Origin of the sequence: Bacillus siamensis (assembly GCF_051628075.1) — a bacterium.
Classification (GTDB): domain Bacteria; phylum Bacillota; class Bacilli; order Bacillales; family Bacillaceae; genus Bacillus; species Bacillus siamensis.
In genome coordinates this window covers 1,937,589-1,995,259 of record NZ_CP155579.1, presented here as the reverse complement: position 1 = coordinate 1,995,259, position 57,671 = coordinate 1,937,589, and the positions used below count along the sequence as shown (strand labels likewise).

The following is a 57,671-nucleotide window of genomic DNA, read 5'->3' as shown; positions in this document are numbered from 1 at the left end:
TGAACGAAAGCAGCCGATACCGTACAGCCGCGTTACGGCAACAATGAGCCGCCGCTTGAAGTGGCGGGAATTTGGGTGGAACCGCGGGTCTGACACACACTCGCCCCTTGCTTTGGGATGAGTGTGTTTTTATTTTCTTAAAAATAAAGGAGAGATCAGACCGTGAAGAAACCGCACATTGTCATTACTTTTCCTGACGGGAAACAAAAAGAATACCAAAAAGGCGTTACGTTAGAAGAGATCGCCCAATCAATCAGTCCGGCTTTGAAAAAGACATCAGCCGCCGGCAAGGTAAACGGATCGTTATATGACCTTAGAAGAAGCATTCATGAAGACGCTGAAATTGAACTGTGCAGTTTTCAGTCTGAAGAGGGGCTGGGAGTGATGAGACACACAGCAGCGCACGTATTGGCGCAAGCGGTAAAACGTCTGTATCCGAAGGTCTGTTTAGGGATCGGTCCCGTTATTGAAAATGGCTTTTATTATGATTTTGACATGAATGAAACGATTACAGAAAGAGAATTGGCCGTCATTGAAAAAGAGATGAACCGAATCATTTCTGAAAATCCGGAAATTATCAGAGAAGAAATCTCCAGAGAAGAGGCAGAGCATCTGTTTGCTCACGAGCCGCTGAAGCTCGAGCTTTTAGCCGATATTTCGCAGCAGGATACAATCAGTATTTACCGTCAGGGCGACTTCATTGATTTATGCCGGGGGCAGCACTTGGCGTCTGCCGGTCAGATAAAAGCTTTTTCGCTTACTCATGTGTCAGGGGCTTATTGGCGGGGCGACAGCAATCAAAAAATGCTGCAGCGCATTTATGGGAAGGCATTTTCTTCAAAAAAGGAGCTGAACAGGCATTTTCAGCTGATAAAACAGGCGGAGAAGAGAAATCATCGAAAATTGGGAGCGGAATTACAGCTTTTTATGTTTTCAGAAGAAGCGCCGGGTATGCCTTTTTATCTGCCGAACGGTCAGTTCATCCGAAATACGCTTGAATCATTTCTGCGTTCAAAGCAGGATGCCTATCATTATCAGGAAGTGCGCACACCTATGATGATGAACCAGCGTCTTTGGGAGCAATCAGGCCATTGGGATCATTATAAAGAGAATATGTATTTCTCAGAAGCCGATCATCAGCGCTTCGCGTTAAAGCCGATGAACTGTCCCGGCCACATGCTCATTTTTAAAGAAAAGCTTCGTTCTTATCGCGATCTTCCGATTCGGATGGCTGAATTCGGCCAGGTGCACCGTCACGAATTCAGCGGGGCGCTCAATGGCCTGCTTCGCGTCAGGTCCTTTTGCCAGGATGATGCGCATATTTTTGTAACGCCTGATCAGATCGAGAGCGAAATCACTTCAGCGCTTCAGCTGATTCACGAGGTGTACACCGCATTCAGTTTTTCCTATGATATTGAGCTGTCAACAAGACCGGACAATTACATGGGAAGCGAACATTTGTGGAACCGAGCTGAGAGCGCACTAGAGAAAGTATTAAAAGAACAGGGATATCATTTTCGGTTTAATCGGGGGGATGGCGCATTTTACGGCCCGAAAATTGATATTCATATAAAAGATGCGCTGAATCGAAGCCATCAATGCGCTACTGTCCAGCTCGATTTTCAAATGCCGGAGAAATTTGATTTAACATATATTGATGAAAAAAATCAAAAAGTCCGTCCTGTTGTTATTCACCGGGCGGTATTCGGATCTCTTGACAGATTTTTCGGAATCATTACTGAACATTTCGGGGGAGCGTTCCCTTTATGGCTTGCTCCGGTACAGGCAAAAATCATCCCGGTATCAAATACCGCACACCGGGACTGCGCACAACAGGCGCACCGGCAGCTGAAGAACGCGGGTATCAGGGCTGAGCTTGATCAGCGGGATGAAAAACTCGGGTATAAAATCAGAGAAGCACAAATGAAAAAAATACCGTATATTGCTGTTGTGGGGGATCACGAGTGCCGCCATCAATCTGTACAGGTAAGACAATACGGACGGGAAGACACATTTGAAGAGAGTGTGAGTGATTTTGTTTCCCGGATCATAAATGAAACAAAACAAGAGATTCAAGTAAATCGACATTGACATATCGCAAAATCACGATATAATAAAACGTATGAAACCTATTGATGTTTTTAAAGCGTTGTCTAATGAGTCCCGGCTTGAGATTTTACAATGGCTGAAAGAGCCGGACCGTCACTTCGCCCCGCATGATGGCATTGATATGAATGAAATCGGAGTATGTGTAAGTCAGATCACCGATAAGCTTCAGATGACACAGTCAACGGCGTCTCAATATCTTTCCATTCTTCAGCGGGCGGGCCTTATCCAAACGAAACGGATCGGCAAATATACCTATTATAAAAGAGATGAAGAAGCGATAAAGGCGATGGCCGATTATTTTCAGCGCGAAATGTAGGGCTGAATCCTTTGAAGAGGGATTCAGTTTCTTTTTCTGATTACATATCGACATATTGCGATTTGTTTCTGTTTTAATCCTTTATATCGATATATCCCAATATATCTTTATATAAATCATCAATGAAGGAGTGTATCAGATGAAAAATACATGGAAGGTTTACATTTTAGCGATTATTAGCTTTTTAGTTGGGACCTCTGAATATGTGATATCCGGAGTGCTTGATAAAATTGCAGGTTCTTTGGGCGTCACTGTGGCAGCGGCAGGGCAGCTGATTACAATTTTTTCACTCGTTTATGCAATCGGAACGCCCGTCGTGATGGTTCTGACAGCAAGGCTGGACAGAAGGAAGCTTATGATCTATGCTCTGGGGCTGTTTGTTATCGGAAATATCATTTCTTTCCTTGTGCAGGGATTCGGCTTATTTGCGGGAGCGCGGGTGATCATGGCGCTTGGAGCGGGAACCGTGGTGGTAACCGCGCTTACGATCGCAGCAAAAATCGCTCCTCCGGGAAAGCAGGCAAGCTCTCTTGCGTCAGTCATTATGGGATTTACGGCTGCGCTCATTATCGGTGTTCCGATCGGAAGAACCGTGTCTGAAGCTTTCGGCTGGAAGATGGTTTTCGCCGGTATTGCGGCACTCGGAACCATTGCCATGCTGATTATACGTTTCGCGCTGCCTGAGATAAAAGGAGATAAACCCGTGCCGCTCATTCAGCAGCTTTCTTTTTTGAAGAAACGAAAAGTGGCTGTCGGCCTGGCCATCACGTTTTTTTGGCTTGGAGGCTATTCGGTTGCGTATACGTACCTTTCGCCGTTTTTACTGAACGTTACTCATATCAGCAGCGGAATGCTGAGCACATTGCTGCTTATTTTCGGGGTTGCAAGTCTTGCCGGCTCTAAAGCGGGCGGTTTCAGCGCAGACAAATGGGGGGCGCGTCTCACATTAACCGGCGGAATGGCGCTTCATGCTATCATGCTCATGTTATTGCCCTTTGTTACACATTCTGCTGCCGGAGCGGCGGCAGTGCTTATATTTTGGTCCTTTTCCGCCTGGTCATCCGGGCCGGCTCAGCAATATCATTTGGCAACGATGGAGCCGGAATCATCAGGTGTATTACTTGGCCTCAACCAGTCTATGATGCAGCTGGCGATGGCTGCCGGGGCAGGTATCGGGGGCATTGTTGTCACTCATCTGTCTCTTGCGTCAGTGACATGGATTGGTGCAGGCGGTGTTGTCATTGCGATGTGCGGCGTACTTTCACTTATGTTGTTAATGTCTGAAAAAACCTCATCCGAATACAGTGCCGAATAAACAAAAGCCTCGTTTCTCAGTTTGAGAAATGAGGCTTTTTGTTTTGTTATTTTTCACATTTCTTCAAGTTTACGCCGATTGCGGCTCCGTTTCGGCTGGAGTCGGCAACGCCGGTGAAGGTGCCGTTTTCACGATCGATCAGGATGCTTTGCACGTTTCCGATATCAACCGGACTGCTGCCGAATTTATGCCCCATTTCGTTCAGTTTTGTGCGGGCTTCTTCCGGCACTCCTTTTTCATAACGATAGGACGTCATGCTGTTTGTGTAAATTCTCGGTTCTTCGACCGCCGCTTTCAGATCCATACCGTACTCGACTTTGTTCAGGATCGTTTGCAGAACGGAAGAAATAATCGTTGCTCCGCCGGGGGAGCCGACAGTCAGGACGGGTTCGTTATTTTTAAATAAAATGGTCGGAGTCATGCTGCTGAGCGGACGTTTATTCGGCTGCACTTCATTTGCGCCGCCCGGCACCGCGTCGAAGTCTGTTAATTCATTGTTCAAAACAACGCCATATCCGGGAACCATAATGCCGGAACCGAACAGCTGTTCAATCGTTGTTGTATAAGATACAACATTGCCGAAGCGATCGGTTACCGTGAAGTGAGTCGTTTGACCCTCTTGTTTATCAGTCGGCTGTTCGACTTGTTTATAGTTTGCAGAGCCTTCCTGATAAGCCCAAGGATCGCCGGCTTTCGGTTTTTTATTCACTTTATTCATATCTATCAGCTGTCTGCGGGCATTGATATAATCTGGATTCAAGAGACCTTTGAGAGGGACGTTGACGAATTCTGGATCCCCGGCAAATGCGGCACGGTCAGCATAAGCCAAATGCATTGTTTCTGCGAGAAGCTGATATTTTTGCCAAGAACGGATATCATATTGGGAAAGCTTAAAATCATCCAGAAGGTTCAGCATTTGCAACAGGAAAACACCGCCGGAGCTTGGAGGAGGAGCAGTTGCGATATGGTAGCCCTGGTAATCTCCCCAGATCGGTTCGTCAATCGTCACATTGAAGTTTTTAATATCTTTTTCTGTCATTGAGCCGCCGAATTCCTGCACTGTTTCCGCGAGCTTTTGGGAGAATGCTCCGTCATAGAACGCTTTTGTGCCTTTGTACTTAATAGCTGTAAATGTTTTGGCTAAGTCTTTTTGGACGAGTGTGTCTCCTTCTTTCAGAGGTTCTCCGTTTGGAAGAAACACGTCTTTTGCAGCAGTGTGTGATAATTTGTCTTTATAATCTGAGATGGCGTCAGCTAAAACCGAATCAATCGGAAAGCCTTTTGAGGCAAGTTTAATGGAAGGGGTGATGAGTTGTTTCATGGAGCGGGTGCCCCATTTGTCGAGCGCTTTTTCAAGTCCTTTTAATGTTCCCGGAACACCGACTGCAGTCCCTTTCGTAACCCGCTCAGAGAAAGGAATGGCTTTGCCGTTTTCGTCCAGGAACATATCCGGTGCTGCGCCTTCCGGTGCGCGTTCCCGGCTGTCGATAATGGTGGTGTCTTTCGTCTTCGCATCATAAACCATCATAAATCCGCCGCCGCCGATTCCCGACATCATCGGTTCGGTTACGTTTAATGCAAATTGAATGGCAACTGCTGCGTCAATTGCATTTCCGCCTTTTTTCAGCACGTCGGCACCGATTTGTGAAGCGAGAGGATGGGCGGTGGCGACCATGCCGTCTTTGCCGACATCTACCTGTTTGTAGTCATCATAGGAAAACGGGTGATTCTTAGCCTGAGCGTGATAAGGGATGCTTCCGGCTGCGAGCAAAGTACTGAGCAGAACGATAAAACAGAGATTCATAAACTTTTTCTTTTTCATAGTCTGCCTCCTTTGTTTTCCGCTTACAATTATAGAGTAAGTAAAATGTGCTGTTTTCACAAGTGACAAACGGAATAGTCCGGTGTGTAAAAAGACGGGGTTTCTGTGTGAATGTAATCAGTCGCAAATGGGATAAATGGGAAACCGGACAGAAAAAGCTGTGAAACAAGCATTAAGGCAAAAAATAAGCTACAATAAACAAAACAGAATTCACTCACATGACATATGAAAGGAACGTGAGCCATGTATTTAACCATTAAAGAGACAGCGGAGTTTACCAGTCTTCCTGAAGAATATGTACACAATCTTGTTTTGACGAATAAAATAAGAGCGATCCATGACGGGCAGCAATATTTAATCAACAAAGAACAATTTCAAACCCATATTGAACAGCTGGAAAAATATAAAGAAATGATACAGGAGTTTTTAAATGAACCGCTCCCTGAAGACATTGATGTAAAAGACGAAGATTAGGACACAATTTCATATTGTGTCTTTTTTTTGCATTTCTTCGGCTGTTCACAAAAAAACCGGACGCTCAGATTCCGTTTTAAGGGCGGTGTTTTCTTTTTTGAATACTAAGAGGATCTGATGTCCCAAAATCCCGTCACGGGGATATAAACGATGTTTTTAGGGATCTTTTTGAAAAATGGTGTCTCATTCTCTTTATGTAACACTATGTATATTATGTTACATAAGAGGCTTTATCCTTTATCATTCAATGGGTTTCAGCTATAATAGTAACATAATGCTCAATATGTTACTTCACCAATTATAAGGGGTTTTTTGATGCATATCGTACAGCCGATTCGAAGTTTGGAAAAGATCCAGGAAGTCAAACAGTATTTAATGAAGAAAAGTGAACGTGATTATTTTTTATTTATTTTCGGCATGAACAGCGCACTGCGGATTTCTGATGTTCTGCCGCTTCGCGTGAAGGATGTCAGAAACAAAGACCATGTATGGGCGACTGAGAGCAAAACGAGAAAGAAAAGAAAAATTCTAATATTGGAATCTCTAAAGGCCGACATATACGCATATACAAAAGACATGAAAGAGAATGACTATTTGTTTAAATCGAAACGGACGAATAAGCCTATTTCGCGGATTCAGGCATACAGAATATTAAAAGAAGCAGCTGCTGCGTGCGGATTGGAGGAGATCGGGACGCATACGCTGAGAAAGACGTTCGGGTATCATTTTTATCAGAGGACGAAAGATATTGCCGAACTCCAGCGGATATTAAATCATTCTTCTCCGTCTATTACGATGCGTTATATCGGAATAGATGAGGATACGACGCGAGCCGCTTATAAAGTGTTCGGCGGGCTGTAGGCTTGAAAAAAACGGCCGCCAGCGTTACTATAATATAAGCAGGCTCTAGTAGCACAGCGGATAGTGCAGCAGTTTCCTAAACTGCAGGTCGGGAGTTCGAATCTCTCCTAGAGCGTTTCCAGCATAAGATAGATGCAGATTAATAATGTCGGCAAAACAGAAAAACCCTTGTATAACAAGGGTTTTTCTCGTTTTTGTAAGTTTTTTATTTGTGTAAGAACCCGCTGAAAAACGATGTGATTTTATTTTTTTTTGCACAAATTTTGCACATTTCTAAACTGATGTTTTCACGTCAGGCATTTTTTCAAACAGATCAAGGGTGTTTCGTGTATCTTCTTCACGGAGTCTTTTATATTTCGTGACCTGAAAAGCCTTTCGGTTATAATTACGCCAATTGCATCATTCAAAAAAGCCCGCTTTTAGCGGGCTTTTCTTTATATAACAGCATCAAATTGATTGACTTTCCAAACGTTGTTTTCTTTTACGAATGTAACGTCGCGTTTTGCTGACGGAGAACCGTCAAGAGTCGGTACAGTGAAGCGGTACGTTTGGACGCTTCCTTTTTTAGAAAGAAGGGTCATTTTTGCTTTTTTCCAATTCAGGAGGTTATCTCCGTCGCCGACCGGAACAGCCAATTTGCCGTCTTTTACAGTGAAGTGGTACTCTTTAAGTCCTTTATCAATCGCCTGCTTTGTAAAAGCGGGTGTCAGATATTTTACGGCTTTCGCTTTTGTTCCGAGTTCTTTGCACATGAATACATATTGAAGATTTTGATATTCGAACTGCTCGGATGTGCAGTTTGCTTTTGACTTAAGCGTTCCTCCGCTCATGGTGTTCCAAAAATGTTCTCTTGCTGACAGAGCCAGCTGAAGTGCTTGTTTTTGCGTAAGGTCATTAGGCGTATTTTTGGCAGTCGCCGCAGTGCCCAGTGATAGAATTAATGTAATAGTAGTAAGGAATAATAGCCATTTTTTCATGATTTAATCTCTCCTTCAACGAATCTCTTTCTCTTATGTTACAAATGTTACAATAATTACGGTAAGATTACAATACCTTTTCAGAAATATTTTCCGCACTTTTTATTTTTATGATTTATTTCCATGTAAGACGGAAGAAAAAGATAAAGAGTTTCATTGAACAAAAGGTTTTTACAAGTTGTCTGCTGAATAATAAAATGGAAGAAAATCAAAAAAGGAGTCCTACATATGGAGGTACAAGATAATCTGGAGACCGCGGAAGGCCCTGGCCAGTCTGTCTGGCGGTCTATGTCATTATTTTTAGTCCCGCTGCTATTAAGCAACGTATTGCAATCTGTCGGCCAATTGGTCGGAATGGTGTTTGTCGGAAGGTGGCTCGGAGTCGATGCGCTTGCCGCCGTGTCGTCTTTTTTTCCGCTGTTTTTCCTGCTGATTTCCTTTACAATCGGAATCGGTTCAGGAAGTTCCATTCTGATCGGGCAGGCTTACGGCGCGAAAAACGAAGAGAGAATGAAGGCGATTGTCGGCACTACGCTGACGTTTACCTTTATGCTCGGAATTGTTCTGGCAGTTGTCGGCAGTGTGTTTACGCTTGATATTTTGCGGCTGATGGGAACGCCGGAAAACGTAATAGATGTAAGTGTCCGATATGCGCGCATTTTGTTTTGCGCGATGCCGCTGATGTTTTTATATTTTGCTTATACAACATTTTTACGTGGAACGGGAGATTCAAAGACCCCGTTTTATACGTTAATCGTCAGTACGGTCATTAACATCGGGCTTTTGCCTTTATTGATTCTCGGACTTTTCGGGCTTCCGAAGTTCGGCATTTACGGATCAGCGTATGCAACGGTCATTTCAAACATCGTGACATTTATCGTGCTGATGGTTTATTTGCGGAAAAAGAAGCACCCGCTGGCATTTGACCGGGCTGCGTTCCGCTCTCTTAAAATGGACAAAAAGCTGCTCGCGCTTTTACTGCGGCTCGGTATTCCGTCGAGCATCAATATGATTCTCGTATCACTTTCTGAAATCGCGGTCATCTCTTTTGTGAATCATTATGGATCAAACGCGACGGCTGCTTACGGGGTCGTTAACCAAGTGGCGAGTTATGTGCAGATGCCGGCGGTAAGCCTCGGTATCGCCGTTTCAATTTTTGCCGCCCAATCCATAGGAGCCAATCAATTCGGCAGGCTGAAGCAGGTCATCAAAGTCGGCATCGGCCTGAATTATTTGATCGGCGGGGTTTTGATTGTGCTGATTTACACCTTCTCCCGGCAGATACTGGCTTTGTTTTTAACCGATCAGGATACGCTTCATATTGCCCGCAATCTTATTATGATTACACTTTGGAGCTATCTGATTTTCGGTCACGCTCAGATCGTTTCAGCGACAATGCGGGCGAGCGGTACGGTATTATGGCCGACTGTTATCAGCATTTTTGCGATTTGGGGAATTGAGGTGCCTGTCGCCTTTATACTATCTCATTACACGAAACTCGGCATTCTCGGCATTTGGGTCGGTTATCCGGCGGCTTTTGTCATCAGCCTGCTGCTGCAGTACGGCTATTACAGGTTTGTATGGAAGAAAAAACAGATTACCCGGTTGATTCAATAAGATTTTACCGCACATCGCTCAGTTCATACGGGCGATGTTTTTTTCAGAGAAGGAAAATGAGTTTAGAAAATGGAATTCCTATACATGCTAGAAAACAAGGAAAGGGCAGGTGCTTATGACGATTGAACATACGACTTATTTAGGGGCTTCGGCCGTAAAAGCGGAAACTGAACAGGCTGAATGCATCATTGTGCCGGAATGGGGCTCACAGGTCATTGCGATCCGGGATAAAAGAACCGGTATGCAGATTCTGAGAGAACCGGAAACCGCGGAACAATTTCGCGAAAAACCGATGCTGTACGGTATTCCCGTTTTATTCCCGCCGAACCGGATTACGGACGGGACGTTTCGTTTTGACGGCCGCACGTATCAATTTGACATAAACGAAGAGGATAAACATAATCATATTCACGGCTTTCTTCACAACCAGCATTGGAAATTGGCGGCGGCGAAAGAAGAGGCGGATGAACTGACAGTCGAAACAGAAATTGATCTTACAGAAATTCCCCGTGTCCATAAACAATTTCCGCACGATGTCATTGTCCGGATGACTTATACATTAAAAAACAATGTGTTTACGCAGCGGGCGCTGATTATCAACAAGGGAACGGAGGCTTTTCCTTGGGGGCTGGGCTATCATTCAACTTTTGTTTTCAACGAAGAGCGATCACGTCTTTTTCTGACGGCTGACCGCATGTGGGAATTAAATGAGCGTTTCGTGCCGACGGGCCGTTTATTGGATGTGCCTGATAAGGAAGCGTTCCGTAACGGGATGTCTTTGAAAAATAAGCAGTTCGACGATGTTTTTCTTTCTTCCGGACGGAATGGCGGCAATAACGAAGCTGTTATTTATCATCCTGATGAGCAGCTATCCGTTTTGTATCAGGCAGACACGTCTTTCAAGCATTGGGTGGTATATAACGGTGACGGAAAGCAAGGGTTTGTCAGTCTTGAGCCTTATACCTCCGTTACAGATGCATTTAATCTGAATCAGCCTGCATCACTGACGGGGCTTCAGATACTGAAACCAGGCGAAGAAGCGGCTGCGTCATCCCGGATCACCATTTTGCATGACGAAGAATAAGAAAGAGGCGGGGATAACATTGAAAACATATGTCAAACGCTTGGCCGCGGTGTTTCTCCTTTTGGTCATAGCCGCCGTTCCTTATATTGATGATTCCGCCAAAGCGGCCGAACAAAAAAATGCGTTGCAAAAAGAGCTGGAACACATTCTGAATGAAGAACCTGCCTTAAAGGGCGCCGCGGCAGGCGTCAGTGTCCGATCGGCAAAAACAGGGGAGGTGCTGTTCGGCAGCCGGGAAGATATGCGGCTGAGGCCTGCATCACTGATGAAGCTGCTGACGGCATCTGCGGCGCTTTCCGTTCTCGGAGAAGATTACACCTTTAAAACAGAAGTACGGGCAGACGGCGCCGTGAAAGGAAAACAGCTGCGCGGAAACCTTTATCTCAAAGGAAATGGCGATCCGACCCTATTGGCTTCTGATTTTGAGAAGATGGCTAAACAAGTCAAAGCCAGAGGCATCCGTGTCATTCAAGGAGATCTGGTCGGGGATGATTCACGGTATGACGATACCAGATATTCAGTTGATCTTCCGTGGAGCGATGAAGGCCAATATTATGGCGCGCAAGTATCAGCTCTTACCGCTTCACCGAATGAGGATTATGATACTGGAACGGTGATTGCGGAAATCAGCCCGGCGAAACAGCCCGGTAAAAAGGCGCATATTACGATTTCTCCCCATACGGACGTCGTACGTGTGAAAAATGAAGTGAAAACCGTCGCTTCTGATGAAAAGAAAGATTTGACGGTTGAACGGGAGCATGGGGGCAATGTGATTACGGTAAAGGGAACCATGCCGGCGGGCGCGGCAAAGGCAAGAGAATGGGCGGCAGTGTGGGATCCGTCGTCCTATGCGTTAGATTTATGGAAACAAGCGCTTACTAAACAGGGGATCACTGTAAAAGGGAAGATTAAAATCGGGCGCATGCCGCATCACACCAAGCCAGTCACATCACGGACATCCATGCCTCTTTCGGAATTATTGATCCCGTTTATGAAACTGAGCAACAACGGGCACGCCGAAATTCTGATCAAGGAAATGGGGAAAGTGAAAAAAGGAGAGGGCAGTTGGGAAAAGGGTTTGGACGTGATGAAATCGGAGCTCAAATCGTTCGGGCTGAATCCGGATGAATTGATTGCCAGAGACGGTTCCGGCGTTTCTCATATTAACGGCGTATCCGCCGGCCAAATCGGAGAGCTTTTGTATGCCGTTCAGAAAGAAAAGTGGTACCCGGCTTTCCTTCGTTCACTCCCTGTCGCCGGTGCAAGTGACAGAATGACGGGAGGCACCCTTCGGAATCGGCTGAAGAATACTCCTGCAGAAGGCAAAATTAAAGCGAAAACCGGGTCACTAACATCAGTCAGTTCAATTGCCGGCTATGCGGAAACAAAAACAGGGGATACGCTTATTTTTTCCGTGCTTCAAAACGGATTGCTTGACGAAGATGACGGAAAAGACATTGAAGACAAGATCGCAGTCGTGCTGGCAAATCAATAAAAAAGCCGATCCTTATAGGATCCGGCTTTTTTTGATGGAAAACGAATATTATATTGCTATTATGAAACAATCTCTTCAAAAAGTAATATCTTCAATATTCCGCCTTTTTTGACACTTTCTTTTCTTAAGTGTTACCGATTTTTCATTTTTATTATAAAAACTTCTTTCCGGGAGGCAAAATCTTTTTAAAGACGCGATTTATTATACATTTTATTCCTTATTATAGTGTTTAAGAACCAGTTTGCACTGTGCATACATACTGTTTTACATGGTATAAAAATTATAGAAATGAAGAATCTAAGTAAGTATAATATACTATATTCTAAAAAATGTTAGAGAAAATTTAATTTTTTTATTGTGATTTCTAAAATATGTTTTAAAATAATGCTATATGGATGATTTAGTCATATGCTGTCGAATTTTAATTGTAATTATTTCACTTTCTTATCCTCTTAAATTGAAATGGAGGGATTCCATTGAAGAACACTGTTTATTCTTTAACTCACGCCCAAAGAAGAGTCTGGTTTACAGAGCTGCTCGAGCCAGGCACAAGTATCTGCAATCTCGCGGCGTGCGTCAAATTCAGGGGGAACATCGACTTTGACGTATTGCGCCGTGCTTTAGATTTCTCTATCTTGCAAAATGATTCGCTCAGGTTTCAACTGACGGAAGGGGACGGCTCAGAACCCCAGCTGTATCTGGCCGGGCATCGGCCGATTTCTTTAGAGACCGTTGATTTTACTCATATGGATCAATCAGAGCGGGATGCATGGATTGACAAACAGACGCGTGTTCCGTTCAAGCTGTTTCATTCACCGCTGTATCAATTTACTCTGCTTGTCATGTCAGACGAAGAAGTTTGGCTTTATTCAAAATTTCACCATATTATCATGGACGGCATCTCGCTCAATCTGCTTGGCAATCAGCTCATTGAAATCTATCAAAAAATCATGCGAAGCGAGGATTTGGCCGACCATCAAAGTCCTTCCTATCTCAGCTACATGGAAAAAGAACAGCAATATTTACAATCTTCCCGTTTTCAAAAAGATCGTTCATTTTGGACTGAAACGTACCGAACTGTTCCTGAACACCTTTCACTTGCGGAACGAACCTCTCATCTTAGACAAAGCACTGCAGCTTCCAGAGATACAATCACTCTTTCCCACTCCTTAGAACAATCAATCCGGCGTTTTTGCAAAGATCATAATGTCAGCATCATCTCTCTGTTTATGGCTTCGTTATACATATGCATCAGCCGTCTGACGGCTAAAAAGGATATTGCCATCGGTACTTATTACGGAAACCGGGGCTCCAAGCTCGAAAAGGATATGCTCGGCATGTTTGTCAGCACACTGCCGATCAGAATGACGGCAGATCCGGATGCGGAGTTCCTGTCTTTTGTCCGCAGTGTAGGAAAACAGCAGCTGTCTGTTATGCGGCACCAGAAATATCCTTACAATCTTTTTGTCAATGAATTAAGGCAGATTCATCACGATCTGCAAAATATCATCGGGATTTCGATGCAATACCAGCCTCTCGCATGGCGTCAGGCGGAAGGTTTCGATTATGAAACGGCGATGTTTTTCAGCGGGCATACGGCAAATGAGCTGTCCATTTTAATTAAGGAGCGGACAGATACGGGATTGATTGAGCTGAATTTTGATTATCAATCCGCTTTATTTACTGAAACATCGATTAAACGGATTCAAACTCATTTGCTGACCATTGTTGAAAATGCCGTTAGAAATCCAAACCGGCTGATTCGGCATATTGATATGGCGGATGAAAAAGAAAAGAAACGGGTGTTAACTGCGTTTAACCGTACAGAAGCGGCTGAACCGCCGGCTCCGACGCTTCACGGGCTGTTTACCCGCCGCGCCGCGCTTTCGCAGCATCGTCCGGCGCTTCGTTTCCCGGACGGTATGCTGACGTACGCCGAGCTTGACAGGTACACAGACAGACTCGCTGTTCGGCTCCGCCAAAAAGGCGTCCGCAAAGAAAGCAAGGTCGGCGTGCTCGCTGAACGCTCGCCGGAGATGGTGATTTCAGTGCTTGCCGTGTTAAAAGCGGGCGGCGCCTACGTGCCGCTTGACCCGGAATATCCGGAGGACAGGCTGCGCTATATGCTCGATGACAGCGGCGCCTGTCTCCTGCTTCAACAGTCGGGGTTATCCGTTCCCGGTTTTTCCGGCGAGACGCTAGAAGTGTCTCTTTCTGCCCTTACAGGTGAGACGGAGACAGGGGCTGTCTCTGAAGAAGCGGATGCCGATTCGCTCGCTTATATTATTTACACGTCCGGTTCGACGGGAACACCGAAGGGGGTGGCTGTTGAACACCGTCAGGCCGCCGCCTTTTTATCCGGGATGCAAGGGCAGTTTCCGTTAACGGAAGAGGATCTAATCGTGCTGAAATCATCCTTTTCCTTCGACGCTTCCATCTGGCAATTGTTTTGGTGGACGATGTCAGGCGCCTCCGTGTATTTGCTTCCGGCCGGATGGGAGAAAGATCCCGCGCTGATGATCGAAGCGTTTGCCTCTGAAAAGGTGACGACCGCGCATTTTATTCCGGCGATGGTCAACAGCTTTTTAGATGCGCTGGAAACAGAGCCTGAGGAAACAAGAATCCGTCTCGGCAAAACCTTGACACGCGTGTTTGCCGGCGGGGAAGCTCTTTCACCGCTTACAGCTGCCCGGTTTGCCGATCTTCTGCCGGAGACCGTGCTCATTCACGGCTACGGGCCGACAGAAGCAACGGTTGATGCGGCGTTTTATGTCTGTGACCGAAAACGGGACAGCGGACGGACAAGGCTTCCGATCGGAAAACCCGTTCCGGGTGCCCGTCTTTATGTGTTAGACGGCGGGGGAACCGTTCAGCCTGCGGGCGTTGCCGGAGAGCTGTACATCGCGGGGACAGGGGTGGCCCGGGGCTATTTGAACCGTCCTGAACTGACGGCAGAACGTTTTCTCGATGATCCGTTTTATCCGGGAGAGCGCATGTATCAGACGGGCGATATCGCACGCTGGACTGAAGACGGGCTTGTCGAATGGCTCGGCCGTTCAGACGGACAGGTGAAAGTCCGCGGCTATCGGATCGAACCGGGGGAAATCGAAGCTGCGATCCGGCGCATTGACGGCATTCGTGAGGCGGCGGTCACCGCCCGGACCGAACACGGCGAAACCGCGCTTTACGCCTATATCGAAGGACGGGAAAGCGATGACGTGCGGACGGAGCTTGCGACACGCCTTCCGGCCTACATGATGCCGGCTCAGTTTATAGAGATGAGCGAGTGGCCGGTCACACCGAGCGGAAAGCTTGACCGCCGCGCGCTGCCGGCTCCTGACGGAGCGGCAGGCAGACAGGCGTACACCGCACCGCGGAACGTCACGGAAATGAAGCTTTGCGCCCTTTGGGAAGAGGTGCTGAAAAACGGCCCCGTCGGCATCCGGGATCACTTTTTTGAGCGGGGCGGCCATTCGTTAAAAGCGACGGCTCTCGTCTCCCGCATCGCCAAAGAGTTCGGTGTTCAGGTGCCGTTACAGGACATCTTCGCCCGGCCGACGGTGGAAGAGCTCGCTACGGTCATTCAGGACCTCGAAGAAAGTCCGTATGAAGCGATTCAGCCGGCGAAAACACAGGACACCTATCCGGTGTCTTCAGCGCAGAAACGGATGTATGTGCTCCAGCAGCTTGAAGACGGCGGTGTCGGCTACAATATGCCGGCAGTGCTGGAACTGACGGGGCCGCTTGACCGCGGCCGGCTGGAGGAGACATTCCGGCAGCTTGTCGAGCGGCACGAGTCGCTCAGAACATCCTTTGAAACGGGGCATGACGGCGAACCGGTGCAGCGCATCTATGACAGTGTGACGTTTCAACTGGATGAGGCCGAGTCAGCAGACGCATTCGTCCGGCCGTTTTGTCTGGAGGAAGCGCCGCTCTTCCGGGCGGCCCTCGTGAAAGAATCGGACGAACGCCATCTTTTATTAACGGATATGCATCACATTATTTCCGACGGTGTGTCCGTCAACACCTTGATTAAAGAATTCGGCGAGCTGTACGCCGGCCGTTCGCTTAAGCCGATGCGCCTTCAATATAAAGACTTTGCCGTCTGGCAGCGGTCGTTTCAGGAGAAGGAAGGATACCAGAAGCAGGAAGCCTACTGGCTGAAGCGGCTAGAAGGAGAGCTTCCGGTGCTTGAGCTTCCGGCTGACAAGCCCCGCCCGGCTGTCAGAAGCTTTGCGGGCGGGAACGTATCGTGCACGCTTGACGCTGAAACGGCATCCGGCCTTCACCGCATCGCCCGCGATCACGGCTCCACTTTGTACATGGTGCTTCTCGCCGCGTACAATACGCTGCTCGCGCGTCTGAGCGGACAAGAAGACATCATCGTCGGCTCGCCGATTGCCGGGCGTCCGCACAAAGACCTTGAACCGATTCTCGGGATGTTCGTCAACACGCTAGCCATCAGAACGGAGCCGAAAGGAGACAAACGGTTTACCGATTACTTGGCGGAAGTCCGCCAGGCCGCACTGGAAGCGTATGAGCATCAGGACTATCCGTTTGAAGAGCTTGTGGAACGGCTCGGCGTGCAGCGGGACATGAGCCGCAATCCGCTGTTTGATGCGATGTTTATTCTTCAGAATATGGAGCGAGAAGAGATAAATCTGGCCGGGCTGAAGGCGTCACGATCAGAGCATACCGAACATGATGTATCAAGTTTTGACCTGACCTTATCAGCTGCTGAATCCGATGGAAACATCCGCTTTGAAATGGAATTCAGCACCGAGCTTTTTATGAAAGAAACGATTGAACGCTGGATGGGCCACTTACTGAATCTCTTGCGCCATGTTGCCGCCGAACCGGAAGTCACACTATCAAAAGCTGATATGTTGACAGAAGAGGAAAAGCAAAAGATACTGACTGATTTTAATAACACACAAACCGAGTTCTCGGAAAAATACAAACTGTTCCATCAGCTATTTGAAGCGAAAGCAGCAGAAACGCCTCATCAGACGGCCGTCATTGAAGGAACACAACAGATCAGCTATTTGCAGCTTAATGAGCGGGCAAATCGGCTTGCACGAACATTACACAAAAATGGATTCGGTCCGGGAAAAAGAGCAGCTATATTGGCAAATCGTTCGATTGAAGCGATCGTCAGTGTTCTTGCCGTCATGAAATCGGGAGGGGCGTATATCCCCATTGATTCACATTATCCGAAGGAACGAATTCGCTATTTATTAAAGGACAGCGCGGCATCCGTCTTGTTGGTGCAGTCTGAATACAAAGAGCTTGCTTTGCAGCTTGCGGATCACAATTTGTTGCTCATTCAGCTCGATCAGGAAGATCAATACGATATTTGTGCGGAGAATATTCATCCGGCAGTGTCTCCGGATGATACTGCTTATATTATATATACTTCGGGAACGACGGGAACGCCGAAGGGAGTCGAAGTCAGAAACCGCAGCTTTACCCATGCAGCACTTGCATGGCGCAGCATTTATGAGCTTGACCGTATACCGGTCAAGGTGCTGCAGATGGCGAGTTTCTCATTTGATGTCTTTTCAGGAGATCTTGCCCGCGCCTTGCTAAATGGAGGAACGCTTGTTATTTGTCCGGATGACGTCCGGCTTGAGCCGAAACAGCTTTATCAGCTCATTGATCAGCACCGTATCACATTTATGGAGTCGACACCCGCGCTGATTGTTCCGTTTATGGAATATATATATCGCCGGAACCTAGCACTGCAAAGTGTAAAAGTACTGGTGCTGGGCTCAGATATGATCAAAGCGAAGGATTTTTATACGCTTCATAAGCGTTTCGGAGAAAACATGCGGATCATAAACAGCTACGGTGTAACAGAAGCGACAATTGATTCTTCGTATTATGAAGCCAAAATGAGCGAAAAGCCGCGGGAAGATGATGTGCCGATCGGTGTTCCGCTTCCGAATGTGCAAATGTACGTCTTAAACAAAGACAAACAGGTTCAGCCGATCGGCGTTTTTGGAGAGCTGTATATCGGAGGCGCCGGCGTCGCCAAAGGATATTGGGGACAGCCGGAGCTGACAAAGGGCGCATTCAGCGACCCGTTACAAACGGGAGAAATACTTTACAGAACCGGAGATCAGGCTTGCTGGCTGCCGGATGGCATTCTTCGTTTTCAAGGGCGGATTGATAAGCAGGTAAAAATCAGAGGATACAGAATTGAGACGGGAGAAATTGAAAGTGTGCTTTTGAAACACGATCAAGTCAAAGAAGCGGCTGTTACCATGATGAAAGATGCCGAAGGACAGGGCAGATTAGCGGCGTACATCATACCTAAAACAGCTGATATCTCATCGCTTCGCGAGTTTCTTATGCAGGAGCTTCCTGCTTATATGATGCCGTCTCATATTATCGGTTTAGACAGCATGCCTCTGACACTGAACGGCAAACTTGATAAATCGGCTCTGCCGGCAGAAGAGATACATTCATCACAGGCATTTGTCGCGCCCGGCGATGAAAAACAGGCGCTGTTATGCCGGATTTGGGAAGATGTGCTTCATATTCAGAAAGCGGGCATTCATCACTCTTTCTTTGAGCTTGGGGGAGATTCCATTAAGGCGCTTCAAGTGTCAGCCCGACTCGCCGGAGAAGGCTGGAACATGTCGATCCGCGATTTGTTTCAGTTCCCGACGATTGCAGAACTCGCGAAGCACCTCACGCCGGCTGTTGCAATGGCTGATCAGGGGCCGATAGAAGGAAGCGCTCCGCTGACACCGATCCAGAAGAGATTTTTTGAGGAACCGGGTGCTTTTGATCTTCATTATAACCAATCAGTCATGCTGTGCAGTGAAGAGAGATTCCAAATAAATGCTTTGTCTCAGGCGGTTCGCTCGCTGACAGAACATCACGATGCGCTGCGAATGACATTCACTGAAAATGAGCATGGGGAAGTTGTTCAATATAACCGCGGAATCACAGAGCGGCATGAAGAAATCTTTACGCTTAACGTCATAGATCTTTCAGAAGAAACACAGCCGGAAAAACGGATAGCCGCCGAAGAAAAAGAAATACAGCAAGCCATGCGCCTTGATCAAGGTCCTCTGTTTCATCTCGGAGTGTTCCGGCTGAAAGAAGCGGATCATCTGCTGATTGCGATTCATCACCTTATCACGGACGGCGTGTCGTGGAGAATATTGCTTGAAGATCTGCAGACAGCTTATCAGCAGGCATTAGAAGGCCAACAAATCAAACTGCCGCCGAAAAGCGATTCTTATATCACATATGCCGAACAACTTTTTGACATATCCAAAAGCAAAGCGCTGCTTGAAGAAGCCACGTACTGGGACAGTGTGATGTCTTTTGAAACAGCGCCGCTGCCGAAAATAAATGATGGAAATGCCGGACGGATGCAGGAAAACGCGCGCACGGCATCGTGGATATTAAGCAGCGGGCTCACAAAACAGCTGCTTTTAGAAACACAGCAGGCATACGGCACGGATGTTCATGAATTGCTTTTAACGGCGCTTGGAATGGCGCTCCATGAGTGGACGGGTTCTGAACAGCTGCTTATCAGCACTGAAGGACACGGACGGCAGGGTCATATGCCTGACATTGATATTTCGAGAACGGCAGGCTGGTTTACATCTGTTTATCCTGTGCTCTTAGATATGAGAGTGCCGGACGGCTCAGGCGAAAAAACCGCTCACCGCATAAAGACGGTAAAAGACATGATGAGGCGGGTTCCTCATTACGGAACCGGCTACGGGCTGCTGAGATATTCGCGAAACATTCTTTATAAAGACCCAGAAATAAGCTTTAACTATCTCGGTGCGTTTGACGGTCTTGAGGGAGGACTGAAGATGTCGCCGTTCAAGCCGCAGCATGATATAGCGGCCGGGCGCCTCCGTGAGTTTGACCTGGATATTAATGCGATGGCGGCGGACGGACGTCTGGAGGTAAAAGCCGTTTATACCGGCGTATTTGCACCGGGGGCAGTTGAGTCTTTCATGAATCGTTTCCAAACTCATCTTGAGGACATTATCGCCCACTGTTCTGGCAGGAAAGAGCGGGAAAAAACATTAACTGATTACAGCCATACAGAATTGACCGCTCAAGCACTATCAAGCATTGAAGATCTCGTAAAAGGACTTTAATTTCATAAAAAGGTGTGTGGCATTCGTGACACAAGCGACAGAAATCCAAGATATTTATCCTTTATCATATATGCAGGAAGGCATGCTGTTTCATTCGCTTTTAGACTCCGGATCAAACGCATATGTCGAGCAGATTTCATTTACGGTCAGCGGAGATTTATGCGTTGATACATTTCAAAAAAGCCTTGATATGCTTGTCAGCCGCTATGATATTTTCAGAACGATTTTCATAAAAGAAGTACCTGACCTTGAAGGGCCGCAGCAGGTTGTCCTTTCACGCCGTGACACTGCCGTACGGACTGAAGACATTTCAGATTATTCGGAAGAACAGCAGCAAAGCATCATTGACGAATTCAAGGAAAACGACCGGCATAAGGGGTTTGATCTGCAAAAAGGCCCCTTAATGCGCCTTGCTCTTTTTCATACGGGAAAAAACCGCCATACATGCGTTTGGACTCACCATCACATTATGATGGACGGCTGGAGCCTGGGCATTGTGCTGAAAGATTTCTTCAGCATGTATTATTCGATCCGGAACGGGCGGCCTGTAAACCTCGGCAGTCCGGACCCTTACAGCACTTATATCAAATGGCTCCGAAGCCGGAATAAAGAAGAAACGTCAGCGTTCTGGTCCGGCTATTTGAAAGATTACGGAGAAACCGTTTCCGTTCCGCAAACGAAGAATAAGCCGGCGCAAAACGGTTATACATCTGAGCATTTTCAATTTTCCCTTGAGCCTGAAACCGTACAAAAACTGACAGACATCGCCCGGGGCATCGGGGTCACGCTGAATGCTATATTTACGGGGATTTGGGGCCTGCTTCTCCATCGTTACAACGGGACTGAAGATGCAGTCTTCGGTTCGGTTGTTTCGGGCAGGCCGTCAGCTATCAGCGGCATTGAATCCATGGCCGGGCTGTTTATCAATACCGTTCCGGTGAGGGTGCGCGCAGCTGAGGGTATGACTTTTGCATCGCTTGTTAAAGCAGTGCAAAAAGATTCACTCGCAGCGGAAGAGCATAGCTATTATCCGCTTTATGACATTCAAAACGAGAGCGGTCTGCAAAAAGATCTCTTGAACCATATCCTTGTCTTTGAAAATTATCCGGTTCAGATGCAAGCTGCGGTAAACGGCTGGCAGCAGACTGAAAGCCATGCGCTCTCTCTTGAAAACTTTTCGATGGCGGAAGAAACGAACTATGATCTCAACGTCGTCATCGTTCCGGGGGAAGAGTTTTATGTGAAATTCAGTTACAATGCTGACATTTATGATCGGGAGGACATGAAACGGATCAAAGGGCATATTCTTGAGGTCATCTCCTGTGTAACGGAGGATCCGGACAGGCTCTTATCAAGCATCAGTCTCGTGCCGCCGGAGGAAGAGGCCTTGATTCATTCGTTTAACGACACAAACCGTCCGTATCCTGAGACAACCGTTCACGGGCTTTTTGAAGAACAGGCTGCCAAAACGCCCGACCAGGAAGCGTTGAGATATAACGGGGTAAGCTGGAGCTATAAGAAATTAAATCAGCGGGCGAATCAGATTGCGCACGCGTTAAGGGAAAAAGGCGCCCGTCCCGATCAGATTACCGCTGTTATGCTGCGCCGATCGATGAATACGGTCGCCGCTCTGCTCGGAATTTGGAAATCGGGCAGCGCTTATATGCCGATTGATGCGGAATATCCGCCTGAACGGATCTCATTTTTGCTGAGAGACAGTGGAGCTTCACTGCTCGTGACTGAAAAAGACCTGCTCCCTCTCATTCCGCCGCATTTCAAGGGCAGCGTCGTCATCTTGGAGGAAACGGTTTCCCGGCAGACCGAGCCGCTTCCGCCGGTGTCCGGCAGCGGAAATTGGGCATATGTCATTTACACCTCGGGAACGACAGGCCGTCCGAAAGGTGTGCTTGTACAACACAAAGCGATCAGCAATACATTGCAATGGCGGCGTGAAGAATACGGCATGTCAGAAGGCGACATAGCGCTTCATCTTTTTTCATACGTATTTGACGGCTCTTTGACAAGTCTTTTCACTCCGCTGCTGTCCGGCGCTTGTGTACTGTTGACTGATGAAGACGATGCAAAAGACGTTCTTTCAATGAAACAGAAAATCGCCCGCCACGGGGTAAGCCATCTTCTGATTGTTCCGTCTCTGTATCGCGTCCTGCTTGATTCTCTGACAAAAAAAGATGCACAGACGCTTCGGGCGGTGACATTTGCCGGGGAAGCGGCAACCCCTGATATCGTGGAAGCGAGCCGGAATATATGCCCGAATGCCGAGCTGCTGAATGAATATGGCCCGACGGAGAACAGTGTGGCAGCGACGATCCTGCGCAATCTGCAAAAAAGCAGCCGGATTACGATCGGACGCCCGATCGCCAATACATTCGTCTATATCATGCACGGTGTCCAGCTGCAGCCGGTCGGAGCCGTCGGTGAACTGTGTATTTCAGGAAAAGGTCTTGCACACGGATATTTTCAGCAAAAAGAGCTGACGGACAAAGCCTTTACCCCTCATCCGTTTCGTGAAGGTGAACGGCTGTACAGAACGGGGGATGCAGCCCGGTTTTTACCGGACGGAACGATTGAATATATGGGACGTTTTGATGATCAGGTGAAAGTCAGAGGCTACAGAATAGAATTAGGAGAAATCGAAACGGCACTCAGAAGTCTGTCCGGGGTAAAAGAGGCGGCAGTTACCGTGCGCAAAACGGCGGACGGAGAACAGGAGCTTGCAGCTTATGTCGTACTGCAAAACGCGGGTGTGACATTTGATCCGCACGCCGAATTGGCCGGGACATTACCTGCTTATATGATACCGGGAAGCTTTACCAAACTGACGGAAATGCCGCTGTCTGCGAGCGGAAAACTTGATAGGGCCGCACTTCCTGAACCGGAAGAAGCTGAGAGGACCGGTGATTATCAAGCGCCCCGCACAATGCTTGAGACTGAGCTGCTGTCTATCTGGCAAGATGTGCTGAAACGGAACCGCATCAGTATGAGAGATGATTTCTTCCAAATCGGCGGACAGTCGCTGAAAGCTGCATCACTTGTTTCAAATATACATAAACGGCTGCAAATTGAACTTGCCGTCCGCCATGTCTTTGAACATCCGACCATTGAGAGCATGGCCCGCTTCCTTGAACAGAGGAAAAGAGGAGAATATGCAGAAATCACGCCTGCAAAGACGAAGGACTTGTACCCGTTATCTTTTGCTCAAAAAAGGCTTTATGCCCTTCACCAGCTTGCTTCAGACAGCACAGGCTATCATATGCCCGCTTGTCTGGAACTGAGCGGCAGGCTCAATCGGGACCGTCTGCAAGAAGCCTTTTCAGCGCTGCTGCAAAGGCATGAAGCGTTACGCACATCATTTGTGTTACGAAACGGGGAGCCGATGCAGCACATACATTCACATGCCGATCTCGAACTCACGGAGCTTCACATGCCGTCCGAGTCACTTCTTCACGAGACGATGGAAACTTTCGTTAAACCGTTTGACGTGGAAAAAGCGCCGCTTTTGAGGGTGACTTTAGCCAAAGTCAATGAAGACCGCCATTTTCTGCTGCTCGATATGCACCATCTTATCGCAGACGGTGTGTCAATGAGCGTTCTGATTCAGGAATTGACGGATTTGTACAGAGGGAAGGAATTGCGGCCGTTAAAACTGCAGTACAAAGATTTCTCCGTCTGGCAGCATGACCGATCTGCCGCTGAAGAGTTCAAAAAACATGAGCGGTATTGGCTGGATGCGATCGGGGAAAACATTCCCGTTCTTGATCTTCCGCTGGATAAAAAGCGCCCGCAGCTTCCTGATTTCAGCGGATCAGCGGTTCGAACGCGTCTTCAAAAGGAAACGGCGGAGAATTTGCGCCGGCTCATGGATGAGACGGGTTCCACGCTGTATATGATTCTTTTGGCCGGCTATTCCCTGTTCCTGTCTAAATTGAGCGGACAGGAAGATGTTGTCGTCGGTTCACCTGCGGCAGGCAGAAGCCGCGCTGAGCTTGAAGGGGTTATCGGCATGTTTGTTAACACCGTGGCCATGAGAAGCAGGCCGGAAGGTGATAAGACATTCCGCGCTTATTTAGAAGAGGTGAAAATGCTCGCCCTCGGCGCAGCCGAACATCAGGAATTCCCGTTTGAAGAACTCGCCCAAAAGCTTGATACACACCGGGAAGTCAATCGCAATCCGCTGTTTGATGCCATGCTCGTTCTGCAAAACAGTGATGATTTCAAAGTGAATCTTCCGGGCTTATCCGTTTCTGCACATGCAGTGAAGCATGACATTTCAAAATTCGACTTGACGCTACATGCTGAGGAACGGCCGGATGGCGCCCTGGATTTTCATTTTGAATACAGTACCGCATTGTTTGAAAAAGAAACGATCGAACGGTGGGCCGGTCATTTTAAAGAGCTTTTAGGACAAATCGCGTCGGGTTACGATCGGAAGCTGTCTGACATTCATTTGCTGGACACAAACGAGCGGCAGCTGCTTCTGGAAGCTGATCATCAAACGGCTGAGTATCCGCGGCATGAAACGATCGTCAGTTTATTTGAAAAACAGGCGGAAAAAACGCCGGATCAAATCGCAGCCGTCATGGCCGATGAGCGTCTCACCTACCGCGAGCTCAATGAAAAGGCGGATCAAATCGCCGATATGCTCTCAGAAAACGGGCTCCGCTCCGGACAGATCGTCGGGATGATGACTGAACGATCTCCGGATATGCTGATTGGAATTCTCGGTATTTTAAAAGCGGGAGGGGCGTATCTGCCGATTGATCCTGAATATCCGGACGAGCGGATTTCATTTATGCTGACTGACAGCGGCGCGCGTGTTCTTTTGACGCAATCGGGTCTTGGAATTTCCGGAATGGACGGTATGCCGGTTTTATATATCGATAAGCCGGAATCTGTTTCAGCAGACAGTCCGAAAGAAACGATAACGCCTGAACAGCCGGCTTACGTGATTTACACATCGGGCACAACAGGGAAACCGAAAGGCGTGATGACGGAACACCGCAATGTCATCAGCCTTATCACACATAAAGGGCTGCCGTTTGATTTTGGGCCAAAAGACGTCTGGACGCTGTTTCATTCTTATTGCTTTGATTTTTCTGTTTGGGAAATATTCGGTGCGCTTTTATACGGCGGAAAAGTAGTCATCGTGCCGAAAGAAACAGCCCGTGATCCGCATTTGTACCGGCAGCTGCTGCTAAGTGAAGGCGTAACGGTGCTGAACCAAACGCCGACGGCTTTTTCCGGACTCATTCATGAAGAAGCCGGGCATACGGACAAGCTGAAGCTTCGATATGTCATTTTCGGCGGAGAAGCGCTTCAGCCCGGCATGCTGAAAAGCTGGAAAGAGAAGTATCCGGAGACGGAGCTTGTGAATATGTACGGCATTACGGAAACCACGGTTCACGTCACATACAAAAAACTGAATATGGAAGATATCGAGAGAAATAAAAGCAATATCGGAAGACCGCTGGAAACCCTTCATGCTTTTGTCATGGACGCTTATATGAATCCGCAGCCGATCGGAATTCCCGGTGAGCTTTATATCGGCGGAGAAGGCGTCGCGAGGGGATACGTAAATAGAGATGATTTAACGGCCTCCCGTTTCATCACGAATCCGCACGTTTCCGATATGCGGCTCTACCGGACGGGCGATATCGCCAAAAGGCTCTCAAATGGCGAGCTGGAGTATGTCGGGCGGAAAGATGCGCAAGTAAAAGTCAGAGGCCACAGAATTGAATTGGGAGAAATTAAATCAGCGCTGCAGAAGCTTTCTTTCGTGAAAGAGGCCGCCGTGATCACACGTGCTGATCAGCACGGTCAGCACTCCATTTACGCCTATGCCGTCTTACACGGAAACGAAAAGTTAAAAGAAGCAGAGGTTCAGGCCTCTCTCAGAGCTTTCCTGCCGGAATATATGATTCCCGCCCGCTTGATGCAGCTTAATGAACTGCCTCTGACGGCGAATGGGAAGCTGGATGAGAAGGCGCTCCCGCAGCCTGAATTAAATGAAAATCCCGGAGATGATATCAGCCTGAGGAATGAAACTGAAGAAATGATGGCTGACATTTGGGAGGAACTCTTAGGTGTTGAAGGCCTTGGCCCCAATGCTCATTTCTTCCATCTCGGCGGAGATTCGATTAAAGCGCTGCAAGTATGTGCGAGGCTGAAGCAGCAGGGCTACGAAACGACTGTTCGTGAGCTGTTTGAGCACCAGACACTGGGAGAGGTGTCGATGCGGCTCCGGAAAGTCCGCCGCGTCATTGATCAGGCTCCCGTCACCGGAGAAGTGCCGTTGACGCCGATCCAGCACTGGTTCTTGTCACAATCATTGCCGCATGATCATTTTAATCAGACCGTTATGCTCCGCAGTGCGGACAGAATCAATGAATCCGCAATGAGAAAAGCGCTGGCACAGCTCGCGGTTCATCATGACGCATTACGGATGATATGCGGCACGCAAAATGGATCGGTGATGCAATATAACAGAGCTGAGAACCTTTCTGAAGAAGAACTCTTTACGTTTGAAACGCTTGACGTGAGAGGGACAGGGTCATTACAAGAGGAGCACGCCGCAATTGAACAGGCGGCCGCCCGTATTCAAACTTCCATCAGGCTGGAAACGGGTCCGCTCATAGCTGTCGGTTTATTTCACGCCGCTGATGGCGATCATCTGCTGCTTTCCATTCATCACCTTGTCATTGACGGAGTATCATGGCGGATTTTATTTGAAGATCTCACTGCGTGCTACCGGCAGGCGCTTGTTGGAAAAGAAGCCGTTCTTCCGGCGAAAACTGATTCCTATCAGACTTATGCAAAGCAAATTTCTGATTATGCAAAAAGCCGCCGGCTGCTGCAGGAAGCAGATTACTGGTCTGAAAGAGAAGAAGCGGCGGTCAAACCGCTTCCGAAAGATGCCCGCATCTCTTCCAATCTCCTTAAAGATACAGATGTGATGACCATTACATTGACAAAACAGGAGACTGAGCAGCTGTTAACGGAGGCAAACAGGGCATACACAACGGAGACAGGTGAATTATTGCTTGCGGCGTTAAGCCTTGCGCTGAACAGATGGACCGGAAATGAGACATTCAAAATCAGCATGGAAGGCCACGGAAGGGAAGAGCATCTGGAGCATCTTGATATCAGCAGAACCATCGGGTGGTTTACGTCAATTTATCCGGTATTGGTTGACGCAAGTTTTCAAGATCAGGCTGATGACGGGGGGCGTCTCGGTTATCACATTAAGCGGACAAAAGACATGATGCGCCGCATTCCGCATAAAGGAGCGGGATACGGGGTGCTGAAATATATAAGAAAATTCTGGGGAGAGGCTGAATCTGATTCTCCTGAAATCAGTTTTAACTATTTGGGGCAGTTTGACCGGGAGATCCGTTCCACCGGCTTCGATGTTTCTCCCGTAAAAGCGGGAAATGAAGTCAGCCCAGACTGGGAACGTCCGTACACACTTGATATCAGCGGCTCCGTATCATCGGAATGCCTCAGCTTGAATGTGGTGTACAACCGTGTTCAGTACCAAAAAGAAACGATTGAAGTTTTGACGGGGCATTTTCATACTTTTCTCAAGCAGATCATCACGCATTGCACAGACAAAGAGGAGCGTGAATGGAGCGCTGCTGATTTCAGTGATGAAGAGTTAACGCTGGAAGATCTGAGTGACATTATGGGAGCCGTCAACAAACTATAGAAAAGGAGAGGCGCAATGGGGCAGCAACCGGAAATACAAGATATATACCCTTTATCTTTTATGCAGGAGGGCATGCTTTTTCATTCTCTTTTGGATCATGACTCAAGAGCCTACTTCGAACAAGCAGTGTTTACGATCAGCGGACAGCTTGACCGGGAACGATTCCAAAAAAGTATAGATGCTGTTTTTGAACGATACGATATTTTCCGTACGACGTTTATTCATAAGAATGTGGCGAAGCCCCGCCAAGTCGTGTTAAAAAGCAGGCCGAGCCGTGTTCAGTTTCATGATATTTCTCATTTGGATGAGAAGGCGCAGGACATGTATGCCGACCGTTTCAGTAAAGAAGACAAAGATAAAGGCTTTGATTTGCAATCAGACCCTCTCATGAGAGTCTCCATTCTGAAAAAAGCGCCCGAACGCTATGTTTGTATTTGGAGCCACCATCATATCGTCATGGACGGCTGGTGCTTCGGAATTGTCATGAAGGAATTTCTGATGATCTATCAATCTCTCGGAGACGGGCGGCTCCCGTCTCTCGAGCCTGTTCAGCCATATGGAAAGTATATTAAATGGCTCATGAAGCAAGATCGTAAAGAAGCCGAGTCATTTTGGAAAACGAGACTTGCTGATCTTGAGCAAACGGCGTCTCTTCCGAAAAAATCCGCGGAACCAAACGGCGAGCTTGAGCAGGCTGTTTTCACTATTTCTGAAGAGCAGACAAATGAGCTGAAGAACATTGCGGCAAGGGCGGGGGCAACGCTGAATACGGTGTTTCAGGCACTGTGGGGCATTTTGCTGCAGCGAGTCAGCCGCTGTGAAGACGCCGTTTTCGGTTCTGTCGTTTCCGGCCGGCCGTCGGATCTGGCGGGCGTAGAAAAAATGGTAGGACTGTTTATCAATACGATTCCCGTGCGGGTAAAAAGCGGTTCGTTTTCCTTCCTGGAGCTCGTCAGACATTTGCAGCAGGAGACGCTGCAAGCAGAAGCGTACAGCTATTATCCGCTGTATGACATTCAGGCGCAAAGCCCTCTGAAGCAGGCGCTGTTTGACCATATTATCGTGTTTGAAAATGTGCCGGCCCAGCGTGAAATTGAAAATGTGAGTCAGGCCGGTTCATTTGATTTTGCGGTAGAGGATTTCACGATGGAGGAAGTCACAAACTACGGATGCAGCGTAAAGGTGATTCCGGGAAGTTCTCTTTATATCCGCTTAAACTTTGATACCGGTATATACGATCGTGTTTTTATGAAGAAGATTGAAACCTTTTTACGGTATATGATGAAATCAGTCATTTCCGATCCTGAAATGAGCACCTCCCAGATCGCTTTGCTGGATGCGTGTGAAGCCAGAAATATGCTGGATGCGTTTAACCGGACAGATGCGGCTGAACCGCCGGCTCCGACGCTTCACGGGCTGTTTACCCGCCGCGCCGCGCTTTCGCCGCATCGTCCGGCGCTTCGTTTCCCGGACGGTATGCTGACGTACGCCGAGCTTGACCGGTATACAGACAGGCTCGCTGTTTGGCTCCGCCAAAAAGGCGTCCGCAAAGAAAGCAAGGTCGGCGTGCTCGCTGAACGCACGCCGGAGATGGTGATTTCAGTGCTTGCCGTGTTAAAAGCGGGCGGCGCCTACGTGCCGCTTGACCCGGAATATCCGGAGGACAGGCTGCGCTATATGCTCGACGACAGCGGCGCCTGTCTCCTGCTTCAACAGTCAGGATTATCCGTTTCCGGTTTTTCCGGCGAGACGCTAGAAGTGTCTCTTTCTGCCCTTACAGGTGAGACGGAGACAGGGGCTGTCTCTGAAGAAGCGGATGCCGATTCGCTCGCTTATATTATTTACACGTCCGGTTCGACGGGAACACCGAAGGGGGTGGCTGTTGAACACCGTCAGGCCGCCGCCTTTTTATCCGGGATGCAAGGGCAGTTTCCGTTAACGGAAGAGGATATAATCGTGCTGAAATCATCCTTTTCCTTCGACGCTTCCATCTGGCAATTGTTTTGGTGGACGATGTCAGGCGCCTCCGTGTATCTGCTTCCGGCCGGATGGGAGAAAGATCCCGCGCTGATGATCGAAGCGTTTGCCTCTGAAAAGGTGACGACCGCGCATTTTATTCCGGCGATGGTCAACAGCTTTTTAGACGCGCTGGAAACAGAGCCTGAGGAAACAAGAATCCGTCTTGGCAAAACCTTGACACGCGTGTTTGCAGGCGGGGAAGCTCTTTCACCGCTTACAGCTGCCCGGTTTGCCGATCTTCTGCCGGAGACCGTGCTCATTCACGGCTACGGGCCGACAGAAGCAACGGTTGATGCGGCGTTTTATGTCTGTGACCGAAAACGGGACAGCGGACGGACAAGGCTTCCGATCGGAAAACCCGTTCCGGGTGCCCGTCTTTATGTGTTAGACGGCGGGGGAACCGTTCAGCCTGCGGGCGTTGCCGGAGAGCTGTACATCGCGGGGACAGGGGTGGCCCGGGGCTATTTGAACCGTCCTGAACTGACGGCGGAACGTTTTCTTGATGATCCGTTTTATCCGGGGGAGCGCATGTATCAGACGGGCGATATCGCACGCTGGACTGAAGACGGGCTTGTCGAATGGCTTGGCCGGTCAGACGGACAGGTGAAAGTCCGCGGCTACCGGATTGAACCGGGGGAAATCGAAGCGGCGATCCGGCGCATCGACGGCATTCGTGAGGCGGCGGTCACCGCCCGGACCGAACACGGCGAAACCGCGCTTTACGCTTATATCGAAGGACGGGAAAGCGATGACGTGCGGGCGGAGCTTGCGAAACGTCTTCCGGCCTACATGGTGCCGGCTCAGTTTATAGAGGTGAGCGAGTGGCCGGTCACACCGAGCGGAAAGCTTGACCGCCGCGCGCTGCCGGCTCCTGACGGAGCGGCAGGCAGACAGGCGTACACCGCACCGCGGAACGTCACGGAAATGAAGCTTTGCGCCCTTTGGGAAGAGGTGCTGAAAAACGGCCCCGTCGGCATCCGGGATCACTTTTTTGAGCGGGGCGGCCATTCGTTAAAAGCGACGGCTCTCGTCTCCCGCATCGCCAAGGAGTTCGGCGTTCAGGTGCCGTTACAGGACATCTTCGCCCGGCCGACGGTGGAAGAGCTCGCTTCGGTCATTCAGGACCTCGAAGAGAGCCCGTATGAAGCGATTCAGCCTGCGAAAACACAGGACACCTATCCGGTGTCTTCAGCGCAGAAACGGATGTATGTGCTCCAGCAGCTTGAAGACGGCGGTGTCGGCTACAATATGCCGGCTGTGCTGGAACTGACGGGCCCGCTTGACCGCGGCCGGCTGGAGGAGACGTTCCGGCAGCTTGTCGATCGGCATGAGTCGCTCAGAACATCCTTTGAAACGGGACATGACGGTGAACCGGTGCAGCGTATCCATGACAGCGTGCCGTTTCAGCTGGATGAGGCCGAGTCAGCAGACGCATTCGTCCGGCCGTTTTGTCTGGATGAAGCGCCGCTCTTCCGCGCGGCCCTCGTGAAAGAATCGGATGAACGCCATCTTTTATTAACGGATATGCATCACATTATTTCTGACGGTGTGTCCGTCAACACCTTGATTAAAGAATTCGGCGAGCTGTATGCCGGCCGCCCGCTTGCACCGATGCGCCTTCAATATAAAGACTATGCCGTCTGGCAGCGGTCGTTTCAGGAGAAGGAAGGATACCAGAAGCAGGAAGCCTATTGGCTGAAGCGGCTTGAAGGCGAGCTTCCGGTGCTTGAGCTTCCGGCTGACAAGTCCCGTCCGGCCGTTCGAAGCTTTGCGGGCGGGAACGTATCGTGCACGCTTGACGCTGAAACGGCATCCGGCCTTCACCGCATCGCCCGCGATCATGGCTCCACTTTGTACATGGTGCTTCTCGCCGCGTACAATACGCTGCTCGCACGTCTGAGCGGACAGGAAGACATCATCGTCGGCTCGCCGATTGCCGGGCGCCCGCATAAAGACCTTGAACCGATTCTGGGGATGTTCGTCAATACACTCGCCATCAGAACGGAGCCGAAAGGAGACAAACGGTTTACCGATTACTTGGCGGAAGTCCGTCAGGCGGCGCTTGAGGCGTATGAACATCAGGACTATCCGTTTGAAGAGCTTGTGGAACGGCTCGGTGTGCAGCGGGACACAAGCCGTAATCCGCTGTTTGACGTGATGTTTGTGCTCCAGAATATGGAGCGTGAATCCTTGGTTTTAAATGAGCTGCATTTGACTCAAGCTGCGGATACCGGCCATAAAACAGCAAAATTTGATGCCACGCTTTATGCGGCAGAAGGGTCTGACGGCACCATCAGCTTTGATTTTGAATTCAATGCAGATATCTATCAAAAACAGACAATCGAAAAATGGCTTTCTTATTTTACCCGTATTCTTACGAAAGTAATTGAAGACCAAACAATACCGCTTGGTGACATTCACGTGCTGGATGATGCTGAAACAAATCGCGTCATTTATCAATTTAATCAGACGAAAAGCGATTATCCTAAACATGAAACCATCAGCCGTTTATTTGAGCGGCAGGCGGAAGAAACCCCTGATGCCCAGGCAGTTGTATATCGCGGACAAACCTTGACATACAGAGAGCTGAACGAACGGGCTAACAGAATTGCTGCGGCGCTCCGATCAAATGGCGCCGGTCCGGAAAGTGTGGTCGCAATATTAACCGGCCGCACAACAGAGCTTGTTTCCGGTATTCTCGGAATATTAAAAGCGGGGGGCGCCTACTTGCCTATCGCTGACGATGTGCCGCGGGAACGGGCTGAATGGATGCTTAAAGACTGCAAAGCTGATATTCTCCTTCAATCTGATAAAGTTGACGGTCTGCCGCTTTCAGGAAAACGTTTATTCATAGAGGATATTCAAACACACGCTGGATTGAGTGCAGTTAACCCCGAACCGCTCGGCGGACCCGAATCATTGGCTTACATGATTTATACATCCGGGTCAACGGGCGCGCCAAAAGGCGTCATGGTTGAACAGCGAAGCGTGATCCGCCTTGTGAAAAACAGCAATTATATTGATTTCACGCCGAAAGACAGACTGTTGTTTACTTCATCATTAGGATTTGACGTCACGACATTTGAGATATTCGGCCCGCTTTTAAACGGTGCTTCTTTATATGTAAGTGACCAGGAAACCTATCTCGATTCTGATGTTTTGGAAACATTTATACAGCAAAACAGTATAACGACACTTTGGCTTACATCGTCTCTGTTTAACCATTTATCCGAACAAAATGAACATGTGTTTTCGGGATTATCACGATTGATTATCGGCGGAGAAGCACTGTCCCCAAGCCATGTCAACCGGGTTCGGGGAGCACTGCCGCATCTTGCAGTATGGAATGGATACGGGCCGACGGAAAACACAACGTTCTCGACATGCTTTTTGATTGAACAATCATACGATCATTCGATCCCGATCGGGCGCCCTGTCGGAAATTCAACCGCGTATATCATAAACGGCAGGGGAACACCGCAGCCGATCGGCGTCATCGGCGAATTATGCACGGGCGGGGACGGTGTGGCGAGAGGATATTTCGGACGTCCTGAGCTGACGGAAGAAAAATTTGTCCCTAATCCATTTGTTCCCGGAGAACAAATGTACCGCACCGGAGATTTAGCCCGCTGGCTGCCGGACGGAACGATCGAGTATGCCGGACGAATGGATGATCAAGTGAAAATCCGCGGTTATCGGGTGGAGCTGGGAGAAATTGAAGCCGCTCTGAGGAGCTTGGACGGCGTGAAAGAAGCTGCAGTGTCAGTCAGAACCGGACAGTCCGGCAATAAAGAACTGATCGCATACATGAGCCTGCAGGCGGACATGAACACAGAAACAGTGCGTTCTTTACTTTCTCAGCGCCTGCCGAATTACATGGTTCCGTCCTATATGATGGAGCTTGAGAGGCTGCCGCTTACGCCGAACGGTAAATTGGATCGGAAAAATCTGCCCGAACCGGAGCTCGCGCTTCAAACCGCATACACAGCTCCCCGCAATGAGCTTGAAGAACAGCTTTCCGTGATTTGGCAGGAAGTGCTCGGCGCAAAGCAAGTCGGGATTGAAGACTCATTTTTTGAATTGGGCGGCGATTCAATCAAAGCGCTGCAAGTTTCCGCGCGGCTCGGACGCTATGGGTGGAAAATGGCGGCAAGTGACTTGTTCCGCCATCCGACCATTAAGGAACTCGCGCCTCTTATCCGGAAAGCGGAAAGAGTCATCGATCAGCGGCCGGTTGAAGGAGATATTCCTTGGACCCCCGTTCAGCACTGGTTTTTATCACAGCGGATGGAAAACAGAAATCATTTCAATCAGTCCGTCATGATGTTCAGCTCGGACGCTTTGCGTAAACAGCCGCTCAAAGAAGCTTTGCAGCATCTTGTCATTCATCATGATGCACTCCGGATCACCGTCAGTGCAGAAAACGGAAGTCTCAGACAAATCAATCACGGCATCCAACAGGATGAACTGTACAGCTTGGATATATGGGATCTGTCTGAAACGGATTCATGGGAAAGAGAAATAGAAACTGAGGTGGCTGCACTCCAACAGCAGATGGATATTGAAAAAGGGCCGCTATTAAAAGCCGGCTGGTTCAAAACCCGGTCTGGGGATTATTTATTCATTACCATCCATCACTTGGCGGTTGACGGAGTGTCATGGCGTATTTTGCTGGAGGATTTATCAGCCGCTTACACTCAAGGCGTAAAAGGTCAGCCGGTTCAGCTTCCGCCAAAGACTGATTCCTTTAAGCAGTACGCAGAAAGGCTTTCAGAATACGCAAAAAGCAGCAAGCTGATGCGTGAAGAAGACTATTGGCGTTTTACTGAAGAAGAAACCGCCGCCGGACTTCCTTATGAAAAACCGCAGCATCAGACGGGAGCCGACAGCATTCGGCAAACGGTAAGCTTTACGCTTTCAGAAGAAGAAACGTCCGTTTTGCTGCAGCAGGTCAACCGGGCCTACCATACCGATACGCAGGATATTCTTTTGACTGCGGCAGCCTTGGCTTTACGGGACTGGACAGGAGGCAGACTCCGCATCGCGATGGAAGGGCACGGAAGAGAGCATATTATGCCGGAGCTTGACATCAGCCGCACCGTAGGCTGGTTTACTTCCATGTATCCGGTGCTCATTGACTTGAATGCTGCCGGTTCAGAACTTGGGACGGCGGTAAAAACAGTAAAAGACACACTCGGAAAAATACCGGATAAAGGAATAGGCTACGGCATTTTAAAATATATGACACCGCCTGAGCAAAAAACAATTCGGTTCGGACAAGCGCCTGAAATCAGCTTTAACTATTTAGGGCAATTCAATGATACAGAAGATCAGCACACGTTCAGTTTATCCGGTCTTGCGAGCGGGCACGACATTACGCCGACATGGCAGCGGGAACAAGCGGTGGAAATGAGCGCGATGGCTGCACAGCACAAGCTTCACTTCAGTTTGAGCTATCCGCCGAACCGCTTTCGCAAAGAAACGATGGAACAGCTGCTGCAAACCTTACAACAATATTTGCGTGATATTATGGCGCACTGCACCGGCAAAGAAGAATCAGAAAAAACTGTTAGTGATTTTAGCAGCAAAACGTTAACATCTGATGATTTGGACAGCATAGCGAGTTTTGTCGAGGAACTGTAGAAAAAGGCGACGGGGAGATCATAACATGACAAAAAAGAATGCAATTCAGGATATTTATCCGCTGTCTTATATGCAGGAAGGAATGCTTTTTCATTCCCTCCTGCAAAAGGAATCACAGGCTTACGCCGAACAGGCCTCCTTTTCAATCACAGGGAAGGTTGACACCCGCGTATTTGAAGAGAGCGTTCATGTTCTTTTCGAAAGACATGATATTTTCAGAACGATCTTTATCAGCCAGAACGTGTCCGTTCCGCAGCAGGTCGTATTAAAAGAGCGGAACGTCAGCATCATTGAAGAAAACCTCACCAATTTAAACAAGGCTGATCAAACAAAATATATCGAAGAAGCTAAACGAAGAGACCGTGAGAAAGGATTTCATCTGCAAAAGGACATGCTGATGCGGGTGACGCTGCTGCAAACCGGAGAACGTGAATACACGTGCATATGGAGCTTCCATCACATCATTATGGATGGTTGGTGTCTCGGAATCGTGCTGAAAGAGTTCTTCCAGATATACGCCTCGCGGCTCCGCCAAACACCGTTAACGCTTGAGCCCGCTGTGCCGTACGGGACCTATATCAAGTGGCTGATGGAGCAAGATAAAGAAAAAGCCGCTTCGTACTGGGAGCGATACCTTGAAGGCTTTGAGCAGCAGACTGTTCTGCCGAAACGGAAAAAAGCCGGCGGCAGCAGACAGGAGGAAGTGACGTTTTCCTTTTCAAAAGAGGACACGGCTAAGCTGAAAGAGCTGGCCGTGAAAGAAGAGGTCACACTGAGCACCATTTTCCACACGCTCTGGGGCATTTTGCTCCAGGCGTACAATCAGACAGAGGATGCGGTTTTTGGTTCTGTCATTTCCGGAAGGCCGTCTGAAATCGAAGGCATCGAGCGAATGATCGGCCTGTTCATTAACACTGTCCCTGTCCGAATCAGCGGAGCGGACATCCCGTTTCAAAAACTGATCAAAAACGTGCAAAAGGATGCTTTGAAAGGACAGGCATACAGCTATCATCCGCTTTATGACATACAGGCGAATTCACAGGTAAAACAAGGCTTAATTGACCATATTCTCGTCTTTGAGAATTATCCGGTTGAACAGGAGCTTGACGTGCTGAACAGCGAGGGGGATACGAAAGATCTTTTCCGCATCCATGATTTCAGCATGGAAGACGAAACCAATTACAGTTTTTATCTTATGGTGGCGCCGGGTGACGAGATTCATTTGAAAATGAGATACGATTCAAGCGTGTATAACCGCCAATTTATCGAAAATATCAAAGGTCATTTGACACACATCGTTTCCCAGATTCTCGACAAACCTGATATTACGCCGGATAAGCTTGTAATCATAACTCCTGAGGAAAAAGAGCAGCTGCTTGCTCCAATTTCTGAAGAAACTGAAAAGCCTGAGTATGACACGATTCATGCGATGTTTGAACGGCAGGCCGCACAAACGCCGGATCAAATCGCGATCAAGTATGAAGGCGAGTCAGTGACGTACAAAGAGCTGAACGAATCGGCTAATAAGCTGTCCCGTCTGCTGCAAAAACGCGGATTAAAGCGGGAGGAGCCGGTAGGCGTCATGCTCGGCCGTTCCCCTTCTTTAGCGGCGGCCGTTCTCGGTATTTTAAAAGCGGGCGGCGCCTTTGTCCCGATAGATCCCGGCAGTCCAAAGGAGCGTATCCGCTATATCATTGAAAACAGCGGCTGCGTCCATGTTGTAACAGAGCGGCATCAGTCAGTTCCCGCGGAACAAACGCTGCAGGTTACATACATAGAAGAAGCCGGGACAGAAGCGGACGGAAGCAATGTGCAATCCATTAATACAGCGGACGATCTGCTTTATATGATTTATACATCCGGAACGACAGGGAAACCGAAGGGTGTGCTGCTCGAACATAAAAATATGGCCAACCTGCTTTCTGACCAATTGACGAACACAGACATTGATTTTTGCACAAATGTCCTGCAGTACGCATCTGTGGCATTTGACGTCTGCTACCAGGAGTTATTTTCAGTACTCTTGAGCGGCGGCACTCTTTGTATCGTGCCGGAATCAATCAAACGAGATGTTTCTCAGTTGTATTCGTTTATCGATCAGCATAAAGCAGAAGTGGTATTTTTCCCGACTGCCTTTGTCAAAATGCTTTTCAATGAAGAAGATTATGCACAGTCTTTTCCCCGCTGTGTGAAGCATGTCATTACGGCTGGAGAGCAGCTGACCGTCTCGCGATTGTTCAGGCAGACGCTCCGTTTACACGGTATGCATTTGCATAATCATTACGGCCCGTCAGAAACCCATGTGGTTTCAACGTATACGATTTCTGCGGGAGATGACATACCTGAACATCCGCCTATCGGGAAACCGATCCATCATAACAAGATGTATATTCTCAGCAAAAACAGACAGCTTCAGCCTCTCGGAATTGCGGGAGAATTGTATATTTCCGGAGCGAATACAGGAAGAGGCTATGTGAACAATCCGGCGCTGACCGAAGAGAAATTTTTGCCGGATCCGTTCAGAAAGGGCGCCGTCATGTACCGGACCGGAGATTTGGCAAGACTGCGTGCGGACGGCCAAATTGAATACATCGGCCGGACAGATGATCAAGTGAAGATCAGAGGGTACCGGATTGAACCGAAAGAAATTGAAACCGTCCTGGCAAATCATCATGCCGTGAAAGAAGCTGCCGTACTGATTCAAACGAATGAGTCGGGCGAAAATGAATTATGCGCCTACTGCAGCGTCTCACAAGCGACAGATCCTTCTCAGCTGCGGAGCGATTTGGCGAAAGAACTGCCTGATTATATGATTCCGGTTAAATGGGCTTTTGTTGACACGATTCCGCTCACTGCAAACGGAAAAGTCGACCAGCGTGCCCTTCCGGAAGCTTCGGGGTACGCCGCAGGCCGTCAATACACGGCTCCCCGCAATGTGACGGAGCTGAAACTTACCCGGATATGGGAAGAAGTGCTTCAAAGCGGCCCGATCGGTGTTCACGATCACTTTTTCGAGCTTGGCGGCCATTCATTAAAGGCGACGGCGCTCGTGGCAAAAATAGCCAAAGAGTGCAGCGTGCAAATTCCGCTGAGCGATGTCTTCAGCCATCCGACCGTAGAAGAACTCGCCAATATCATCAGCGAAGCAGAAGAGAATCCGTTCGCATCTATAGAAAAAACAGAAACGAAAGAAACCTATCCTGTCTCATCCGCACAAAAACGGATGTACGTCCTTCACCAGCTTGAAAATGGCGGGGTCAGCTATAACATTCCAGCCGTTTTAGAGGTGAAGGGGCCGTTTGACCGAAACAGGATAGAAGCCGTGTTCAAGGAACTGATCCGGCGGCATGAACCGCTAAGAACGTCCTTTGAAGAAAAAGACGGCCGGCCGGTGCAGAGGATTCACGACGAGGTTCCGTTTGCATTTACAAAAGAACAATCAGCTGAAGCGTTTATCCGGCCGTTCGACCTCGGCAAAGCGCCTCTTTTCCGGGCCGGATTTGTCCGAATTGAAAAAGACCGGCACCTGCTTTTAGCTGACATGCATCATATTATTTCAGACGGCGTATCCGTCAATCTTTTGATACGTGAATTCAGTGAACTGTATGCTGGGAGAAGTCTGCCTCCGTTACGGATTCAATACAAAGATTATGCCGTCTGGCAGCAATCATTCATGGCCGGCGCCGCATACAAAAAACAAGAGGAGTACTGGCTGAACCGTCTTGCCGGGGTGCTTCCCGTACTTGAATTGCCGGCTGATAAGCCGCGTCCGCCGGTGCGGAGCTTTTCCGGTGACCGGGTGTCATTTGTCATCAGCGAAAAACATACAGCACAGTTGAAAAAGCTGGCGAAAGAAAACAAATGCACACTTTATATGACGCTGCTCGGTGTGTACACCGTTCTGTTAGCCCGTTTAAGCGGACAGGAAGATATGATTGTCGGGTCTCCGATTGCGGGAAGGCCTCATGCCGATCTTGATAGCGTTCTGGGCATGTTTGTCAATACGCTTGCAGTCAGGACGCGCCCCGCAGGAAGCAAGACATTTAAAGATTATTTACAGGAGATTCGCCAAACAGCGCTTGAGGCCTACGAACATCAGGATTATCCGTTGGAGGAACTCGTCGATAAGCTCGGTGTGCCGCGGGATATGTCCCGAAATCCGCTGTTCGATACAACATTTGCGCTGCAGAACATGGAACAGCAAAAGCTTAGGGCAGACGGGCTTGAACTGCAGCCGGCAGACATCAGCCTGCCGATTTCTAAATTTGATATGTCACTGTACATCTCGGAAAATGCTGGGGAATTGTACTGCCAGTTTGAATACAGTACCGATTTGTTTGAGAGAAAAACGATTCAAAAATGGGCGGGATTTTTTGCGACACTTGCCGAAAACGCCGCTGCTGATCCGGGATTGGAATTAGACGATATTTCCGTCTTATCAGAAAAAGAAGAAATGTCCCTGCTTCACGATTTCAGCCCCTTGCAGAAAACAGCGTTTCCGCTTGAGCAGCCTCTTCATGCTCTGCTGGAACAGCGGGCGGAGAAAACGCCGGACCGTCCGGCAATTTTAACTGATGACATTGCGATTACGTATCAAGAGCTGAACGAAAGGGCAAATAACCTTGCGCACCAGCTGATAAAGCGTGGGATAAGGCTGGAGGATAAAACCGCCATCATGGGCCGGCGTTCTCCTGACATGCTGATCGGCATTTACGCCATCTTAAAAGCAGGCGGTGCATATCTGCCGATTGATCCGGATTACCCGAAAGAGCGGATTCGCTTTTTACTGAAAGACAGCGGCGTAAGATTTTTACTTGCGGAACCGGAACTTTCGGCCGCAGATCTTTTTGATGGAGAGATCATATCGCTGAAAAGCGGGCAAACAGGAAACCCGGAAGCCGCGGCCAACCCGAATATTCCCGTAAAACCCGATTCATTGGCTTATATTATCTACACATCCGGTTCTACCGGACGCCCAAAAGGCGTGCAGGTTGAACATCAGTCAGCCGTAAACTTTTTATACTCGCTGCAAACGCGGTATGGATTAAGTGATTCTGACATCATTTTGCATAAAACATCATACTCTTTCGATGCTTCGATTTGGGAGCTGTTTTGGTGGCCGATCGCGGGAGCTTCTGTTTTCCTTCTTCCGCAAGGCGGTGAGAAAGACCCTGAAATAATACTGAACGCACTGGAGGATAACCGCATAACGGCGGCCCATTTTGTGCCTTCTATGCTTCATGCTTTCTTGGAATATATAAATTCCAGAAAACAGTCCGTCAAAAAGACCAGCTTAAAAAGGGTTTTTGCCGGCGGCGAACAATTGGGCCCGCACCTGGTTTCCCGTTTTTATGACCTTCTGCCGAAAACGGAATTGACAAATTCCTACGGACCGACAGAAGCGACTGTGGAAGCCTCGTACTTTGATTTACGGCGAGGAAGTGAATTTCACAATGTTCCGATCGGCATTTCAGGACATAACATGCGGCTGTATATTTTAAATCAAAAGAAACGGCTTCTCCCGCCGGGATGTATCGGAGAGCTGTACATCGCGGGGACAGGGGTGGCCCGGGGCTATTTGAACCGTCCTGAACTGACGGAGGAGCGTTTTCTCGATGATCCGTTTTATCCGGGAGAGCGCATGTATCAGACGGGCGATATCGCACGCTGGACAGAAGACGGGCTTGTCGAATGGCTCGGCCGTTCAGACGGACAGGTGAAAGTCCGCGGCTACCGGATTGAACCAGGAGAGATCGAAGCGGCGATCCGGCGCATCGACGGCATTCGTGAGGCAGCGGTCACCGCCCGGACCGAACACGGCGAAACCGCGCTTTACGCCTATATCGAAGGACGGGAAAGCGATGACGTGCGGACAGAACTTGCGACACGCCTTCCGGCCTATATGATGCCGGCTCAGTTTATTGAGATGAGCGAGTGGCCGGTCACACCGAGCGGAAAGCTTGACCGCCGCGCGCTGCCGGCTCCTGACGGAGCGGCAGGCAGACAGGCGTACACCGCACCGCGGAACGTCACGGAAATGAAGCTTTGCGCCCTTTGGGAAGAAGTGCTGAAAAACGGCCCCGTCGGCATCCGGGATCATTTTTTTGAGCGGGGCGGCCATTCGTTAAAAGCGACGGCTCTCGTCTCCCGCATCGCCAAAGAGTTCGGCGTTCAGGTGCCGTTACAGGACATCTTCGCCCGGCCGACGGTGGAAGAGCTCGCTACGGTCATTCAGGACCTCGAAGAAAGTCCGTATGAAGCGATTCAGCCGGTGAAAACACAAGACACTTATCCGGTGTCTTCAGCGCAGAAACGGATGTATGTGCTCCAGCAGCTTGAAGACGGCGGTGTCGGCTACAATATGCCGGCAGTGCTGGAACTGACGGGCCCGCTTGACCGCGGCCGGCTGGAGGAGACGTTCCGGCAGCTTGTGGAGCGGCATGAGTCGCTCAGAACATCCTTTGAAACGGGACATGACGGTGAACCGGTGCAGCGCATCCATGACAGCGTGCCGTTTCAGCTGGATGAAGCCGAGTCAGCAGACGCGTTCGTCCGGCCGTTTTGTCTGGCAGAAGCGCCGCTCTTCCGGGCGGCCCTCGTGAAAGAATCGGACGAACGCCATCTTTTATTAACGGATATGCATCACATTATTTCCGACGGTGTGTCCGTCAACACCTTGATTAAAGAGTTCGGCGAGCTGTATGCCGGCCGTTCGCTTAAGCCGATGCGTCTTCAATATAAAGACTATGCCGTCTGGCAGCGGTCGTTTCAGGAGAAGGAAGGATATCAGAAGCAGGAAGCCTATTGGCTGAAGCGGCTTGAAGGAGAGCTTCCGGTGCTTGAGCTTCCGGCTGACAAGCCCCGTCCGGCCGTTCGAAGCTTTGCAGGCGGGAACATATCGTGCACGCTTGACGCTGAAACGGCATCCGGCCTTCACCGCATCGCCCGCGATCACGGCTCAACGTTGTATATGGTGCTTCTCGCCGCGTACAATACGCTGCTCGCACGTCTGAGCGGACAGGAAGACATCATCGTCGGCTCGCCGATTGCCGGGCGCCCGCATAAAGATCTTGAACCGATTCTCGGAATGTTCGTCAACACGCTCGCCATCAGAACGGAGCCGAGGGGGGACAAACGGTTTACCGATTACTTGGCGGAGGTCCGTCAGGCGGCGCTTGAGGCGTATGAGCATCAGGACTATCCGTTTGAAGAGCTTGTGGAACGGCTCGGCGTGCAGCGGGACACAAGCCGCAATCCGCTGTTTGATGCCATGCTTGTCGTACAAAATATGGAGCATGAGGAACTGCTTCTGGACGGTTTGCATATTCAGCCTGCAGACATGTCCCGTCCGGTTTCCAAATTTGATTTCACTTTGCAGGCTTCTGAAGGCGGGGGACAGATTCATTTTCTGTTTGAATATGCCGCGGCTTTATTCCGGAAAGAAACGATGGAACGCTGGGCTGCCCACTTTTTGACGATGCTTGAACACATTGTCCGTGAACCGGAATCCTCTTTACGGGAGATCAATATGCTGACAGCACCGGAACGAAACCGGATTCTTGCGGATTTTAACGGCATGACGGATAAACAGCTGCCGGAAAAAACAGTTCATGAACTGTTCATCACCCAGGCACAAAAAACTCCTGATGCTGCGGCCCTTATCAGCGGGGAAACACTGGTCACATATAAAGATTTAGATGAATGGTCGAATAAAATCGCCAGAGCTCTGCAAAAACGGCAGATCGGACCTGATGCAGCCGTCGGCATTGTGATACCAAGATCGCCGGAACAAGCAGCGGCAGTCTTCGGAGTTTGGAAAGCCGGAGGCGCCTACGTCCCGATAGATCCTGAATATCCGGAGGAACGTAAGCAATATATCACCTCAGACAGCGGCGCAGCGATTCTTCTTACCGTACGGGGCGCGATAGATCAAGTGCCTGATCGTTTTAAAGGTGAAGTGCTCGCATTGGAAGATATACAAGAACAGGACGCTTCACCGGTTCAGTCACTGTCGGCGCCGGAGGATTTGGCTTACATCATTTATACGTCAGGGACGACAGGCAGGCCGAAAGGGGTTATGGTCGAACATCGATCTGTCAGCCAGACCCTTCAATGGCGGAGCAGATTTTATGATCTGAATGAGAAAGATACGGTTCTTCAGCTCTTTTCATTTTCCTTTGACGGATTTGTAACAAGTATGTTCACACCGCTGATTTCCGGCGCGAAAGTGGCCGTTTTAGCTGAAGACGAAGCGAAAGATATTCTGGCCATTAAACACTATCTCGCTTCTTGCCGCATTACTCACATGATTATTGTTCCCGTGCTGTACCGTACACTGCTTGACGTACTGGAGCCGGGAGATGCCGAGTCTCTCCGGATTGTCACATTAGCGGGAGAAGCGGTCGATCAAAACATGATCAGCCGCAGTTTATCGGTTTGTCCTCACACGGAACTTGCCAACGAGTACGGTCCGACGGAAAACAGCGTCGCCACTGCAGCGGCAAGACATATAGAACAACATGAGGAGATTACGATCGGCCGGCCGATTGATCATTCACACGTTTATATTTTAAACGGGGATCATCTGCAGCCGATCGGTGTAACAGGGGAACTTTGCATCTCAGGTTCCGGCCTTGCAAGAGGGTACCGCAATCTTCCTCAGCAAACGGCTCAAGCCTTTGTCCAAGACCCGTTCCACAAGAACCGGCGCATGTACCGCACGGGCGATCTGGCAAAATGGCTGCCGGACGGCACGCTGCAATATATCGGCCGAATGGACGAGCAAGTCAAAATCAGAGGCTACCGGGTGGAGCTGCAAGAAATTGAGGCCGCCTTAACAGGCATAAAAGGTGTCAAAGAAGCAGCCGTCACTGCTCTGCCCGCATCAGCAGGCCAAAGGGAACTATGCGCTTATATCGTGACAGAAGAAGGAACAGAAAGCGAAACGGTGCAGCAGGCGCTCAGAAATGAAATGCCCGCTTATATGGTGCCGGCGTTCTTTGAAACACTTGAGGCCCTGCCGGTCACACCAAACGGGAAGCTTGACCGCCGCGCGCTTCCTGAGCCGCGGAAAAAAATGCAAACGGGACGGGTGTTTACAGAACCTTCCAGCGCCATTGAAAAGGAACTGGCCGCGATTTGGAGCGACGTGCTCGGAACTGAAAACATTGCAGTGGATCAATCATTTTTTGAGCTGGGCGGCGATTCCATCAAAGCCCTGCAAGTATCAGCCCGATTACATCAGACAGGAAAACAGATCGCCGTAAAAGATATTTTCAGCCGGCCGACAATTAAAGAACTGGCGCCTTATGTCCGTACAGAGCGGCAGCCGGTCAGCCAAGCACCCGCAGAAGGAGAAGTGAAGTGGTCGCCTGTTCAAAAATGGTTCTTCGCACAGGACATGAAGGAAGCAAACCATTTTAACCAGTCCGTTATGCTGACGAGAACAAATGCAATTGATGAAGAGGCTTTGAGGAAGACGTTAAAAGCCATTACCGTTCATCACGATGCCTTGCGTCTTGTATGCAAAAAAGACGGAGAGAAAGGCCTTTTCCTCTTCAACAGACCGGCTGGCCTCCCAGATGAGCAGCTCTACAGCCTGACTATTTTGGAAGCGGCAGGCGATGAGCATGAAAAAGAACGTTTTATAAAACGCCGCGTCGCAGAGCTTCAGAGAAACATGGATTTGGAGAACGGGCCGCTTGTACAGGCGGGGCTGTTCCGCTCTGAAGCAGAAGATTACTTGTTTCTTACCGTCCATCATCTCGCCGTCGACGGGATGTCATGGCGGATTTTATTGGAAGACTTGGCTTCTGCCTATGGGCAGGCCATCTCCGGAAAAGAAATCAATCTTCCGCCGAAAACCATGTCATTCAAATCATATACGGAGCAGCTGGGAGATTATGCTGAAAGCCGACAGCTGCTTCAGCAGGCGGAGTATTGGCGGGAGATAGAACACTATGAAACAGAAAGTCTCCCTTGTGAGCAGGCAGAACGATCTCAAACTTCTGCGGAAAAACGGAACACGGTATCTTTCACATTAACAGAAAGTGAAACAAGTGCGCTGTTGAAAGATGTGCACAGCGCCTACAATACGGATACGCAAGATGTGCTTTTGGCTTCCGCCGTGCTCGCTGTTCAGAAATGGTCGCCGCGGGATGCTTTGAAAATCGCCCTTGAAGGACACGGACGCCAATCGGAGCAGGGCGGTGCGGACATCAGCAGAACGGTGGGGTGGTTCACTTCCATTTATCCGGTGCTTTTCCGGGCGGGAGCTTATGAACCTCTTGAAGAATATGAAATTCGCACATTGAAAACTGTCAAAGACACATTGCGGCGCATTCCGGATAAAGGGAACGGATACGGCGTCCTTAAATATTTGACACCGCCGAAGCTTGCCGGGATGACCTTCGGGAAAGCACCGGAGATCAGCTTTAACTATCTCGGACAATTCGATGCGCCCGGCGGGAATCCGGCAGAAACGGAACTGCCTGACGCGTTTCAGTTTTCTCCTTTGGGCAGCGGAGATGATGTGACGGATACATGGAAACGGGAGCAGTCACTTGAAATCAGCGCGATTGCGGCAAAAGGCCGGATGACCGTCAGCATTTCCTATGAAACGGGACGCTTCCGGCAGGATACGATCGAACGGCTGTCCGAAAGCTGCCGGTATTTTCTCCTGAAACTGTCGGAACATTGCCTCAGTAAAACCGATACGGAGAAAACCGTCAGTGACTTTGATGATCGGGAGCTGACTGACGAAGCATTGCAGGATATTGCCGACTTACTCAGCTTCCACTAAACCGAGCGGGAGGAACACATGGACAAAACGAAAAATATCCAAAATATTTATCCCCTCAGCCGAATGCAGGAAGGAATGCTTTTTCATTCCTTTCTGCAAAAGGAGGGGGCTGCATATATCGAGCAATCCGTCTTCACCATACAAGGCCGGCTTCGTCCGGAATTGTTTGAGCAAAGCGTACAGTCTGTCATCAGCCGCCACGATATTTTCAGAACGGTTTTTTTACCTCATGTCGCTCAGCTGAACGGCCCCCGCCAAGTCGTGCTTCGTGAGCGGGAATTCCGGCTGCACCGCGAAGATCTTACACATTTGGACGAAGCGGAACAGAGCATCTATTTACAGCGATTTAAGGAACGTGACCGCTTAAAAGGCTTTGACTTGCAAAAGGATATGCTGATGCGTGTTTCTTTGTTTAAAACGGCTGACGAAAAATATGTATGCGTCTGGAGCCACCATCACATCCTTATGGACGGCTGGTGCCTCGGCATCGTCCTTCAGGAATTTATGCATATGTACCGGGCGATTGAATCAGGCTCACCCGTCACCTTGGAGCCCGCTAAGCCGTACAGCACTTATATTACATGGCTGACCGATCAGGACAACGACGCAGCTTCTGAGTATTGGAAAGGGTATTTAGCGGGCTTTGAGACCCCATCAGGACTGCCGAAAATATCGGTCCGGCCCCAGGAAAAAGGCTACCGCAAGAAAGAGCTGCTGTTTTCTTTAGATCAAAACCTGACGGACAAGCTGAAAACGACCGCCAAAGAAGAGGGCGCAACGCTTGCAGTTCTTATGCAGACCGTCTGGGGCCTGCTGCTGCAGCGCTACAACCGGACGGACGATGCCGTGTTCGGCGCCGTCGTATCAGGGCGGCCTTCTGTCATTGACGGCGTGGAAAGCATGATCGGACTGTTTATCAATACCGTCCCGGTACGCATTAAAACGGGTGATGAAAGCTTCAGAGAACTGCTGGGCCGCTGTCAGAAGGAAATGCTTGATTCAGAGGCGTTCAGCTATCATCCGCTTGCAGACATCCAATCTCAGACTGAGCTGAAACAGGATTTAATCGACCATATTATCGTGTTTGAAAATTATCCGATTCAGCAGCAGATGAAAGACGCGGAAAAGGAATCGGATGCGCCGTTTAGAATCGGGAATGTCAACGTGTCGGAACAATCGGGCTACGACTTTAACCTCATCATAGCGCCCGGCGATGAGCTGCTCATCAAATTCAGCTATAATGCGAACGTTTATGACGAAGTATGGATAGAGAGCGTAAAAGGACACTTGGAAGAAGCGCTGCGCTGCGCCGCTTTTAATCCCGATGTTCCTGCTGACCGGCTTCCGATGCTCGGACAAAAGGAAAAATCAAGAATAATCGGCGAATTTAATAACACGAAAACAACTTATGAAAGAGACGAAAGCATCATCAGCCTGTTCAGCCGTCAGGCGGAGAAAACCCCGGATCATCAGGCGCTTCACGCCGACGGGCTGACGTTGACGTACCGGGAGCTTGATGAACGGTCAACTGCATTCGCCCGCATCCTGCTGGAAAACGGTTTGGCGCAAAAGGGAATTGCCGGGATTTTAGCCGAACGCTCACCGGAATTTATTATCGCTGTTCTCGCTGTTTTGAAAGCGGGAGGGACGTACCTTCCGCTCGATGCAGATCTGCCTTCCGACAGGATCGCCGATATGCTCACTGAGAGCGGAGCACAGCTCTTAACGGTACAAAACGGGATTGAGACTGATATTGACTTTTCTCACATCATCTCTATCCCGGCTGCCGCTGAGAAACAAACTGCTGACGCGGGAAAACTGAATACCGTTACATCGCCTGATGATCTTGCCTATATTATGTATACATCCGGTTCAACAGGAAAACCGAAGGGCGTGATGATTTCCAACCGAAACGTCGTATCGCTCGTGTCAAACAGCAATTACACGTCGGCCGGCACGACGGACCGTCTCATTCTGACAGGGTCCATCGGTTTTGACGCAGTGACGTTTGAAATCTTCGGAGCGCTTTTGAACGGAGCGTGCCTTCATGTAGTTGACCGCACGACAATGCTTGCGCCTGAGAGGTTCGGCCATTATCTTAGTTCCAATCGTATTACGATTCTGTTTTTGACGACGGCGCTCTTTAACCAGTTTGCCCAGGCTGATCCGGAGATGTTTTCCGGATTGCGCACCTTATATGTCGGCGGAGAAGCTTTGTCCCCGGCGCTCATCAATAAGGTCAGACACCGCTGTCCGAATCTCAGCCTTTATAACATATACGGACCGACAGAAAATACGACGTTTTCCACCTTTTATGAAATCAGGCATGATTTTTCTCAGCCGATCCCAATCGGAAAACCGATCACTAATTCAACCGCGTTTATCATTGAGAAAAATGGCGGACTTGCGCCGATCGGCGTGCCCGGTGAGCTGTGTGTCGGCGGTGACGGGGTTGCCAAAGGCTACTTAAACAGGCCTGACTTAACAAGTGAAGCATTTGTCAGCCACCCGATTCATCCTGAAGAAAAGATTTACAAAACAGGCGACTTGGCTTATTGGCTGCCGGATGGAAGCATCGGATACATCAGCCGTATCGACCGTCAATTCAAGATTCGCGGAAAGCGTATCGAGCCGGCCGAAATTGAAGCGAGGCTGATTGAAATTGATGGAATCAGGGAAGCGGCAGTCATCGTGTCAGACGAAGGACAAGAAGCAATCCTTTGTGCGTATTATACGGGCGCGCATGTTGAAGAAAGAACCATTCGCTCCCTATTGGCAAGGCCGCTTCCCGACTATATGATTCCGCAGTATATGGTAAAGCTTGACCGTATGCCGCTTACCGCAAACGGCAAAGTGGACCGCTGCAGACTCCCTGCGCCAGAACGGAAAAAGACGTCATCAAAAGCCGTTCCCCCGCGAAACTGGGTAGAACGTGAGCTGATCGACATTTGGTCGCCGATACTCGGCTGCGGGGAGCTGGGCATACAGGATGACTTTTTTGAGCTTGGCGGGCACTCTTTGAAAGCATTGCAAGTCATTCACCAGCTGAAGACCAGACAGCAGATGGATGTCCCGATTGAAATGATATTTGAATATCCGACAATTGAACAATTGGCTGAAAATCTGTATTCCAGCAAACTGTCAGAAGCCGCCGAACAGCATATCAGCAGACTGAATCAGCCGAAAGGCCGCAACCTTTTCTGTTTTCCGCCAATTTCAGGTTTCGGCATTTTCTTCAAAGATCTGGCGGCAGCATTAAATGGACGGGCTGCTGTGTACGGCTTTAACTTTATTGAAGAAGACAGCAGAATGGAACAATACATTGATAAAATGCTGGAAATCCAGCCGGAAGGCCCTTATATCCTCTTCGGATATTCAGCAGGGGGCAATACGGCATTCGAGGCTGCAAAAGCAATGGAAAAGCGCGGATTAGAAATCAGCGACATCATTATTGCAGACGCGTACAGAAAGCTTGACGCACTGCCGCCGCAGCCAACAAACGCAACAGCTGAAAATGTCCCGGAAGCCGTCAGGGAAGCGGTCATCAGAAAAACAGAGCGCTATCAAACGTACTGGGCGGAACTGATAAATGACGGCCAAATTGCGGCAAACCTCCATTTTATTGAGGCTGGCATAAAGGAAGAGCACAATGCTGAGCCTGAGCCGAAGAAATGGGAAGGCGCCACAACGGGACTCTATCAGGAATATCAGGGCGAGGGAGCCCATAAAGATATGTTTGAACCCGAGTTTGCACACAAAAATGCCGAGGTCATACTGGACATCGTTGCAAACAGCGGCAGACGCTTGGAACGGAATCTGTAGCATCCGGCAGAATGGTTCAGGATGACAGAGGGCAAGATAGGGGAATCAAACCAGGTTTTTGGAGGCTTTGTCATGACGAACCTATCTTGGCTTACATATGTAATGATCATCCTTGCCAGCTATCGGCTGACCCATTTAATTGTATTTGATAAGATTACCGAATTCATAAGAAAACCCTTTTTAAAGCAAGAAAAAACCATCGATCAAAACGGGCGCGCCGTCCAAAAAAAAGTCCCTTCCTCCGCATTCGGTTATATGCTGCAATGTTATTGGTGTGCGGGTGTCTGGTGCGCCATATTGATCGGCATCTGCTACTGGGTCTGGCCCCGCTATGCACATCCGGTTATTTTCATTTTGTCCATTGCCGGAGCGCAGGCCATTCTTGAAACCTGTGTCGGCGTCGGAACGAAGGTCATTGACGTGCTCGCCGCCATGAAACATAAAAAGTCCTGAAGCGTTTCATCCGCTTTAGGACTTTTTTCTTTTTTTAGGCTGAGAGGAATAAAGCAGGCTTTTTGATTCACCGCCCGGAATGCTTCGGAATACCGTAAAGCTGAAAGGGGGAAAAACATGAAAGGCTGCCGTTTCAGCATCATATGGTTTTTGGCCGTTTTACTGACAGCCGGCATCTTTACAGTCTCAGCACCAGCAAAAGCTCGCGGCACTCAGGCGGAGAGAGAAATGAGAGCCGTATGGATCGCGTCTGTCACCAATATCGACTGGCCCTCTAAAAAAGGGCTGTCACCCGATCAGCAAAAAAAAGAATACAGCAAGCTGCTGGATGACGTTCAAGCAATGGGGATGAACGCCGTGGTCGTTCAAATTAAACCGACGGCTGATGCTTTTTATCCATCAGATTACGGTCCTTGGTCAGAGTATTTGACAGGAACTCAAGGCAAAAATCCGGGCTACGATCCGCTTGCTTTTTTAGTTGAAGAGACACATAAACGGAATCTTGAATTCCACGCTTGGTTCAACCCTTACCGGATCACGATGAATCACACAAATTTGAATGCGCTTTCAGATGATCATCCCGCCCGTTCTCATCCGGACTGGGTCGCCGCATACGGAAATCAGCTGTATTATAATCCGGGCATTCCCGAAGTACGGCAATTTATAACGGATGGGATCAAAGAGGTGGTCAGCCGATATGACATTGATGCGGTTCATATGGATGACTATTTTTACCCTTATAAAATCGCCGGAAAGGAATTTCCCGATCAGGCGGCATACGAACGGTACGGAAAAGCTCACTTTGCATCAGTTGATGACTGGCGCAGAGATAACGTCAACCAGCTTGTAAAAGAGATCAATCAGGCAATTAAACGAGAAAAATCTTATGTCAAATTCGGAATCAGCCCATTCGGCGTATGGAGAAATGCCGCAGATGACCCGACAGGCTCCAAAACGGCCGCCGGGGTGCGGAACTACGATGACTTATACGCTGATACGCGTGAATGGATCCAAAAAGGATATATTGATTACATCGCACCGCAGATTTACTGGAGTATCGGCTTTAAAGCGGCGGCATATGACGTCTTAGCGGATTGGTGGGGCAATGAAGTGAAAAATCGTCCCGTGCATTTATATATCGGGCAGGCAGCTTATAAAATTAACAACAACGCTGATCCGCCTTGGGCCGATCCGGAGGAATACGGGAGACAGATTGCTCTTAACAGGGAATCAGCTTGGATTAAAGGCAGCATGCATTTCAGTTTAAAGGATCTGAACCGTAACCCGCTCGATGTGAAAAACCGCTTGATCAATGACATGTACAGCCGTCCCGCATTAATACCCGAGATGCCTTGGCTCGGACATTCCGCTTTAAAAAAGCCGGCTGTCAAACGGGCGGAGAAGAACGCTTCAGGCAATACACTCTTTATCGAAGATGCAAAATCCAACGGTAAAAAAACGGCTTATTACGCCATTTACCGCGCAGAAAAGGGAAAGCAGCCTTATTTAGTGGATACAGTCAGAAAGACAGCATCACGGACGCAGACATTTTCAGATACTGATATCCAGGCGAAAGGAGCCTGCACCTATATCGTTACTTCCGTTGACAGGCTTCACCATGAAAGCCGCCCCTCCGCAAAACGGACGGTTAAATAGCATTTCTAAAAAAACTGACAGTTGCCGCGCTGTCAGTTTTTTTGGCGGATGAGTCCGAATGTTCAGACTTTATTTGGATGGAATGAATAAAGACCCCCATTAATAAAATGTAGAAAGCAGCAGAAGGAGGAAGGTTAATGAATTTTCAACTGACAAAAGAACAGCAGATGGTGCGCGAAATGGTCAGAGATTTCGCCAAAAATGAAATTGCCCCGAAAGCCCATGAGGTTGATCAATCAGCCGTCTTTCCGATAGACACATTTAAGAAAATGGGCGAACTCGGCCTTCTCGGAATTCCGTTTCCGGAAGAATACGGAGGAGCGGGCGGTGACACCATTTCCTATGCAGCGGCAGTTGAAGAAATCGGAAAAGCCTGCGGAAGCACGGGGCTGAGCTACGCGGCAGCCGTGTCACTCGGTGCAAGCCCGTTGTACTATTTCGGTACGGAACAGCAAAAACAAGAACACCTTACTCCGCTAGCTTCCGGAAAAGCGCTCGGATCATTCGGATTGACGGAGCCGAATGCCGGTTCAGATGCCGGCGGAACACAGACAAAGGCCGAGAAAATGGATGCTGACTATGTGATAAACGGAGAGAAATGCTGGATCACAAACGCCAATTACGCGCGCACGGTCATTGTCACTGCCGTTACGGGAAAGAACTCCGCCGGAAAACCGATCATTTCAGCCCTCATCGTCCCGACAGACACACCGGGTTTTACGATCACAAGTCCGTACGACAAGATGGGTGTGAGAGGATCTGATACGGCCGAGCTTGTGCTGGAGGATGTCAAGGTGCCTGCCGACAACCTGCTCGGTGATCCTGAAAAAGGTTTCAAGCAATTTTTATATACATTAGACGGCGGACGGATTTCGATTGCGGCGCTGGCTGTCGGTATCGCTCAAGGAGCGTTGGAGGCGTCGCTGTCATATGCGAAGGAACGCAAGCAGTTCGGCAGCCCGATATCGTCATTTCAAGCCATCCAATTTAAGCTCGCTGACATGGCGATGGAAATTGACCTTGCCAGACAAATGGTGCTTAAAGCGGCCTGGCTGAAGGATCAACACCTGCCATTTACGAAAGAAGCGGCATACGCCAAGCTCTATGCTTCAGAAATGGCCGTCAGAACATGCCTTCAGGCCATCCAAATTCACGGCGGTTCCGGCTATATGAAGGAGTGCGGTGTCGAACGCATGCTTCGTGACGCAAAGCTGATGGAGATTGGCGAAGGAACGTCAGAAATTCAAAGAATGGTCATTGCAAGACAGCTCTTGAAGTGAAATGAAAACGTTTACCAAAACAAGAATGGAAGGAAGCAGGTCATATGGCTGAACTTATCCATTTAACAGCGGGGAAGCTGCTTGAGCGGACCGCGGAGCTTTTTCCGGATCATGAAGCGGTTGTTTACCCTGAGCGCGGCCTTCGTTATACGTATGCGGAGTTTGAACGGTTATGCCGGCAAACCGCAAAAGGGCTGATGAAGCTGGGAGTTGAAAAAGGAGATCATGTGGCCATATGGGCATCCAACATACCGGAATGGCTCGCGGCGCAATTTGCAACGGCGAAAATCGGCGCCGTCCTGGTCACCATCAATACGAATTTTCAAATCGCAGAGCTCGATTACCTGCTGGCACATTCAGACGTCACGTCCCTGATTATCATGGATTCCTACAGGCAGACATCTTATGTTGAAATGGTGAATAAGCTGATTCCGGAGCTGAAAACTTGTGAGCGCGGCAGGCTGCGTTCGAAACGGTATCCCTTTTTACGGACGGTGTTATATATCGGGGATCAAAGACCGCCCGGCATGCACCGTTGGGATTCTTTGCTGAAGGATGCCGAGTCTGTAACGGATGCAGCGCTTGACGGAAGGATGGACAGCCAGGATAAGGATGATTGCATTCATATGCAATATACATCGGGTACGACCGGATTTCCGAAAGGCGTCATGCTCTCACATTTTAATATCGTCAATAACGCGGCCAATATCGCAGAGTGCATGAAGCTTACCCCAAGTGACCGTTTATGCATTCCCGTGCCGTTTTTCCACTGTTTCGGATGTGTGCTCGGCGTGCTGGCATGTGTTTCCGCGGGTGCAGCGATGATCCCGATTGAACAGTTTTCTCCGCCAGCCGTTTTGAAAACGGTGGAGCAAGAAGCCTGCACGGCTCTGCACGGTGTGCCGACGATGTTTATCGCCCTCCTAAATGACAGCCGTTTTTCTGAATATGATCTTTCTCACATCCGAACCGGAATTATGGCCGGCTCGCCATGTCCGGCGGAAGTCATGAAAGAAGTGATCGGCAAAATGGGGATGACCGGCATTACCATTGCCTACGGACAGACCGAAGCATCACCTGTTATTACGCAGACAAGAACGGATGATCCGTTTGAAAGAAGAGTGGAAACAGCCGGGCGGGCGCTTCCTCATATCGAAATCAAAATCGTTCGGCCCGGAACATCCGAAGAGGCCGCCCGGGGCGAACAGGGAGAGCTCTGCACCCGCGGATATCATGTCATGAAAGGCTATTATAAAAATCAAGAAGCGACCGAAGAAGCGATAGACAAAGACGGCTGGCTGCATACGGGTGATTTGGCGGTCATGGATGAAGACGGGTACTGCAAAATCACCGGCCGTCTGAAAGACATGCTGATAAGAGGCGGCGAAAATATCTATCCCCGGGAGATTGAAGAAATGTTATATCGGCATCCCGCAGTAGCAGACGTTCAGGTTGTCGGCGTGCCTGACCCGAAATACGGAGAAGAAGCCGCGGCGTGGATCAGGCTCAAAGACGGACAAACCGCTTCCGCAGAAGACATCAGAGCCTTTTGCAAAGAACATATCGCCCGCTACAAGGTCCCCCGGTATGTATTATTCACAGATAAATATCCAATGACAGCCTCAGGAAAAATTCAGAAATTCAAGCTGCGGGAAAAAACGATTGAAGAGCTCAAGTTAACTTAATGAAAAAGGAGTGCTTCACATTTGTTTACAAAAATCCTGATTGCCAATAGAGGAGAAATCGCCTTACGAATTATCCGCACCTGCAAACGTCTCGGCATCCCCTCGGCAGCTGTTTATTCAGAAGCCGATCAGAATGCGCTCCATGTAAAAGCGGCAGATGAGGCTTATCCGATCGGAAAATCGAGAGTAAATGAAAGCTATTTACATATCGACAGAATCATAGAAGCCGCTAAAGCCGCCGGAGCGGACGCCATTCACCCCGGCTACGGACTGCTGTCAGAAAACAGTTCGTTCGCCGAACGCTGCCGGAAGGAACAAATCACATTTATCGGCCCGCCCGGTGACATCATCGCCAAAATGGGCAGCAAGATAGAAGCCCGAAAAACGATGCAAAAAGCAAAGGTCCCGATCGTTCCCGGTGTTTCAGAACCGTTGCCCGATGTACACTCGGCCTTAGCCGAGGCCCGCGCCATCGGCTTTCCGGTCATGCTGAAAGCATCCGCTGGAGGCGGCGGAATCGGCATGCAGATCGTACATTCAGAAGAAGAGCTGGCCAAAGCGTTTGAAGGCAATCAAAAGCGGGCCGCATCCTTTTTCGGAGACGGCGCGATGTATATGGAAAAAGTTATTGAAAACGCCCGTCATATTGAAATTCAGATTCTCGCAGATTCTTTCGGCAATACCGTTCATCTGTTTGAACGTGACTGTTCAGTGCAAAGGCGCCATCAAAAAGTGATAGAAGAAGCGCCGTCCCCGTTTGTTGATGATGAATTAAGACAAAGACTCGGCGAAACCGCCGTTAAAGCCGCTAAATCGATCGGCTACCAAAATGCGGGCACCATAGAGTTTCTCGTCGACCAAAAGAAACAAATCTATTTCTTAGAAATGAATACAAGATTGCAGGTAGAGCATCCGGTGACAGAAGAAATTACAGGACTGGATCTTGTGGAAGAGCAGCTGAAAATTGCCGCGGGGCAGCAGCTGACTTTCTCACAGAAAGACATCACACATCACGGGCATGCGATCGAAGTGCGGATTTATGCGGAAGATCCGGTCACCTTTTATCCGTCACCCGGCACCATCTCGTCTTTCTCCGTATTACGGCATCCGTCAGTGAGACACGAATGCGCCGTTGAAAAGGGAAGCACCATTTCTCCGTTTTACGATCCGATGATTGCCAAAATGATCGTCACGGCGAATACGAGAAAACAAGCCATTGAACAACTGAAAACCGCTCTTCGCGAATACCATGTAGAAGGGATTAAAACCAATATTCCGCTGCTGTCAAAGATTGCCCATTCAGAAGCGTTTGAAAAGGGTGAAGCGACAACCGGATTTTTACAAACCATGAACGGGGAGGCGTCCAAATGAGCGAGATAAAAATTCAGATGGCGGGAAATCTGTGGAAAATTCATGTGAAACCGGGCGATGTCATCGAAGAAGGACAGGAAGTAGCTGTCTTGGAATCAATGAAAATGGAAATTCCGATTATTGCTGAAGTATCCGGAACGGTGAAAGAAGTGAAAAAAGCAGAAGGCGATTTCACCGATGAAGGAGAGGTCCTGATTGAGCTCCAATAAAACGGGAGGTGCAGCATGAACTGTCCGAAGCATGTCCGCATCAACGAAGTAGGGCCTCGTGACGGCTTGCAGAATGAGTCCGCATGGGTGGATACAGAAGATAAGATTGAGTGGATCAATATGCTGTCAAAAACAGGACTTTCCTATATCGAAGTGACTTCATTCGTGAATCCGAGGTGGATTCCGGCGCTGCGTGACAGTCTGGACGTTGCAAAGGGAATTACCAGAACAGAACATACAGTTTACGCAGCTCTCGTTCCAAATCTCATCGGGCTGGAGCATGCGGCAGAAGGCAGAATTGATCAAGCCTGTGTGTTTTTATCAGCGAGCGAAACCCATAACCAAAAAAACGTCAACAAACCGATTGACCGGACCGTTCAAGAGCTCAGGCGGGTCATTTCTGAAGCAAAAGCTGAAAACATGGCAACGAGAGCTTATCTTTCCACTGTATTCGGATGCCCTTACGAACAAAACGTACCGATCGAACAAGTCATCCGGCTCACAGACACGCTTCTTGAAATGGGTGTTGATGAATTATCGCTCGGAGACACAATCGGCGCGGCGAACCCCTTGCAGGTCATAGCCGTGCTTGAAGCTCTTTTGCCGAGAATTCCCGCCTCAAAAATCGCACTCCATTTCCATGATACAAGAGGCACGGCTCTTGCAAATATTATTCCCGCCCTTGATATGGGGATTACATCCTTTGATACCTCCTCAGGCGGGCTTGGCGGCTGTCCGTATGCCCCGGGATCAGCAGGAAACGCCGCCACAGAAGACGTCATTTATATGCTTGAACAAATGGGG

General features: G+C 49.1%; 21 protein-coding genes, 1 tRNA gene and 1 pseudogene (1 of these 23 only partly in view). 21 read left to right on the top strand and 2 right to left on the bottom strand.

The genetic code is table 11. The annotated features are described in order from the left end of the window. The first annotated feature begins 162 nt into the window (after positions 1 to 162). The 3 genes from thrS to ABDB98_RS09550 all read left to right on the top strand — a co-directional run bounded on the left by thrS (position 163) and on the right by ABDB98_RS09550 (position 3,740). Positions 163 to 2,091, top strand: a complete 1,929-nt coding sequence (gene thrS / locus ABDB98_RS09560; RefSeq protein WP_438420019.1) for a threonine--tRNA ligase — start codon at positions 163 to 165, stop codon at positions 2,089 to 2,091. Between the two features lie 31 nt (positions 2,092 to 2,122). Then, on the top strand, positions 2,123 to 2,425 hold the full coding sequence (locus ABDB98_RS09555) for an ArsR/SmtB family transcription factor (RefSeq protein ID WP_007407355.1): 303 nt from the start codon (positions 2,123 to 2,125) through the stop codon (positions 2,423 to 2,425). A gap of 139 nt (positions 2,426 to 2,564) precedes the next feature. Continuing rightward, positions 2,565 to 3,740 (top strand): MFS transporter, encoded by a 1,176-nt coding sequence (locus ABDB98_RS09550; RefSeq protein ID WP_438420018.1) that lies wholly within the window; start codon positions 2,565 to 2,567, stop codon positions 3,738 to 3,740. A gap of 46 nt (positions 3,741 to 3,786) precedes the next feature. On the opposite strand, the gene ggt is transcribed toward ABDB98_RS09550, so the two are convergent. Next, the gene (gene ggt, locus ABDB98_RS09545; protein ID WP_438420017.1) at positions 3,787 to 5,562 is read right to left on the bottom strand and encodes a gamma-glutamyltransferase; all 1,776 of its coding nucleotides are present in this window, start codon (positions 5,560 to 5,562) and stop codon (positions 3,787 to 3,789) included. 243 nt (positions 5,563 to 5,805) lie between these two features. Between ggt and ABDB98_RS09540 the strand changes: the two genes are divergently transcribed. The 3 genes from ABDB98_RS09540 (at position 5,806) to ABDB98_RS09530 (ending at position 7,012) form a co-directional block, all read left to right on the top strand. After that, positions 5,806 to 6,036 carry an excisionase family DNA-binding protein gene (locus ABDB98_RS09540; protein ID WP_438420016.1) on the top strand — a complete coding sequence of 77 codons (231 nt, stop codon included), beginning with the start codon at positions 5,806 to 5,808 and terminating at the stop codon, positions 6,034 to 6,036. A 315-nt stretch (positions 6,037 to 6,351) separates the two neighbouring features. Beyond that, positions 6,352 to 6,897, top strand: coding sequence for a site-specific integrase (locus tag ABDB98_RS09535; RefSeq protein ID WP_045926205.1), 546 nt, complete (start codon positions 6,352 to 6,354; stop codon positions 6,895 to 6,897). A gap of 42 nt (positions 6,898 to 6,939) precedes the next feature. Continuing rightward, a tRNA-Arg gene (locus tag ABDB98_RS09530) sits at positions 6,940 to 7,012 on the top strand. Positions 7,013 to 7,331: 319 nt separating this feature from the next. On the opposite strand, the gene ABDB98_RS09525 is transcribed toward ABDB98_RS09530, so the two are convergent. Further along, a complete protein-coding gene (locus tag ABDB98_RS09525; protein WP_045926206.1) occupies positions 7,332 to 7,874 on the bottom strand; it encodes an IseA DL-endopeptidase inhibitor family protein in 543 nt (180 codons plus the stop codon). A gap of 228 nt (positions 7,875 to 8,102) precedes the next feature. On the opposite strand from ABDB98_RS09525, the gene ABDB98_RS09520 reads away from it, so the two are divergent. The 15 genes and pseudogenes from ABDB98_RS09520 to ABDB98_RS09450 all read left to right on the top strand — a co-directional run. Beyond that, entirely contained in the window at positions 8,103 to 9,491 is a 1,389-nt protein-coding gene (locus ABDB98_RS09520) for an MATE family efflux transporter (RefSeq protein WP_438420015.1), read from the top strand. Between the two features lie 115 nt (positions 9,492 to 9,606). Further along, positions 9,607 to 10,575, top strand: a complete 969-nt coding sequence (locus ABDB98_RS09515; RefSeq protein ID WP_326351913.1) for an aldose 1-epimerase — start codon at positions 9,607 to 9,609, stop codon at positions 10,573 to 10,575. Positions 10,576 to 10,594: 19 nt separating this feature from the next. Continuing rightward, positions 10,595 to 12,070, top strand: coding sequence for a D-alanyl-D-alanine carboxypeptidase/D-alanyl-D-alanine endopeptidase (gene dacB / locus ABDB98_RS09510; protein WP_438420014.1), 1,476 nt, complete (start codon positions 10,595 to 10,597; stop codon positions 12,068 to 12,070). Between the two features lie 476 nt (positions 12,071 to 12,546). Beyond that, positions 12,547 to 20,205: an amino acid adenylation domain-containing protein gene (locus ABDB98_RS09505; RefSeq protein WP_438420013.1), complete on the top strand. Its 7,659-nt coding sequence runs from the start codon at positions 12,547 to 12,549 to the stop codon at positions 20,203 to 20,205. A 25-nt stretch (positions 20,206 to 20,230) separates the two neighbouring features. After that, a complete protein-coding gene (locus ABDB98_RS09500; RefSeq protein WP_438420012.1) occupies positions 20,231 to 27,928 on the top strand; it encodes an amino acid adenylation domain-containing protein in 7,698 nt (2,565 codons plus the stop codon). Positions 27,929 to 27,943: 15 nt separating this feature from the next. Beyond that, positions 27,944 to 35,590, top strand: a complete 7,647-nt coding sequence (locus ABDB98_RS09495) for an amino acid adenylation domain-containing protein (RefSeq protein ID WP_438420011.1) — start codon at positions 27,944 to 27,946, stop codon at positions 35,588 to 35,590. 25 nt (positions 35,591 to 35,615) lie between these two features. Beyond that, positions 35,616 to 46,391 carry an amino acid adenylation domain-containing protein gene (locus tag ABDB98_RS09490; RefSeq protein WP_438420010.1) on the top strand — a complete coding sequence of 3,592 codons (10,776 nt, stop codon included), beginning with the start codon at positions 35,616 to 35,618 and terminating at the stop codon, positions 46,389 to 46,391. Positions 46,392 to 46,409: 18 nt separating this feature from the next. After that, complete coding sequence (locus tag ABDB98_RS09485) at positions 46,410 to 50,213, top strand: non-ribosomal peptide synthetase (protein WP_438422089.1); 3,804 nt, start codon at positions 46,410 to 46,412, stop codon at positions 50,211 to 50,213. Positions 50,214 to 50,285: 72 nt separating this feature from the next. Then, positions 50,286 to 50,666, top strand: coding sequence for a DUF1360 domain-containing protein (locus ABDB98_RS09480; protein ID WP_438422088.1), 381 nt, complete (start codon positions 50,286 to 50,288; stop codon positions 50,664 to 50,666). A gap of 117 nt (positions 50,667 to 50,783) precedes the next feature. Continuing rightward, a complete protein-coding gene (locus ABDB98_RS09475; protein WP_438422087.1) occupies positions 50,784 to 52,322 on the top strand; it encodes a glycoside hydrolase family 10 protein in 1,539 nt (512 codons plus the stop codon). A 137-nt stretch (positions 52,323 to 52,459) separates the two neighbouring features. Next, a complete protein-coding gene (locus ABDB98_RS09470; RefSeq protein ID WP_438422086.1) occupies positions 52,460 to 53,602 on the top strand; it encodes an acyl-CoA dehydrogenase family protein in 1,143 nt (380 codons plus the stop codon). Positions 53,603 to 53,634: 32 nt separating this feature from the next. After that, positions 53,635 to 55,287, top strand: a pseudogene (locus tag ABDB98_RS09465) (AMP-binding protein); the annotation flags it as partial. A gap of 21 nt (positions 55,288 to 55,308) precedes the next feature. Next, positions 55,309 to 56,658 (top strand): acetyl-CoA carboxylase biotin carboxylase subunit, encoded by a 1,350-nt coding sequence (locus ABDB98_RS09460; RefSeq protein ID WP_438422085.1) that lies wholly within the window; start codon positions 55,309 to 55,311, stop codon positions 56,656 to 56,658. After that, positions 56,655 to 56,867 (top strand): acetyl-CoA carboxylase biotin carboxyl carrier protein subunit, encoded by a 213-nt coding sequence (locus ABDB98_RS09455; RefSeq protein WP_060962647.1) that lies wholly within the window; start codon positions 56,655 to 56,657, stop codon positions 56,865 to 56,867. Before ABDB98_RS09460 ends, ABDB98_RS09455 begins: the two co-directional genes overlap by 4 nt. 15 nt (positions 56,868 to 56,882) lie before the next feature. Next, a protein-coding gene (locus tag ABDB98_RS09450; protein ID WP_438422084.1) for a hydroxymethylglutaryl-CoA lyase crosses the window boundary here: on the top strand, positions 56,883 to 57,671 show its 5' portion. The gene runs 111 nt beyond the window's last position; only the first 789 of its 900 coding nucleotides appear in the window; its start codon is at positions 56,883 to 56,885; its stop codon lies off the right edge, out of view.

What these genes read in the sequence shown, in the direction of transcription:
- ABDB98_RS09550 (WP_438420018.1), top strand. Translation starts at nt 2,565, where the DNA reads ATGAAAAATACATGGAAGGTTTACATTTTAGCGATTATTAGCTTTTTA.
- ABDB98_RS09540 (WP_438420016.1), top strand. Translation starts at nt 5,806, where the DNA reads ATGTATTTAACCATTAAAGAGACAGCGGAGTTTACCAGTCTTCCTGAA.
- ABDB98_RS09490 (WP_438420010.1), top strand. Translation starts at nt 35,616, where the DNA reads ATGACAAAAAAGAATGCAATTCAGGATATTTATCCGCTGTCTTATATG.
- ABDB98_RS09515 (WP_326351913.1), top strand. Translation starts at nt 9,607, where the DNA reads ATGACGATTGAACATACGACTTATTTAGGGGCTTCGGCCGTAAAAGCG.
- ABDB98_RS09475 (WP_438422087.1), top strand. Translation starts at nt 50,784, where the DNA reads ATGAAAGGCTGCCGTTTCAGCATCATATGGTTTTTGGCCGTTTTACTG.
- ABDB98_RS09485 (WP_438422089.1), top strand. Translation starts at nt 46,410, where the DNA reads ATGGACAAAACGAAAAATATCCAAAATATTTATCCCCTCAGCCGAATG.
- ABDB98_RS09495 (WP_438420011.1), top strand. Translation starts at nt 27,944, where the DNA reads ATGGGGCAGCAACCGGAAATACAAGATATATACCCTTTATCTTTTATG.
- ggt (WP_438420017.1), bottom strand. Translation starts at nt 5,562, where the DNA reads ATGAAAAAGAAAAAGTTTATGAATCTCTGTTTTATCGTTCTGCTCAGT.
- ABDB98_RS09480 (WP_438422088.1), top strand. Translation starts at nt 50,286, where the DNA reads ATGACGAACCTATCTTGGCTTACATATGTAATGATCATCCTTGCCAGC.
- ABDB98_RS09455 (WP_060962647.1), top strand. Translation starts at nt 56,655, where the DNA reads ATGAGCGAGATAAAAATTCAGATGGCGGGAAATCTGTGGAAAATTCAT.
- ABDB98_RS09555 (WP_007407355.1), top strand. Translation starts at nt 2,123, where the DNA reads ATGAAACCTATTGATGTTTTTAAAGCGTTGTCTAATGAGTCCCGGCTT.
- ABDB98_RS09525 (WP_045926206.1), bottom strand. Translation starts at nt 7,874, where the DNA reads ATGAAAAAATGGCTATTATTCCTTACTACTATTACATTAATTCTATCA.
- ABDB98_RS09470 (WP_438422086.1), top strand. Translation starts at nt 52,460, where the DNA reads ATGAATTTTCAACTGACAAAAGAACAGCAGATGGTGCGCGAAATGGTC.
- ABDB98_RS09520 (WP_438420015.1), top strand. Translation starts at nt 8,103, where the DNA reads ATGGAGGTACAAGATAATCTGGAGACCGCGGAAGGCCCTGGCCAGTCT.
- ABDB98_RS09535 (WP_045926205.1), top strand. Translation starts at nt 6,352, where the DNA reads ATGCATATCGTACAGCCGATTCGAAGTTTGGAAAAGATCCAGGAAGTC.